The organism is Amphritea sp. (assembly GCF_048266285.1).
GTDB lineage: Bacteria > Pseudomonadota > Gammaproteobacteria > Pseudomonadales > Balneatricaceae > Amphritea.
On sequence record NZ_JBLWZV010000013.1, the window covers coordinates 1 to 57,671 of the forward strand.

Below are 57,671 nucleotides of genomic sequence, written 5' to 3' on the forward strand. Positions count from 1 at the left end.
GGGGGGTGGATTCGAACCACCGAAGCTCGCGCGTCAGATTTACAGTCTGATCCCTTTGGCCACTCGGGAACCCCACCCTACCAATACTTCACCGCTAAAAATGGTGCCGGCACCAAGAGTCGAACTCGGGACCTACTGATTACAAGTCAGTTGCTCTACCAGCTGAGCTATACCGGCATCGGCTGTGAAGTGGCGCATATATTAATCACGCACCCCTGTGCTTGCAACCCCTTTACATAATTTTTTTTCGATTTTTATTGAAGAATCAAAAAAATCGTCTACCTCTTTGATTTTATTGCTTGTTTCTGACGAACCATCGGCCTCGATCCAAACCTCATATTGACGTATCTGGCTGACAACCTGATATTCGCCCAACTGAAACACTCCAAGTAACCCATCACGCGCCTCATTTAGCGTCTCACGCGTCGGGTAACGACCAACAATATAGACCCATCGGGACCCAAGCCTGACCGTTTCTACCCCCAACCCCTGTGCCACCAAGCGCGCTTCCAGTACTCGCTGAACATTAGCCTCGATAGGCTGATCGAGTGTCAACTCATAACCCTGAACCTGCTCAATATCCGCTGGCGCCACTAACGCCGTCAAACCTAACCGCTCCAGCCGCTCTTGCCACTGATAGGCAACCGCTTCAACCTCTATACCCCTAACCACCTGACACCAAGCCTCAGCTGGCTGATTCTCTGTCGCAGTAGACACTCGACGGGGTAGTAATAAAGAGCGATCCTCTTCACTCAACAGGCGCAGCGAAGTAACATTCGCCGGTGATACCGCTTTATGACGTTCAGGCTGCTGCATCTGCCAGCCAAGGTAAGCGCCATTAATGAGCAATAAAATCAGAAAACACCAGCGCACCGCTATGCCCCCAACGCTAACGGCAAACCATCCAAGACCAGATCGGGACATAACACCGCCCCATCCACCAACGAACAAAACAGCGCACCGTCACCACCGGTAACATAAACCGGCTGCCCTGCCGCGCTGCGCATCACTTTCTCAGCCAAGGATGCCAATAGTAGATTCAGGCCATGCTGCACTGCCTCCGAGGTATTAGTGCCCGGCGCAGCATTAAACCCTTCGATCGAGTGATCAACAAAAATCTCTGCTGTATTACTCAATAGATTACGCCCCATCAACTGCATACCCGGAATAATATAGCCCCCTAGATGCTGACCACTATGATCCAACTGTTCCACTGTAATGGCGCTACCGCAATCCACCACCCAACAAGCCTGCTGTGCCTGATGCCAGGCACTCAACATTGCCAACCAACGATCCACCCCCATCCGTGACGGATCGCTATAGCTATTTCGCACTCCACAGGCTGCTGCTTCAGTAACCGCAAACTCCGGTGACAGATGCCATTGCTGCATAACAAAATCATGCAACGCTTGATTAACCTGCTCACCAGCAACCGACGCGATCCTTACTCGACTGACAGCCTCGGGCCATTCACCCTGCGCCAACTCACTATGACGCAACCGTCCACGACACGCAGAACCGGCAAGACGCCATTTAATAAAGGTATTACCTGCATCCAGATCTAACACACTCATGCTAGCCGCACACTCACTTCGCCACCATGATATGCCTGCAACTCACCATCCATTTCCAACAGTAATGCGCCGTTCTGATCAACACCTCGACAAATACCTAACGCCTGGCGATTGCCAAGGTTCAGACTAACGACCTGATTATGATGAGCGTTAACCGCCTGCCATTCATCTTTAAAAGCAGCAAAGCCTTGCTGCGAGAACTGCTCTAGCACCGGCACTAACTCATTAATCAGTTCCGCCAACAAATGATTACGCGATGGCGCTTCGCCGAGGATCTGCTGCAAATCAATCCAAGGCTGGTCAATCACCTCGGCAGCCAGCTCCGGCATATTGACATTAATACCTACCCCAATTACCACAAAGCAATCACCAGCGGCGTCACCGCTCATCTCTAACAGCACACCGGCCAGCTTGCGCCCGCGCCATAACAGATCGTTCGGCCATTTAACCGACACCTCCTCGACACCTATCCGCTTCAACCCTCGAATCAGTGCAACACCCACCGCCAAACTGAGCCCTTCGAGGGCTGCTGCACCATTACTAAACTGCCATGTTAGGGAGAAATAGATATTACTGGCGAATGGACTGGCCCAATTTCGGCCGCGACGCCCCCGCCCGGCGGTTTGTCGTTCAGCAAGATACAGAGAACCATGACCATCTCGATAAACGGCTTCCATCGCCTTGGCATTCGTCGAGGGAATAATTAGATTCATATCGATCAGCTTAAGCTGCTGACTTACCACCGGTTCTAGGGCTGCCTCAATCACCGTCTGGTCGAGCAGGTCGAGCCCTCCGGGAATCCGATAACCTCGCCCTTTAACACTAAAGACTTCGATACCTGTCTCTTCAATACCTTTTATCTGCTTCCATATTGCACTGCGACTCACGCCGAGCGTCGCCCCCAGCGCCTGGCCTGAATGAAACTTACCATCGGCCAACACCGACAACAGTGGCTCAATCATCGCGATATCCTTTAAGAAATCCGTTTGAGAACAATGAAACTATAATCATAGGGGTTATGCTCTGCCGCAAGAAAGTCCTCACGCCCTATTTCAGCCCAATCACCGGGATGAAATACCGGAAAAAAAGCATCACCCTTCACCTCAGCATGAACCTGCGTGAGATACAGTCGATCCGCTAAGGGCAGCGCCTGCTCATAAATCTGCGCCCCGCCAATCACCATCGCCTCATCACAACCATTCACCATACAGATGCTCTCAGCTAGCGCTTTCGCCGCTTCAAGGCTGTGTACCACCTTTACATTTTCAGGCTGATAAGTTGTATCACGGCTAACCACAATATTGGTCCGCCCCGGTAGCGGCCGACCAATCGATTCGAATGTCTTACGTCCCATAATAATCGGCTTACCCATCGTGACCCGCTTGAAATAGCGCAGATCCTCCGGCAGATGCCAGGGTAGATTGTTGTTAATTCCGATCACCCGATTTTCTGCCTGGGCCACAATGATCGCCAGGTTCATAAACTCTCCTTAACTAATACCTGTATCGATGTCTTGCTGTTTGGTAACATCGTTTTCTGAATTTAACCACAGGTGTCAAGTACAAACCAATGAGACAATATCTTGATCTTTGCCAAAGACTCATCAACGAAGGCATCTGGGTGGAAAATGAACGCACCGGAAAACGCTGCCTGACCGTCATTAACGCAGATCTGACCTACGATGTCGCCGCCGGTGAATTCCCGCTGGTGACAACTCGGAAAAGTTTCTATAAATCCGCTATTGCTGAAATGCTCGGCTATCTGCGCGGTTACGACAATGCGGCACAGTTCCGCCAACTTGGCACTAAAACTTGGGATGCCAACGCCAATGATAACGCATCTTGGCTTGCCAACCCCTACCGTAAAGGCACCGATGACTGTGGTTTTATCTACGGTAAAGTCGGTAGAAACTTCCCCAAGCCCGACGGTGGCAGCATCGACCTGCTGCGCAAAATCGTCGACGACCTGACACAGGGCATCGATGATCGCGGGGAGATTTACACTTTTTATCACCCCGGTGCATTTCACATGGGCTGCCTACGCCCCTGCATGTATAGCCACCATTTTTCACTGCTAGGGGATACACTCTATCTCAACAGCACGCAGCGCAGCTGTGATGTGCCGCTTGGTCTGACCTTCAACATGGTTCAGGTCTATTTTCTGCTGGCCATTATCGCCCAGATTACCGGCAAAAAACCGGGCAAGGCTTACCATAAGATTGTTAATGCACATATTTATGAAGATCAGCTCGAGTTGATGCGTGATGTACAGTTAACACGTAAACCTCTGCCACTGCCCACCTTTAAGATCAATCCGGATATCAAGACACTGGAAGATTTGGAAACCTGGGTTAGCACCGATGACTTCGAAATCGAAGGCTACCAGTATCACGACCCCATTCAGTATCCTTTTTCCGTATAAGCGATTATTGGCACCGCCACTCACACACAGCAGATAACCGAATGACGAAACTGAAAATTGGTGGCTGGCAACAGAAGAGCCAAACGATTGCCTATGACAACCCTTGGATTCAGGTGCGTCATGAAGAGGTAATCCGCCCCAATGGCACAGAGGGAATCTATGGCGTTGTACATTTTAAATCCAGAGCGATTGGCATTATCGCCATTGATGATGACGACCAGATCTGCCTAGTCAAACAGAGCCGCTACCCCAACAATGAAACCACCATTGAGATTCCAGAGGGCGGCGCATCACTCGATGAACCACCACTGGATGCAGCCAAGCGAGAACTTCGCGAAGAGACCGGCTTAAGCGCCGCTCATTGGCAGCCCTTTATGGAGCTGAGGACATCAAACTCGGTGACCGATGAAGTGGCCTATATCTTTGTGGCAAGCCAACTTAGCCAGGGCGCACAACAGCTCGAAGATACTGAAGACATTGAACTGCTGAAACTCCCTACAGCAGAGGCCATCCGCATGGCCGTCGATGGCGAGATCACGGACGCCATGTCGGTTGCCGCGTTACTTAAACTCGCTCTAACCCGAATGGCACCCTAATCACTCATCGAGCGTACTAACCTACCTGAGTTGCGCCGTCTCGCTTATAAGCCCAGAGCACCAGCACGGCCCCTAAAACAATCATCGGTAGCGACAACAACTGCCCCATCGTCAGCCAGTCCAGCGCCACATAGCCCAGCTGAACATCCGGCTGGCGGAAGAACTCAACGCTCGAACGAAACAGACCATAACAGAGCAAGAACATGCCAGAGACCGCCATCTTGGGCCGAGGCTTAGCAGAATAGAACCAAAGCACCGTAAACAACACCACGCCCTCTAGGGCAAACTCATACAGCTGCGAAGGGTGGCGGGCTAGCGCATCACCGGCACGGGGGAAAATAACCCCCCAGCTTTGATCGGTCGGCCGCCCCCATAACTCACCACCGATAAAGTTACCGATACGTCCGGCACCCAAGCCAATGGGAATCAACGGCGCAACAAAGTCACCGATATCAAAGTAGCTCTTCTTATATTTATGGGAGAAATAACCAATCGCCGCAATCACCCCCAACAAACCACCATGGAATGACATGCCGCCTTCCCAGACCGCAAATAACCAGAGTGGATCGTTAAGGAACTGATCGAAGTTATAAAACACTACATAACCAAAGCGGCCACCGAGGACTACGCCAATTGCACCCCAGAAAATTAGATCGGAAATCTGCTCTTCGGTCCAACCAGAGCCGGGACGACGTGCACGTTTACCACCGAGATACCAAGCCGAGGCAAAGCCCACCAGATACATCAGCCCATACCAGTGAATTTTTAATGGCCCTAACGCCACCGCAATTGGATCAATATCATGCACCCACATTAAAACTGACTTCCTTTATTCTGAATCTGCCGGATAAAACCATGTTCATGGCGCATCCTACAATAGATAAATGACAAATATTGGTTTTAAATGAAACCGTGATTCATCCGCTTTAGCAATACACTGTAATATTTGTCATGATTGCCGCTTGTCTGCTAAAAAGAGAGAGCCTGCTGTGTGTCTAATCCTATTCGCTTATAATTATCACCCGGACTATAAACTAATCCTAACGGCCAATCGGGATGAGTTTTACAGCCGCCCGACCCGAGCGATGCAATACTGGCCGGAGCAACCTGAGTTACTGGCCGGCCAAGACTTAGAGCAAGGTGGCACATGGCTAGGGCTGACTCGTCACGGACGCTTCTCGGCTCTCACCAATCACCGCAACGGTTTGAGTCAACCACAAGGACAAAGTTCCAGAGGAAATCTACCGCTGCAGTTCCTCCTCAGCGACCTTAGCTGCAACGCATTTATTGAGGCTACCGATCCGCACCGTTTCGATGGCTTCAACCAACTGATCGATGATGGACAACAGCTCTGCTATCTCTCGAATAGAGCCACCTCCTTACAACCAGTGCCGCGCGGAATTCACGGTATTAGTAACGCCGTGTTCGACACTCCTTGGCCAAAATTAGTCACCGCCAAACAGGCCCTAAAAAACAGTATTGATAGTGACAAGTTCGATGCCGACACGCTGATAAAACTGATGCAGAACCCTGCGACCTATCCTGATGAATTACTCCCAGAAACCGGTATAGCCTTGCCACTAGAGCGTCGCCTCTCAGCCAGTTTTATTCGTTCAGAGAATTATGGCACCCGCGCCACCACCGCGATATTAATCAGACACAATGGCGTCACAGAAGTCGTCGAGCAGAATTATGATGCGGCAGGGAAAACTGAGCGTAATACCTTTCGTTTCATGGCCCCCGCAACCTTGATGGCGGAGTAACGGGCCTTTAGTCAGGGATCGCAGGCCGAGTAAGCTGACCGAGTCCCAGCTCTTTCAGGCGACTATGCAAGGCGACTTGAATCTTATCGGCATCGCCCATCACGATAATTTCATTAAGCAACGCCCGAGCCCGCTCAAAGCTGATACCCCGTAGAGCAAACTTTACCTTCGGCAGGTTAGTGGCGTTCATTGACAGCACATCGTAGCCCATCGCCATCAGCAAAATAGCCCCGCCAGGATCGGCCGCCATTTCACCACAGATACTCACCGACACATTTTCTTTGTGCGCTTCTAGCACGATAAACTGCAACGCTTTCAACACCGCTGGATGATAAGGCACATAGAGATCGGCGACCCGTGGATTATTTCGATCAACCGCTAGCAAATACTGGGTTAGGTCGTTCGAACCCACCGAAATAAAATCAACCCGACGCGCAAACCGGCGCACCTGATACACCGCCGCCGGCACCTCAATCATCACACCGATCAACGGCTGGCTGATATTGTGCCCCTCTTCACGCAAGCCTTCTACGGCCTGGGCAATCAATCGTTTCGATTCATCTACTTCACGCACACTGGTCACCATCGGCAACATGATACGCAAATTATCCAAACCCTCGGCGGCACGCAGCATGGCACGAATTTGCACGAGGAATATCTCAGGATGATCCAATGTTACCCGAATACCTCGCCAGCCAAGGAACGGATTATCTTCTTCGATCGGGAAATAGGACAGCGGCTTATCGCCACCGATATCCAGTGTACGCATCGTGACCGGACGGGGCGCAAAAGCTTCCAGCTGTTTACGATAGGTCTCCATCTGATCTTGCTCACTGGGAAAGAAATCCCGAATCATAAAGGGAATTTCCGTCCGGTATAGGCCGATACCCTCAGCGCCTCGATCAAGTGCCCGGGCCACATCGGCAATCAAACCGGTATTGACCCACAGGGGCATACGATAACCATCGGTGGTTTCGGCCGGCAGCTCTTTCAGCCCTTCTAGCCCGGCATTAACCTCATCTTCTTCACGAATAACTTCTTGATAGCATTCAATCAGATCATCAGATGGATTAACGAACACCCGACCAGAATAACCATCAAGAATAACCTTCAGTCCCTCCACCCGGGTATAGGGCAGGTCGACCACCCCCATCAATGTTGGGATGCCCATCGAGCGGGCGAGAATGGCCGCATGAGAGTTACCGGAGCCATGTACTGAGATCAAACCCACCAGCTTTTCTGTTGGCACCTCGCCCAGCATCGCCGGCGTTAGCTCATCAGCCACCAGTATCGTGTTTTCTGGAAAGACAATTTCCGACAGCGCCGGACCGGACTCCTGCAAAAAGGTCAGCATCCGTCGACCCAAATCTTTGATATCCGTGGCCCGCTCACGCAGGTATGGGTCATCCATCATCGAGAACTGTTTCACATGCTCGCCAATAACCTGCTTCAGCGCGCCCTGTGCCCAGCTCCCCTCTTTGATGCGCGCAATAATCTCACCGGCCAGGGCATTATCATCAAGCATACGAATATAGACATCGAATAGCTCCCGCTCTTCCGAACGTAGCCGTTTGGCGAGACTGCGACCCACCCGCTTAATATCCCGCCGCACCTGTGCCAGCGCACGTTTAAACGTGGCGACTTCGGCCTTAATATCATCGACCTTACGATCCGGCACACCATCGAGATCGGCTAATGGCGTCATAACCACCGCAGGCCCGATGGCAACACCGACACAACCCGACACCCCTTCAAACTTCCGGTCAGCTTCGGTTTTAGTATGGTCGGAAATCTGCAGAATCGAGCCGGTCGCCTCAGCATGAGCGATCACCCCAGCCAACTGGGCCGACATCGTCACCATAAAGGCTTCTTCAGACTCATCAAACTTGCGAATCAGCTTCTGCTGAACAACCAAAACCCCCAACAGGGTTCGGTGATGAATAATAGGCACCCCAAGAAAAGCATGAAACTTCTTCTCGCCGGTGCCTTTAAGGTAGGTAAACGCGCTATGGGCGGCGGCATCTTCGAGGTTGATAGGCTCAGCACGCTGACCTACCATCCCGACAACCCCCTCCTCAACGGAGAGCGATACCCGACCTACCGATTTCTGATTAAGCCCTTGGGTCGCCATCAAAACATAGCGTTCACGCTGCGGGTCTAGAAGATAGATAGAACACACATCTGTACGAATCGCACGCTGCACCCGACGGACAATAACATCCAACACCGACTCAAGATCGGCGGCGGCGTTAACCTCCTGTACAATTTTGCGTAGCGTTTCCAGCATGCAGTGCTTACTCCTTTAAATACCAGCCCCCAAGAACCAGCCGCGTCAACTTAGGTGACAATTCGCGCATCGCTTTACGATACACATCCCGCTTAAATGCCACAACCTGACCGAGCGGATACCAATAACTCACCCAACGCCAGCCATCAAACTCTGGTGAGTTTGTTGAATCAATCACTACCGCGCTGTCATCACTCAACATGCGCAATAAAAACCACTTTTGTTTCTGTCCTACACAAACCGGATGGGAATGGTGCCTTATCATTCGTTTGGGTAGCCGGTAACGAAGCCAGCCTCGGGTAACAGCGATCACCTCTACATCCTCAGGTGACAGCCCAATCTCCTCTTTAAGTTCCCGATACATCGCCTGTTCCGGCGATTCTTCCACGTTAATCCCCCCCTGGGGGAACTGCCATGCATTTTGCCCTATACGTCTTGCCCAAAGCACCTGACCCATCGAGTTCGCCAGAATGATACCGACATTCGGCCTGAACCCATCTGAATCTATCACGGTGAATTCCTTACAAATTCTTTTTCGCTATTGTTCCACAACTTCAGGTCTTTCAGCAAACTTAAGCGTACCCAGAAAATCAGGGATTAATAATTGCCAGCTCTGTCATGAGCCACTATTCTAAGCGCTACATTTTCAGCTGACCTTATATACACATGGAGAGACAACCTTGAGCCTGGCGATTTTCGATCTAGATAACACTTTGTTAAACGGCGATAGTGATCACGCCTGGGGCGAGTTCCTGTGCAAGAAAGGCATTGTCGATACTGAAGCCTACCGTCAGGCAAACGATTATTTCTACCAACAATATAAAGCCGGCACGCTGGATATTGGCGAATTTCTGGAGTTTGCCCTCAAGCCCCTTAGCGAGCACGAACCCGAAGTCCTCGAACAGCTGCATCAGGAGTTTATGCAAACTACCGTTGCCCCAATGATGCTGGATAAAGCCGCCACACTGCTGCAAAAGCACCGGCAACAGGGTGACTATCTGTTAATCATTACCGCCACTAACCGTTTTGTCACCGGCCCCATTGCCACCGCACTCGGCGTCGACGACACCTTAGCCACCGAGCCAGAGATGATTGATGGTCGCTATACCGGCAAAGTAGCCGGCACGCCCTGCTTTCAGGCAGGCAAAGTGGAACGCCTGAACACTTGGCTGGAGCAAACCGGCCACTCCATGGATGACAGCTATTTCTATAGTGATTCCATTAACGATAAGCCATTACTCGAACGGGTCACCCACCCCGTCGCCGTCGACCCGGATGAACTACTGAAGCAAACCGCCGAAGATAAAGGCTGGCCCATTATCAGCCTGCGGTAAACCATCGCGATTGCAGTACTCAGCTAATATCCCATCATGCTCCGCCCCACAAGGCCGGAGCATTTTTATATCCCTAGCTTGCCACTATCGATCAAATAGCCAGTGCTAATTGGTGAAATCATTGTTTTGCTGCAAGACTGTGTATAAGCAACAGAGGAGATTAAGACGATGATGCTAATTCGAGATATTATGGCGGAATACGTCACACCGCTGCAGGAAACAATGTCCCTGCCTCAGGCCGTAGATCAGCTTATCAACAGTAAGATGATCGGACTTCCCGTGGTCGATACCCACAACCACCTCACCGGTTTTCTATCAGAACACGATTGTATCCCTTTCCTACTGGGGGACAGCTACCACTGCGATAGCCATGTGCTCGTCAAAGATATGATGCAGCACGAACCACTGACCGTGAAACCCAGTAACACCGTCTTGGAATTAGCCCAGATGATGGCCAGCAATAAACCCAAAATCTATCCGGTGGTCGATAACGGCCTGCTCGTTGGGTTGGTTAAACGAGGTCAGGTGATGGCGGCACTCAATGATCAATTAAAACAATGCCGCGTGGCCTAAAGCTTTGAGTAGATATAAAAAATGCGCCGTTAAAAGGCGCATTTGATCATCAAACCAGCATCGACTAAGGACAGGGATTGGAATACTGGGTACTAATCCGCTCGATCCCTTCCAATACCTCAACCGACAGCGTTATCTCGATGGAACGGATATTACTGGCTAACTGCTCCATGGTTGTCGCACCAATAACATTACTGCCGACAAATGGTTGACGGTTAACAAATGCCAGTGCCATCTGAGCCGGATCGATACCATGCTCCCGCGCTAACAACACATACTCGGCGGTCGCTTTCAGTCCTCGATCAGTAAAGTAACGAGCAAACCGAGGGAACTGATTAATACGGTCATTCGGCCCAGCACTCCCATCTAGATATTTACCACTAAGGGTCCCGAACGCCAGAGGCGAATACGCCATCAGGTCTACGTTTTCCCGTAGCAACACCTCACTCAAGGCCACCTCATCTTTACGGTTCAGCAAGTTGTAAGGGTTCTGTACCGAAACAACCCGCGGCAACCCCAGCGCCTCAGCATAACTGAGGAACTTCATCACGCCCCAAGGCACCTCATTAGATAAACCGACATAGCGGATCAAACCTTCATCCACCAACTCTTTTAGCGCTTCGAGCGTCTCAAGTATCGGAATACCGTCTAGCTCCGGTTGATGATGATAATTCAACTGACCAAAGAAGTTAGTTGCCCGTTCAGGCCAATGCACCTGATACAGATCGATATAATCGGTTTGTAACCGCTGCAGGCTATCGGTAACCGCCTGTCGAATATTGGCTCGATTCAGGCATAGGTTTGGCCGAATATGAGATGCCATTTCGGCAGGGCCACTCACCTTAGTCGCCAGAATAATATCCTCACGATTGCCCCGCGCCTTAATCCAGCTACCAACATACTCTTCAGTACGCCCCTGCGTGGCTGGATTAGGAGGCACCGGATACATCTCCGCCATATCAAAGAAGTTAATCCCCTCGGCAACGGCATAGTCAAGCTGCTGATGCGCTTCTGCTTCAGTGTTTTGCTGGCCGAAGGTCATCGTCCCCAGACAGATACGGCTGACATTAAGATCGCTACCACCGAGTAATTTATACTCCATCATCTATGACTTCCCAAGATCGATTTAAGTGACCGGCAACAACCGGACAAAATAGGATTTAAGGTAATCCGTTTCGGGAATCGCGGGGTGGACCGGATGATCTCCCCCTTGATGCCCTTGATCAAAGATCTGCGCTTGACGATCCAACGCGCGACTTTCTGAACGGATAATATCCACCAGCCGTTCACGCTGCAGGTGCATTGAGCAAGAGGCTGACACTAAGACACCGTTTTTGGCCACTAACCGCATCGCCAACTGATTGATCCGCTTATACGCCTGTTCACCATTGCGAATATCTTTACGGCGCTGAATAAAGGCCGGTGGATCGACCACAACCACGTCAAACTTCTCACCTTCCTCCAGCAACATCTTACAACCATCGAAAGCATCACCCTGAATGCTGGTGAAACGCTCTGCGCCACCATTCAGCTGGGCATTTTCCTGGGCGATATCCAAAGCAAACTCAGAGGCATCTAAGCAGGTTACGTGCTCAGCGCCAGCTGCCAATGCCTGTACACCCCAGCCACCAATATAGCTGAACAGATCTAACACCCGCTTGCCTTCAACATGCTGCTGCATCCGCGCACGGTTTAAGCGGTGGTCATAAAACCAGCCGGTCTTCTGGCCTTTATGTACCGGCGCCAGAAATGACACGCCGTTCTCTTCAAAAGGCACCAATTCAGGTACTTCACCAAAAGCTACTTCAGAATAGCTCTCCAACCCTTCCATCTGGCGCATTTTGCCATCATTACGGAAGAGAATACCCTGTGGCTTAAAGACCTTTTCTAACGCTGCCACGATATCCTCTTTAAACAACTCCATCCCCGCCGTTGAGATCTGCACCACAAAGATATCGAAGAATCGGTCGATCACTAAACCAGACAGACCATCGCTATCACCAAACACTAGGCGGTAACAGGGCTTATCAAAACAGGCCTCGCGTAATGATAGGGCAATATTAAGACGGTGCACGATGAGCGAACGATCCAGCGGAATCTTCACGCTACGGCTCACCAGACGCCCACAGATCAGCGAATTTGGATTAACATAGGCTAAGCCGAGCGGCTTACCTGCTGAGCTCTCCACGACCACCTGCTCGCCCGGCGTAAACTGCTTCAGTGGCGTAAGCTGAGTATTCACTTCATTGCTGTAAATCCAGACATGGCCGCCGCGCAGACGCTTATCAGCGCCCGAATTCAAACGTAGTTGTTGCAAGGGGAGTTACCTTCTGTTGACGGTTATTCGGTGGACCGCTCGCAGCATATATCCTGCAGGCCCAGATAACAGAAAGCCCCGCAGTGGCAGGGCTTAGTTATTGCATGATCAGACGTTGATCAGCTTTCGGCTTCGCACAATTCCGCGTAGCCATCGGCATCCAACAGATCATCGACTTCAGTGGTATCAGACAGACGCAAGCGAACAAACCAGCCATCACCATAAGGATCGCTGTTTACTAACTCAGGGGCATCTTCCAATTCACCATTTACAGCAAGAATTTCACCGCTCAATGGTGCATAGACATCCGATGCTGCTTTAACAGATTCAACCACGCCGAGGTCATCACCGGTAGCGAATTCAGCACCTACTTCAGGCAGCTCAACAAACACTACATCACCCAGCAGATCCTGGGCATGGTCAGTAATTCCGATAGTTACAACACCATCACCCTCGTCACGGATCCATTCATGGCTGGCAACATATTTCAGATCGCTTGGGATATCGCTCATTTTCTCTTTCCTACAGTGAGAGTTTATGAATACACTTTCTCGCCATTGCGAACAAATGACGGTTTAACTACTTTTACTTCTACCAGTTTGCCACGCATATCAACATGGCAAGTATCCGCTATGTCAGCCGATACCCGGGCCATTGCAATCGAACAACCCAGTGTTGGCGAGAAAGAACCACTGGTAATTTCACCCGCTTCCTCACCGTTAATCATGACTTTCTGGTGGCTGCGAAGTACGCCTCGTGTTTCGAGTACCAGCCCAACCAACTTCTGTTTTACACCACTCGCACGCTGTTTTTCAAGCGCTTTGCGGCCAACAAAGTCTCGTTCTGCTGGCTCCCAAGCGATAGTCCAAGCCATATTCGCCGTCAGTGGAGAGACTTTCTCATCCATATCCGAGCCATATAGATTCATGCCGGCTTCCAATCGCAAGGTATCACGGGCACCTAGCCCACAAGGAGCCACACCGGCATCCGCCAATGCTTGCCAGAAGTCTGCAACATACTCCTCTGGCACCATCACCTCAAGTCCATCTTCGCCAGTATAGCCGGTTCTCGCAAAAAACCAGCCTTCCGATTCCAACCCTTGAAACACCTTTAAACCGTCAATCAACTTAACTCGCGACTCATTTAATACCGCCGCAACTTTAGCAATCGCATTCGGCCCTTGAATCGCCACCATCGCCAATTCGGGGCGCTCGGTCAGCGCAACATTATCAAACTGAGCAGTATGATCCGCCATCCAGCGTAGATCTTTCTCACGGGTACCGCAGTTAACCACCACCCGGAACCATTCGCCGGTCACATCGGGATCGGTCATCAGGTAGACGATCAAATCATCAACCACACCGCCGGTTTCATTCAGCATACCACTGTAAAGTGCTTTGCCCTGCTCCTGTAAGCGAATGACATCATTCGCCAATAGGTAACGCAGGTATTCTTTGGCATCCGCGCCGGTGACATCCACTACTGTCATGTGAGACACATCAAACATACCCGCATCGTTGCGGACTATATGGTGCTCTTCAACCTGTGAACCGTAGTGAATCGGCATATCCCAACCACCAAAGTCGACCAGCTTGGCATTCATCTGCAAATGCTTTTCGTAAAGTGCCGTTCTCTGTCCCATAATTCTTAACTCGCTTATCCTGAGCGAATAACTGATCGCTCTGTAACTGACGCTATTAATTGTTATTCAGCAATAAATAAAGCTTAGGGCTATCTTTAAAAAGGGCAGACAATGTATATAGATTCAATCGCCAGTGCAAATTTTCCCATGGATTCTGACTGATCTTTTAGGCTAACACGCCAACGTTACTCTTTTATCGGCCGACGCGCCAAACGCGGCAACGGCCCGGCTAAACCCATCGCCTGCTGCACAATATGATTTTTAACCGGCGAACATCGATTCATCAATGACATACCGGTATTACGCAACAACCTCGGTAGTGGACCTTCGGCATTAAATAAACGTTTAAAGCCTTCCATCGTCGCCGCCATCTGTAGGTTCTCGCCCTGACGAGCACGCTGAAAACGCCGCAAATGATATTCACTATGCCAATCGACACCATCTTTAACGCCTTCGAGAATCGTCTCCGCTAGCGCAGCCGCATCCATCAAGCCTAGGTTAACCCCCTGCCCAGCCAGTGGGTGAATGGTATGGGCGGCATCGCCAATGGCCGCAAAGCCGGCTTTAACATACTGCTTAGCATGCCGCTGACGCAGTGGAAAAACAGCCCGAGGATCGGTGTGTGTTACTCGCCCTAAACGGCCCTCAAAAGCACGTTCCAATGCCTGACAAAAATCAGCATCATTCAGCTCCATCAACAGTTTGGCATGATCCGGCGAGGTGGACCAGACAATCGAACTGAGATGCGCTTCCGCTAACGGCAGAAACGCCAAAGGACCGTCATTGGTAAAACGTTGCCAGCAGGTCGCCTGATTGGACACTTCCGTCGTGACCGTCGTGACGATCGCATGATGGCCGTAATCCCACTCCCACATCCCGATACCAGCCAATCGCCGGGTATTCGATAAAGCCCCATCCGCAGCGACCACACAGCGTGACTCTAGCATCTCACCGTTGCTGAGGGTCAACCTGCGCGCCCCTTGCTCATCCGGCTCTGACAACTCAGTCAGTGCGACACCCATGGATAGTTGGCAGTTAGGCTGAGCAGCCACCCGTTGCAGCAGTGCCGCCTGAGTTACTCGGTTTTCCACAATATGGCCTAAACAGGGTTCGTGCAGTTCGGCACAGTCAAAATGAATATGCCCTGTGCCTTCGCCATCCCAAACATCCATCGCCCGATAGGGCATCAAGCGCATCTGTTCGATCTGCGGCCAAACCCCGGCAACACTCAACACCTGCTGCGAAGCCACGGTTAAGGCGCTTACCCGGGGATCATACCCCTGCTCTCGCTGAGATTGCTCCCACGTCAGTGCTTGCTCGGCATCGATATCCCGATGCTCAAGCACTCGGATACGCAAACCGCTGTCGGCCAGTAATGCGGCCAATGTCAGCCCCACCATACCGGCGCCGACGATCACCAGATCGGTCATATTATCTTGTGTCATTGGAGTCCTCACAGACAGCTGACAAAGTCCCCATGCGGGACATCATTATAAGCCAAGCCTATTAGCGCAGATCAGGCGTTGGCTGATCCAGTCCCATCGCGCTACGGGCAAATACCGTTTTCGCCATCGGACAGATATCCATTAACTGCAACCCGGCACTGCGCCCTAGTGCCAACAAGGGGTTATCATTCGAGAATAGTTTCATGGTTTTATCACTGAATCCGATAGTTTTCTGCTGATCTCGACGTACCCGCTCGGCAAATCGAGCCAGGTGATTAATATCACCCAAATTGACACCGGCTTCGCGGGCCTCGATCAGCTCAGCAGCTAAGGCAACCACACCCCGTAACGCCAAGTTGTAACCCTGACCAGCAATCGGATGCAGTGCATGGGCGGCGTTACCTAACACAATCAGCCCCTGACGTACCTGCTCATCGGCGATACTCAGCTTCAGCGGATAACTAAAGCGTTCGCCAACCTGCACAAAGACCCCAGCACGATAGCCAAAACGTTCATGCACCCGCTCGATAAACTGTTTATCAGTAAGGCCAAGAATCTCGTCTATCTGCTCATCGGGTACCGTCCAGACCAACCCCATACGATGCAAACCGGGCTGCACGGCATCGTTAGACGCGCTTGGCGGAGCATCTTCGAGAGGTAACAGCGCGATCGGGCCGGTATCGGTAAACCGCTCATAAGCGATATAATCATGAGCCGTTTCCGGACTAATATTGGCGACCACCGCATGCTGTTGATAACTTTTCTGTTGATAACCGATGCCCAACTGCTCCCGTAGGCCAGACCGACCTCCATCCGCCATCACCACCAGTTCGGCCGTGACTTGCTGAGGGCTGTCATCAACTAACAATGACACCGTCATGAGTGCGTCGTGAGTCTGCACATCGGTGACTTCCGCGGGGCACAAGAGATCGATATGTGCAGCATCGTCTTCCATGAGTCGACTCATCAACACCTGGCCTAACCAATGGTTCTCTACGACATAACCCAGTGCGGCAACGCCCTCATCATGGGCACTCAGGCGGGAGACGCCGAAGCGTCCCTTATCAGACACGTGAATATTGGTGATCGGGCAAAGGTGCTCCCGCAGTTGCGGCCAAATACCGATCTGCTCATAAATCAACCGACTGCCATAGGATAGCGCGGTTGAGCGAGTATCGTAGCTCGGCTGATATTCGGCGCTACCGGCAGCCGGCATAGGAAAGGCTTCAACCACTGCGATCGACAACCCTAAACGCTTACCCGCCGGGATTAATGCCGCCGCTAAACTCGCGCCGACCATCCCGCCACCAATGATTAAAATATCGTAATGCTGTTTCATAACCGCCCGTGTTGTTAACACTTAAATCGCACTCATCGAATGATGATTACGCTGACATCAAGCCGAGTGCGCCATTAATGCTTCTATCTCTGCAACACTCTTAGGCGCTGCGGCACTAAGCACTTCATAACCATCCTCAGTGACCAATACATCATCCTCAATACGAATACCGATGCCGCGCCATTTCTCATCAACATGGTCGTTCTGCGGCGAGACATAGATACCCGGCTCCACGGTTAGAACCATGCCCGGCTCTAATGACCGCCATTCACCATCAATTTGATAATCACCCACATCGTGAACGTCCATCCCCAGCCAGTGACCAATACGATGCATATAGAAAGCTTTGTAGGCACCGCTTTCGATCAGCTCCTCTGGATCGCCTTTCAGCAGACCAAGCTCAATCAGACCGTGGGTTAACACCTCCACCGACTTGTCATGGATACAGATCCAAGGAACACCGGGACGAATCGCTTCGATACAGGCTAATTGCGCGGCCAAAACCAATTCATATAAGGCTTTCTGCTCGGCACTGAATTTGCCAGAGACCGGGAAGGTGCGGGTAATATCACCGGCATAGTAATCCAATTCGCAACCGGCATCGATCAACACGAGGTCACCCTCATTGAGCACATCTTGATTCTCGGTGTAATGCAATACGCAGGCATTCTCCCCCCCGCCGACAATAGAAGAGTAAGCCGGTAAACGGCAGCCATTCATAGCGAAGTGGTGGCTAATTTCAGCCTCTAACTGATACTCTGTTAAGCCTGGCTTACATACCTGCATCGCCCGCACATGGGCCTCGGCAGAGATACGTCCGGCTGCCCGCATCAGCTCCGCTTCTTCAGCGGATTTAAACAAGCGTAATTCATGCAGCAGGCGATCTAACATCACCATTTCGCCCGGGCCTGCCGCCCCCATGCGCGCCTTTTTACGAATATCATTGAGCCAGCCACGCACCTGCAGATCGAACTTATCGTTTAAACCGATGGAGTAGTAGAGCCGATCTTTGCCTTGCAGCAGATCCGGCATTCGCTGATTCAGTTCATCAATCGGATACGCATGATCGGCACCGTACTGATTACAAACACCCAGCGGCCCGGCACGATAGCCATTCCAGATCTCCATTTCAGGATCTCGGTCACGGCAGAACATAATCACCTGTCCACCGTCTTGCTCAGGAATCAACACCAGCATCGCATCCGGCTCATTAAAACCGGTCAGGTAATAAAAATCACTGTCTTGCCGGAACGGATATTCCACATCCCGGTTACGGCTGACTTCACTCGCTGAGGGCACAACAGCAACACTGCCCGGACTCATTTTATCCATCAGCAGCTGACGGCGGATGGCAAAACCTGACTGACTGATTCGCATAGCTGACATCACTCCCTGTTAGTGAACTGTTGCACCCGGTGCAGGTGCAGTGTCTTGTTCCGTGGCGGCGTTAAACTCGCCAAAAATCATCATTGAAGAGATACGTACATATTCTTGCAGCTCCATCAGATCCGATTCATTCTCTTCATCGGCTTCAGGCTCTAGCTCAATCTGGGCAATCTGGGCCATATCGGCCAACGCTTCTTTCAACTCATCAGACAGGGAATCATTGGTATGCCCACCTTGCAAACCGAAGCCACTCAGGTAACCCTGACACCAACAGCCTAACGCCTCAGCCCGTTCAGCCATCGCGAGATCATCATCCGGCAGCATCAGCTGAAAACCAAAATCATGTTGTTCTAACTGCGCTACCACACCATCATAAAGATCGGTAAAGGCTAACGTGGAGGACTCATGGCGAAAATCACCGATATCGGTTAACTCCTTCACCAGCTTCAACCAGGCATCATGGCTAAACCGGGCTCCGGCGGAAAGATAACCGCACAGCAAACCGTGCAACTCGGCGGCACTACTGGTCATACTGTCTTCAGCGACCAATACATCACATATTTCATAATACTCGGGAAGAAAATCTTCAGGGGACTGGGTTTCAGGCATGGAGGCGCTACTCTGTATCGGCTTAACTTTTCAGGATTCATATCCTAGCACTTCAACTACAGCGGCACCACGAAACAGCACTCGATTACCAGCCATTTTCAGCTTATTATACGGCCTCTGATAATTGAGTCTTAAACCTATGTCTGCGCAAGCGTTCGATAAACTAGAACAACAGATCAATATGCTGATCCTACACTGCCAACAACTTGAGCAGTCTAATCAGGATCTGCAACAGCAAGTTTCTGCCCTAAAAGAGGAGCGGAACCAGCGCCTGCACGTCGCCAACCAGACCGACCAGAAGCTCGAAGCGATGATTAGCCGCCTTAAAACTCTGGAGCAGCAGGCATGAGCAGTTCTCCCCGCAATATCTCCGTAACCCTGCTCGGCAAAGAGTATGTGGTCGCCTGCCCCCCCGAAGCGGAAGCCGAGTTGCTCAAAGCCGCCGCCTACCTCGATAAAAAAATGCAGGATATCCGCGCGGGTGGACGCATTATCGGGGCAGAAAAAGTCGCCGTCATGGCCGCCTTGAATATCACCTATGAGCTCCAAGCAAGCCAAGCAGCGGAACGCCAAGTCGTCAACTCGCGACTCGACCACCTCAGTTTACTGCTCGAAAAAACCTTATCCGAATAGCGTTGCCCTGCAGCGCTTTTTAAATCGCCCTTGAATTTTTTTCAACTCAACTAAATAACCTTACTTTCCATACAATTATACGCGGCACCTTTAGGCCATTTAGCACAGTATTTTTTTATTTCAAGGCTGACTTTCCGTTCGGGAGCAGTATAATGGAATCAGCTCCCTGAGGTTATTGGTAGTTCTGGTTAGTCCCTTGAGCCGATAATCACACTTTTGGAAGCTTCTTGGTTATCTGATGTGCATGTCCGCTAGACGGAAAGCCTAATTTTAATCTGAAGCTGCCACCTTGAACCTTCGGGTTCAGGGCCGATCCAGCGCCGCAACCCTGGGGAGTCTTTTCTTTTCCTTCTGCTGTGTCCCGTCATGAACCAAGCCACTGATTTTAAAAAGAACTTGCGTCGTCAGATGCGCCAAAAGCGCCGTCGCCTGACAGCGGCAGAGCAACGTCAACACGCCCACGGTTTACTCTCGACTATTCGTCAATTAACTCAGTTTCGTCGCAGCCGCACCATCGCACTCTATCTCGCCAGCGATGGTGAAATCAGCCCCGAACAGGTAATTCAATACTGCCGCAAACTGGGTAAACGCTGTTTTCTACCAGTGCTCCACCCTATTCGCCATAACCGCCTCTGGTTTATTGAATACACCCGGGAAACGACCTTAAATGCAAACATCTATGGCATTAAAGAACCGGCTTTAATTCAGGCACCACGACGCCCGGCTTGGGCATTAGATCTAGTCTTGCTACCGCTCGTTGCATTTGATGAAGAGGGTGGCCGCTTAGGAATGGGCGGTGGTTATTATGACCGCACCTTTGCGTTTAAGCAGGGTTGGCGTCAAGGAAGGGGCACGCGCCTGATCGGACTAGCGCATGATCTGCAAAAAGTGGATCAGCTAAAAACTGAAAGCTGGGATATTCCACTGGAAGGCGTTGCTACCGAGGAACGCTTTTACCGCGCAGCCCGATAAGCGGGTTTAGTTCGTAAACACTTGGCCAACCATCGATACAAATTCGATATCAGCATGACTGACACCGGTAAACACTGTACCTAAAACAAATACAGCAACCAGTACTACAACGATATCGGGTCCTTTTTTCATTTTCACTGCTCGGAAAGTTTAATTCACTAAGTCAAAAGCGCGCATATTCTTTCATATAGTAAAAATAATACAACTATTTTTAAGACGTTATACGCACTTTATCGACAAATACTTCAATAACTTATTAAAAGACCTTAAAAAGCAGCTAAAAGTTCAACATTTTTAACGAAATTCACAAAAAATACGGAAAAATCGATAAAACTACCGGCATTAACAGCATTGAGAGCAATGTTTGGCCAGTAATGATCGCCGACATTAGCGTCGCATCCCCACCCAACTGCCGAGCCAATACATAAGCTGACGGTGCTGTCGGTAACGCACTAAACAGCAATAACACCTGAGCAACTTCAGGCGAATCAATAAATAAGATACAGATAAGCAGCATCAGAGCGGGAAAAATCATCAACTTAACGAAGCTGCTATAGATCACCGCGCCACCTGCTTTCCGTAGCGCTGTCAGATTAAGCCCCGCACCGACCGCCAATAGCGCCAACGGTAATGCGATACCACTGGCCAAGCCGGCAACCGATGCAACAACCCAAGGCAAGCCGATACCCGATAGGTTGAGAAAGATACCGATACAGCAAGCAATAATCAGTGGATTCTTAATAATAGCGCGCACAGCACTCAGGTAGCCCGCATCCCGACGGGTATAGAGACTAAAAATCAGCACGCAGAGCAAATTTAACAACGGCACCATCACCGCAATAATAACCGCCGCCACTGCAACACCTTCATCGCCAAACAGTGCTGCACTCGCCGCTAAGCCAACATAGGTATTAAAGCGTATCCCGCCCTGATAAACCGAGGTAAAGCTACTGTTTTCTAACGGCTTCAATCGCTGAATCCCCAGCATCAATAAGGTGCCGGAAAACAGTAATAACACTACAGCCAGCGCCACTTCGGGCACCGGTACCGAGCCAACATCTGCGAGACTCAGCTTATACACCAACAACATAGGGAAGAGTAAAAAATAGATCAGCTTTTCGGCTGGCTCCCAAAAACCATCACCGGGAAACCCCATCCGCCTGACGATATGGCCAATACATAGCAGTGCAAAAACCGGCCACAATGCCGTGAGAATCTCGCTCATCTGTGCTTATAATCCATTAACAACTTATACATATATACAGGGCGCGCAGCCTGTAACTCAAACCTGATAGCAGGACAGTGAGGATTATGGGATGATCCACTAAGGTTGTCAGCACTTTTTAACGATCTGGCTATATTTCAAAGACCATAGCCATACATAGCGGCAACCCTCGATAACAGACACCTATTACCATCGCTGCCAACCAAGACCGTCAGCTAGGTCTGGATACACCTTAAGGAGCAAATAATAATGACATCTCTCGTACTAACCGTTATCGCCCCGGATAAGCCCGGACTAGTAGAACTACTCTCCCAAACCATCGCCGACAATGGTGGTAACTGGCTCGAGAGTAGTATGTCCCGTCTAGCAGGCAAGTTTGCCGGTATCCTTATCGTCTCGATCACCGAAGATCAAGCTGAGCCACTGATCGACGCCCTACAAAAGCTCGAATCACAGGGCCTTAGAGTGCTTATCGCGCGCAGCCAAATACAACCAGCATCAACGGACAGCAACAGCATTACCTTGGAACTAATCGGTCATGATAAACCGGGCATCGTCCGCGAAATATCCCAGGCCCTCAGTCGTTACCATATTAATGTCGAACGTTTGTCCACCGAACTGGTCAGCGGCTCAATGTCAGCCGAAGAACTATTCAAAGCGGATGCCGAGCTAACAGTGCCGGCAGGCGTCGACCTAGATGACTTGCAGCAATCGCTGGAAGCCATTGCTAACGATCTAATGGTCGATATTACCCTCAATTAAATAAGCGTAAATAAAACCAAAAAACCCGCCAAACGGCGGGTTTTTATTGACCTCAATAGCTCGTTTAACGGATAGAGAACTTACTCAGCAACGCTTGCTGCTGTTTAGCGACATCCAATAACGACTGACTGCTTTGTGACGCAATCACCGCACCTTGAGAGGTTTCAGCCGCAGCTGAATTAATCGCAACCAATGTCTGACTAACCTCCGCAACCGCCTGCGCCTGTTCATTCGCCGCCGTTTCAATAAAGGTGTTTAAATCGCGAATATGAGCGATCGCCTGATTCATCGACTGCAAGACTTCCTGTGACCTACCCGCCTGCTCAACACAACTCTGAGACTGCTTAAAGCTCTGATTCATCACCTCTGATACCCGTTGAATCGCATTTTGCATATTCCCGACCATCTCTTGAATATCCTGCACTGATGCTCGGGTACGACCCGCCAAACCTCTGACCTCATCTGCTACTACCGCAAAACCACGACCCTGCTCACCGGCGCGAGCCGCTTCAATAGCCGCATTGAGCGCCAGCAGGTTGGTCTTATCAGCGATATCCTGAATGGTGGTTAAAATCATCACAATTTGCTCACCGAAAGCCGACATCTCAGCACTCACGCCAACCGCTTGATCAATACCTTTAGCCTGGGTTTCGATACTGGCAATAGTATCCAGCATTCGCTGACTGACGCTCTGACTTAACGTTTCAAACTCATGCACCGCTTGTAAGGTTGTCTTACTGTGATCCGCCACTTCGGAAACACTGTGCTCCATCTCTACTGCGGCAGATGACGTCTGCTCCAGCTTCATACTTTGCTGGTCCATCGACTGTGTTGTCTGCTGGCTGATCGCCGCATTACTGTTGGCTACCGTAGAGAGGCGTTCAGCACCTTCGGCAACTTTTTGTAAAATATTGCGCAGCTCTTCCACCACCGAATTGAGATAACGGCTCAGATCACCAAACTCATCTTCGCGCTTAACCTCAAACACAACACTCAGATCACCCTGACGGAAAGTACTCAACCCCTGATGAATATGCGCCAACGGCACCCGTATGGTTTGCACCAACACAACCGCAATAATCAAGCCCAACACCACTGAGCCCACCGCCAACGATAAGATACCCACATGGCTGAAATTCACCAACTGCTGAGCTTCATTACGTGCACCACTCGCCAACTGATGGTTTGCCTCAATAAAGGCAGACATTGCCTCACGGGCGCGGGAAATAAGACTATCGGTTTTGCTCAAGCTTTCAACTAAGGATTTATTCGCAGCCGCTTGCTCGGTGTAATAATCGACCAAGCCGCCATTACTGTAGAGATGGTTATTAACCGACATAATGGTTCGCTTAAGTAACTGCACATTAGGAGCCATCGGCTCGACCGCTTTGAAGGCGGCGAGTATTTCACCTTTATTTTTGGCCAAAGACGTCTTCAGCTTTTCAATATCACCGGTACGTTGATAGTCGACTATTTGAAAACGATGCATTCTGAAAGCGATATTCAGATCCTGCGCCTTATCAAGCATCTCTTGATCGACCTGATCTTCATAGAGAGTCTGTGTCCAGAGGCTCAGAGTATTACCGAGTGACTGAAAGTCCAGTTCCGCCTGACGGGTTTGGAACTCCAGAATCAAGGCCTGCTTTCGATCAGACATCACCTTACTGGTGATCTCAAAAAACTGCTGACTAACGGTTTCCACTTCTTCAAGAGTTGCTTGGAGCTCGGGTTTCCCGGCAACTTTTTCCGCTACCTGCGCCTGTGCTTCATTAAACTTAACAATCTTCGCTTTGACCTCTTTTACCTTTTTGTTCAACTCCTTAATCCGGCTCTGTGACAAGGCCGAAAAAAGGGCGGAGTTAACCTCCTCAAGGTAAACCATCTGCTGAAAGCTACCCGACAACGACGGAATAACGTTATCCGATACCGTGAAGAAATGGTTCGAGATAGCTCGACTTCCGAGTAAGCCTCCCGCACCAACGACAACGATCAACATCACCATTAAGGCAAATCCAGCTGTCAACTTATGTGTGACATTCAGTCTCATTCACAACTCCGGTCTATCCACCGGCCTCCAATTATTAAATCCCGCTTGGGCTTTATCATTATTATTTTTCAACGCAGGTTATCGTATCCTGCCAACCATATACAGACACAACAACGGCCCTTTAAAGCGACCGGGTACAAACCCAAAAGGCTTATAAATTTAAAGAGTTAAAAGCAAAATTGAAAGCACAACTTCGATCACCAACCCCATTAACGGATTGAAAAGCGTGCTAATAGCGCTTGCTGCTGTTGAGCGACATCCAACAACTGTTGGCTACTTTGTGAGGCAACCACCGCCCCCTGAGATATCTCAGCTGCTGCCGCATTAATTTCAACCAGTGTCTGGCTGACCTCAGCAACAGCATTTGCCTGTTCATTCGCGGCACTTTCAATAAACACATTCAGATCACGAATATGCGCCACCGAATCATTCATACTTTTTAGCACATTCTGCGAACGACCAGCCTGTTCAACACAATTCTGTGTTTGCTGATAGCTCTGATCCATCACTTCAGACACTCGCACAATCGCATGCTGCATATTACCCACCATCTCTTGGGTATCTTGCACTGATGCCCGAGTACGTCCAGCAAGGCCTCGAACTTCATCCGCGACCACCGCAAAGCCACGCCCTTGCTCACCCGCACGCGCAGCCTCAATCGCCGCATTCAGCGCCAATAAATTGGTCTTATCGGCAATATCTTGGATCGTGGTCAAAATCATTACAATCTGCTCACCAAAGGCCGACATCTCGGCACTCACCTGCATCGCCTGATCAATGCCCTGCGCCTGAGTTTCAATACTCGCAATCGTATCGAGCATCTGCTGACCGACGTTCTGACTCAATGATTCAAATTCATGCACCGCCTGCAAAGTCGTTTTACTGTGTTCTGCCACTTCAGACACACTGTGCTCCATCTCCACCGCCGCAGACGAGGTTTGCTCCAGCGTGGCTGTTTGCTGCGACATCGATTGCGTCGTTTGCTGACTGATCGCCGCATTACTGTTAGCCACCATTGATAAACGCTCTGCACCTTCCGCTACTTGCTGCAGAATACCCCGTAACTCTTCAACCACAGAGTTTAGGTAACGACTTAAATCACCAAACTCATCTTCCCGTTCAACCTCAAAAACAACGCTTAAGTCACCCTGACGAAAAGCACTTAACCCCTGATGAATACGCGCCAGCGGCACCCGTATGGTTTGCACCAAAACCGCCGCCACAATCAGCGCAAAAATTACCGCACCGACCGATAAACCAATAATCCACCAACGCCCAACAAACACTTCGTCATTAGCCTGCGCCTGCGCCTGCGTGAGTATCTGATTGTTCTTAGCAATAAAGCTTTCAACCGCTAAACGGGTTTCTGCAATCAACTTATAGGTCTGCTGTAAACGCAACGCCTGAGCCTTTTCGGCAACATCCATCGAACGTAGGTAAGCAATCAGCCCATCGTCGCCATAAAACTGCTGTTCAAATGCCTTAACATCATCCTGTTCCGTGGTAAACCGACTGTTCAGGCTGATGATCTTGGCGGCATTTTCAGAAATATCACCCTGCTTAGTTTTAAGAAACTTATCCAGCCGGGTCATACTCTTAGTCCGATTGAAATTCATCAATCGGGTGCGAAAGATTCGCATGGTCTTCGCTAGATTTTTACCCGCCTTCGCAACCGGTGTACCGGCATAATCGACCTGTAATTTACTCAACGCATCGGACAACGAACTATCCAGCTTACGCACCCGAATATCTGCATCAATAATATGCCGCTCATTGTCGAGAATATTCCGTTGCTCCACTAACACTGTATCCGCTAGCAGGAAATATTGATCCACTAATGCAGCGACCCGATCCAACTCCGCAACCAGCTCATCATCACCAGCCACCCGCTCTGCTAACCGCTGTTGATCGGCTTTGAAGGCATCCAACCGCTGCTTAAATAGATCACGCTGCTGATTCAACTCTCGCACCTGCCGCTGAGACAGAGCAACAAATAGCTCGTTATTCGCTTCTTCCAGATGCACCAACTGTCGCAATCCATCAGTCAGAGAGGGCACGACATTCTGAGTGACATTCTGAAACTTATGGGAAATTAACTGGATTACATTAAAACCACCGACCCCGACGACGATGATAAAGACCACCATCAGGACAAAGCCGACAATCATTTTATGACTGATATTAAGTTTCATCTGTACTCCAGCACGGCATATTTCATCTTACTTGTGTACCACAGGCGATCAGTTAAGCACCCTGTTCTATCAGCATCCATAACGCGCTAAGCCAAACAGCCCCTTGTAGATTAATTCAAGCTTAGACTTATCGCTCAATTTACGCTGTTCTTTAACGAGGATCTTCTCTCAGTATCCCAAGCTGGGTAGTAAAAAAGAAAAAACCCGCTATAGCAGTACCATAGCGGGTTCGAAAAAGTCGATATTTATCAGTGACGTTGCGCCAACATCTGCTCTGCACGGTCACAGGCCTGACGCACCTGATTAGGCGCAGTGCCGCCGATATGATCCCGTGCACTGACCGAACCATCGAGGGTCAACACATCAAACACATCGCCGGTAATCTGATCCGAGAACTGCTGCAGCTCTTCCAGTGTCATCTCGCCGAGGTCTTTGCTCTGCTCAATACCGTAAGCCACCGCTTTACCGACAATTTCATGGGCATCACGGAATGGAATCCCTTTACGTACCACATAATCCGCCAGATCTGTCGCGGTGGAGAACCCACGCAGAGCCGCTTCACGCATGTTGTCACGCTTCGCTTCAATCGCCGGCACCATATCGGCAAAAGCCCGCAGACAACCTTTAACCGTATCGATCGCATCGAATAACGGTTCTTTATCTTCTTGGTTATCTTTGTTGTAAGCCAGCGGCTGCGACTTCATCAACGTCAGCAGTGACATCAAGTGACCATAGACACGACCGCTCTTACCTCGCACTAATTCAGGTACGTCTGGATTTTTCTTCTGCGGCATAATAGAAGAGCCAGTGCAGAAACGGTCTGGCAGGTTAATAAAGTTAAACTGCGCCGATGCCCACATCACTAACTCTTCAGAGTAACGGGTCATATGCATCATCATGATGCTAGAGGCGGCACAAAACTCAATGGCGAAATCTCGGTCGGATACTGAATCCAGAGAGTTTTCGGTCGGTGCTGTAAAACCCAGCAGCTCAGTAGTCATATGACGATCGATCGGATAAGTCGTACCCGCTAATGCCGCAGCACCTAATGGCAGAATATTGACCCGCTTGCGGCAATCAACAAAACGCTCATAATCTCGGCTCAGCATTTCAAACCATGCCATCAGATGATGCCCAAAGGTCACCGGCTGGGCCGTTTGCAAATGCGTAAAGCCCGGCATAACCGTCTCTGCTTCTTGACGCGCCAAACCGATGATGCCCTGTTGCAGACGGGTAATCTCAGCCAGCACATTATCGATCTCTTCACGTACATAAAGACGGATATCGGTAGCGACCTGATCATTACGTGAGCGACCGGTGTGCAGTTTTTTACCCGTAATACCAATTTTTTTGGTCAGCGCCGCTTCGATGTTCATGTGCACATCTTCCAGCGCAATGGACCACTCAAAGTTGCCATTTTCGATATCAGACTGAATTTCGCTCAGCCCCTGCAGAATATCGGCACATTCTGCTTCACTCAGCACGCCCACTTTAGTGAGCATCTTCGCATGTGCGACAGAGCCCTGAATATCCTGCTTATACATCCGCTGATCGAATTGTACCGATGCCGTAAAGCGTGCAACGAAGGCATCCGTTGGTTCATTAAAACGGCCACCCCATTGCTGGTTGGTTTGTTCTTCACTCATACTGAAACCTCACATCTGTCATCCGCACCGACGGCAAGCGGACCCTGTCCTAAATCAATGGCAGGCATTATACAGCAACCTCCCCCCCAACCGCATGCCCGATCAGCTGTTACCGGCCTGCTTATCTGTTAAAATCGGAAAATAATTTGCGTAGCTGACCGGGCAACCGCCCTCCAGGATCCTGTATGACCAATAAAGTAATCCGTATTGCCACCCGCCAAAGCCCACTTGCCCTGTGGCAGGCGGAATATGTTAAAGCCGAGTTAGAGAAGTTCCACCCGGATATCACTGTCGAACTCATTGGTTTTACCACCAAGGGTGATGTACTACTGGATTCACCACTGTCTAAAATTGGCGGCAAAGGCCTGTTTGTTAAAGAGCTGGAAGTGGCCATGCTCGCCAATGAAGCTGATATCGCCGTACATTCGATGAAAGATGTACCGATGGAGTTTCCTGAAGGACTAGGCCTAGCGGTTATCTGCCCCCGAGAAAAGCCAACCGATGCCTTTGTCTCCAATCATTATAAAACCCTGGATGAATTACCACAGGGCGCTATCGTCGGCACCTCATCCCTGCGCCGCGAAGCACAGATAAAAGCCAAGCGGCCCGATCTACAAGTCAACACCCTACGCGGCAATGTCAATACTCGACTGCGAAAGCTGGATGAAGGCCAATATGATGCGATTATTCTCGCTACCGCTGGGCTAATACGGCTTAAAATGGCTGATCGGATCGCCAGTGAAATTACACCCGAAGACAGCCTGCCGGCTGGCGGACAGGGTGCCGTTGGTATCGAGTGCCGCAGCGATGATGCCGCCACGTTAGCTCTCCTGAAACCGCTGCATGACCAACACACTGCTATCCGGGTGACCGCAGAGCGGGCCATGAACCGCCGTCTAGAAGGCGGTTGTCAGGTGCCGATCGCCTGTTTCGCCACCCTCAACGAGGCCAACGACGAACTATACCTAAGAGGTTTAGTGGCCAGCACCGATGGCACAGAAATTCTGCGGGACGAACTACGCAACCACCCGGACAATGCTGAACAGATGGGCATCGAACTCGCCGAACGCTTATTGGCAGCCGGTGCCGATAAAATTCTCGCTGAAGTGTACAAACAAAATGGCTAACCCCCGGGTACTGGTGACTCGCCCTGAACATCAAGCTCAGGGCCAAACAGCATTATTGGCCAGCATGGGTATTGAGCCGATACCCTTGCCGTTATTGGACATCACACCGATTGCCGATGCGGACCCAGCCTTTCCGCTGTTAAAAAGCCACATTATGGATCTCGATCTATACCACAAGGTCATTTTCACCAGCGCTAACGCAGTGGCCACCGGCATGGAGCTGATCGATCAATACTGGCCACAACTACCCATCGGTATTGAATGGTTCGCGATTGGTCAGCAAACCGCACTTAAACTCGAAAGCTATGGCATCACGGCACAACGCTCCCCCATCGGTTATGATTCTGAAGCTTTATTATCGCTGCCGCTATTACAGAACATTACCGAACAAAAAATATTGATCATGCGTGGCGAAGGTGGCCGAGAAACGCTTGCCGAGCAGTTACGCCAGCGGGGTGCCCGGATTGACTACGCCGATCTTTATCGTCGGAGCATGCCCCACTATACCTCTGAGCAGATCATGGGTACTATCTCAGATAAGCCTCTCGCTGCGGTCCTGCTGACCAGCGGAGAAGCGGTGAATAACCTAACTCAACTAATCGACGACCACGCACTTAAGGCGCTGAAACATACAACATTGGTTGTACCTAGTGCACGAGTCGCCCGAATCGCAGCCGAGTTAGGCTATACTCGAGTAATTACCGCCAGCGGACCCGATAATCAGGCAATGGCAGAAACAGTTTTATCGACTATCGATATGGATGACAGAACATGAAAAAAAGCGGGAATAACAATCCAGCCACTTCAGATAAACCAGAAGAAGTGCTTGAGGGAGAGCTGATCGAAAAGGATTCTGCCCCCGCCGATAAGCCTGAGACTAGCGAGAAAAAGGCAGCCTCTAAGCCATCAACGGAAAAGCCGAGCAAAGCATCCGATAAGCAAGCGGACAATCAAAAAGCGAAAACCTCTCCGCCTGAAAAAGAGACACCCAAAAAAGCCAAAGCCAGCTGGGCCGGTAGAATTGCGCTTCTATTAGCACTCATCGCTATCATCGGCGTTGTTTACCTTTATTGGCTGCAACTCCAATCCGGCACGCAAATGCAACAATCGCAGCAAACTGCCGCGACTGAACTCAACGGTGCACTGACCAAGAGCCAGCAACAGCTAAGCCAACAGATCAACGCACTGAATCAGAAGTTCTCGGCACTGCAAAGTAAGTCGGATCAAGATCAGTCGAATATTAACGAATTACAGAAACGACTGACACAAAGTATTCAGCAAGTCACTGCCGCCCAGAACAACAACCGTGAAGATTGGCTGCTAGCAGAGGTTGAATACCTGCTGCGATTAGCTAACCAACGGGTACTGATGGAACAAACACCACGCGGTGCACTGCAACTGCTACGCTCGGCCGATAAGATTCTCAGCGAAACCGACGATGTCACCATCTATGAGATTCGTAAAGCGGTCGCCGCCGATATAGCGGCCCTTGAAGCCGTGACTGAACTTGATACCGAAGGCGTTTTCCTACGCCTCGGCGCACTTAGCACTCAGGTCGATCAACTACAGGTTATCCCGCTAACTGAGCAGCACAAACTGCCGGATTTACTGGATCAGATGAAGAGCGAAGAGTTCGCCTCTAGCTGGAGCACCGATATCAAACAAGCTTGGGCAACACTGTCCGATAAAGCCAGCCAGCTGATTGTTATCCAAGATCGCAGTGAGCCGGTCGAGCCTCTGCTCTCTCCGCAGCAAAGCTATTATCTCCAGCAGAACCTGCACCTGATGCTCGAGCAAGCACAGCTCTCATTGTTGCAGCGCAAGCCTAAAAGCTATCTCAATAGCCTAACCAAAGCCCAGCAATGGGTTGGCACTTACTTTGAGCAGAATGATAGCAACACCCAAGCGTTGCTCTCTGCATTGAAAGAGCTTGAGCAAGTTGAAGTTGCTCCGCAGATGCCGAACATTTCAGGCTCGCTCGCTGCGCTAAAAAATTACGTGAAAGCGATGCGTAAGCTGAAAGAGGGAGCTGCCTGATGAAACGCGTATTTATCCTGCTGCTATTATTCCTCTTTGCCGGAACCTGGATCGGCCAGAAAATGATTCAGGATTCAGGCTATACCCTGTTTGCCTACGGACAAACCACCATCGAGATGAGCCTTTGGGTCTTTTTGGTGCTGATCGTGGTGCTATTTTTTGCACTTCACTGGGGTATCAACCTATTCAATCGTTCACTTAAATCAGGCACCCGACTGCGCCTCTGGAGCGGTAGTCGTAAAAGCCGTATCGCCCACGACAAAACCCTTAAAGGTTTAATCGCTCTGTCGGAAGGGAACTGGTGGAAAGCACAACGACTGCTCTCAATGTCAGCCGAAAACGCCGATCTGCCACTGATCAACTACTTGGCAGCCGCCCATGCGGCCCAAGAACAAGGCGACGAAAAAGCCTGTGATGAACTACTGCAAAAAGCCAGAACAGCCACACCCGAAGCCGAAATCGCGGTGGGCATCAATCAGGCGCAAACTCAACTGGCCCGTGGCCAATTAGAACCTAGCCTCGCCACATTGCTAAGCTTGCGTCAGAAAGCACCGAAAAACACCTATGTTATGAAACTGCTGAATAAAGTCTATATTCAGCTAAACGACTGGCAAGCGGTAAAACAACTGATTCCTCTGTTGCGTAAAAACAAAGCATTGAAGCCCGAGAAACTGCTCGAAACCGAACAACTCTGTTATCAAAAGCTATTAGAACAGAGCATCACCGAAGGCAGTTCTCCCGAAGAGCAACGTAAAGCACTCGCAGAAACCTGGCACAATATGCCCGGCCAGCTCACTCAAGATGATGTATTGGCCCGCCATTACACTCATTTACTGGTAAGCATCGGCGCAGAAGCCAAAGCTGAACCGGTCATTCGTGATCTTATCAACCGCACTGGTGATAGCGATCTGATCAACCTCTACGGTCGCATCGAAGGTGAAAACCTGAAGAAGCAGCTGGAAAATGCCCGCAACTGGTTGAAAGATGATCCACTGAATGCCGACCTACTACTCACATTAGGACGCCTGTCACAGCGCAATCAGCACTGGGGCAAAGCCATCACCTACTTTGAGCAGAGCCTAGAGCAAAGCCCTAAGACCGAAACCCTTAGCGAGCTCGCTAGACTGCTGAAAAACCTTGGTGAAGCCGATAAACTGCGCCAGCTAATGGATCAGCACCTCAGTGTAATCGGTGGAGGCCTTCCCGCCTTGCCACTACCAAATACCGGCAGCAGCACTAAAATCACACCGCTATAACACACTGAGATAAAACGCTTATACAAGCAGCAGAAAGTACTTAGAAAAGAGAGCCGGTGGCTCTCTTTTTTTGTTTATAGGTACTGCCTCCTCTATAACCTGTCGTTCACGACAGCTATTAATTATGAGGTATATCGCTAAGATCATAGCCTTGGCAATAATCACGTTAATTATCGACGGAAAGCATATGAAATTATTAAAAGCATGCATGATCATGATTGGGCTTTATTCAACGGCAGGACAGGCCGCATGGCTGTGTGATCCGAATGCCGGTGGCGCGGGTTGTATGGAATGCAGTGAAAGCTTCTGCGCTTACGGCAGTGATGGCACCGGGTATATCTGTCTGCACGTCGCGCCAGATCGCGGACTAGACACGAGTGTCGCCGCGGTTAATAGTGTAAATAAAGAAGCGAAGCGATTCATCCGCAGCAGCAATGCCGATATTAAAGCGTTAGCGGAGTCGTTGGTCAATCTAACCGTTAAAGATGCCAAGGTCATGGCTGATAATCATAAAAAAGACAGCGTACAGAAAGCGATGATTTCGCCGCAAGCCAAAAAAATGGTGACACAATAATACCAAAAAGCGATAACGATATCAGGGCCATTACCTAGCGTTATTCATTGGCGAAACAACCCAGAGAACTCACTATTCTTGGTTGTTCGCCTCATCAGTCCTATTTTAAGGACCGATGTTACTTACGTGGTGCGTAAGCAAACACGTCCGAATGGATCTGCGTATCTTGCAACCCTTTTGCTTCACAGGCGTCAGCCAACGCATAAACCATCGCCGGCGAGCCGCTAGTATAAATCTCAGTCTTATCAAAATGCTCAAAGTCGGCAACGATGGCTTCCGGCAGTAATGCCATCCGACCGCTCCAGTCGGGGCTGCTTTCCGGTTCACTAATCACCAAATGCACATGCACATTGGTATGCTCTGCGGCCCATTGCAACGGCAGCTTGCGTAGATAGAAATCCGCCTCAGCCCGAGCCCCCCAATAAATATGGATAGGATTGCTTACTTGGTTAGCCAACAGATGCTCGGCGATACTCTTAATCTGTGAAAAGCCGGTGCTAGCCGCCGCCAAAATAACTGTCGTATCCGCAGCCAACGCCTCGACTTCAAGATAGCAGTCGCCCTTCGGCAACTCGATTTCGACACTGGGGTTATGGGTCAGATGCTCAATAATAGCCAGCGACATTTCACCTTCGGGTATCCGCCGAATATGCAGCTCAATATCACTGCTAAAGTCCGGCGCACTACCGATGGAAAAAGCAGCACGGCGCTGATCCGGCAAAATAATTTCAAGATACTGCCCGGCATGAAATTCAATCGCCTGACGCCCAGTCACCGGCAGATGCAAACGCACCCGATAGACATCATGGCTAAGCTGTTCAAATGCGGCGATATCACAAACCAGTTTTTTCACGTGTAATTCTCCTGGGCGTAAGAGCCCATCAATTTCTATCTTGATATCACTGCGCGGCACCGCCGTACAAGCATAAACCTGAGCCGGCTTATCTGCGGCATGCAAACATACATCAAGGGCAGGATAACGTTGTTCAATATGGCCCTGCAGCAGGGTGGTTTTACAGATCTGACAGACCCCGTTACGGCAACTGATCCGCATGCGATAACCGGCCTGGCGTAGGCTGTCAAATATCGACAGCCCCGGTTCAGCATCAATCACATACTGCTCATTAACCGTGATACGGTAATGCTCAGTCACTAGTAATGCCTAACTGATCCCAGATCTCATCGACCCGCTGCTTCACTTCATCCGACATCACAATCGGTTCACCCCATTCGCGGGTGGTTTCACCGGGCCACTTATTGGTGGCATCCATCCCCATTTTCGAACCTAGTCCGGAAACCGGTGAGGCAAAATCGAGGTAGTCGATGGGGGTATTATCGATCAGGGTAGTATCCCGAATCGGATCCATCCGCGTAGTGATCGCCCAGATAACATCGTTCCAGTCACGGGCATTGATATCATCATCGCAGACAATCACAAACTTGGTGTACATAAACTGCCGCAGGAATGACCAAACCCCCATCATCACCCGCTTTGCATGACCCGGATACTGCTTCTTCATGGTTACAATGGCCATACGATAGGAACAGCCTTCCGGCGGCAAATAGAAATCGGTAATTTCAGGAAACTGCTTTTGCAAAATTGGCACGAAAACTTCGTTAAGTGCCAAGCCTAGCACCGCAGGTTCATCCGGTGGACGGCCGGTATAGGTACTGTGATAGATCGGATCTGGCCGGTGGGTAATCCGTTCCACGGTAAACACGGGGAAGCTATCGACCTCGTTGTAATACCCGGTATGATCGCCAAAGGGGCCTTCATCAGCCATTTCATCAGGGCTGATATAACCCTCAAGAATAAACTCAGCGCTGGCCGGCACCTGCAGATCACTACCAATACACTGGGTCACTTCGGTTTTCCCACCGCGTAACAGACCCGCAAAAGCATATTCTGACAGACTATCAGGCACCGGTGTGACCGCCCCTAAAATCGTCGCTGGGTCAGCGCCTAAGGCCACCGCTACCGGGAAATTCTCGCCCGGGTGCTGCTCTTGCCATTCGCGAAAATCCAGCGCGCCGCCACGATGCGCCAGCCAACGCATAATCAGCTTGTTCTTACCAATAACCTGTTGACGGTAAATACCCAAATTTTGCCGCGATTTATTCGGGCCTCGGGTAATGACCAAAGGCCAAGTCACCAGCGGACCTGCATCTCCGGGCCAGCAACGCTGCACCGGAAGCTTACCCAGATCGACATCATCACCTTCGATCACGAGGGTCTGGCAAGCAGCATTACGGACCTTTTTGGGTCCCATATTCAGCACTTGTTTGAAGATCGGCAGCTTTTCCCAGGCATCTTTCATCCCTTTAGGCGGCTCTGGCTCTTTCAACATCGCCAGTAGCTTGCCCACTTCACGCAGACTAGCCACATCTTCCTGTCCCATACCAAGAGCGACCCGCCGCGGCGTACCAAACAAGTTGGCCAACACGGGGTAATCATAGCCTTTAGGATTTTCAAACAGCAGCGCAGGGCCGCCAGCCTTCAGCGTGCGATCACAGATCTCTGTTATTTCCAGATTAGGATCCACTTCGGTACTAATACGTACCAATTCACCCTGCTGTTCAAGGCTGTGGATAAAATCGCGCAGGTCTTTGTATTTCAGGTTTGACATAATATTCAGCTATAAAAAAGGGCAAGCGCTAAGCTTACCCTTTGATAACAAAGATATGAATTATGAACGACGCATTGAGAGGAAGAATTCGTCGTTCGTCTTGAAGTCTTTCAGCTTATCGAGCACAAACTCGATAGCGGCAGAGTCTTCCATTGGATCGAGCAACTTGCGCAAAATCCACATCCGTTGCAACTCTTCTTCAGTGGTCAACAGATCTTCACGGCGGGTGCCTGAGCGACGGATGTTGAACGCAGGATAAACCCGTTTCTCAGCCACTTTACGATCCAGATGTACCTCAGAGTTACCGGTACCTTTAAACTCTTCGAAGATAACTTCATCCATCTTCGAACCGGTATCAACCAAGGCGGTAGCAATAATGGTCAGGCTACCACCCTCTTCGATGTTACGCGCCGCACCAAAGAAACGCTTAGGACGCTCAAGGGCATGGGCATCAACACCACCGGTAAGTACTTTACCGGACGATGGGATAACGGTGTTATAGGCACGGGCTAAACGGGTAATCGAGTCGAGCAGGATGACGACATCCTGTTTATGCTCGGTCAAACGCTTGGCTTTTTCCAGCACCATCTCGGCGACTTGCACGTGACGTGAGGGCGGCTCATCAAAGGTAGAGGCAACCACTTCACCGCGGACGGTTCGTTGCATCTCGGTCACTTCCTCTGGACGCTCATCGATCAGCAAGACGATCAGGTGAACTTCTGGGTTGTTCCGTTTGATAGAGTTGGCAATGTTCTGCAGCATCAGCGTCTTACCCGCCTTAGGCGGAGACACTAACAGTGCCCGTTGACCTTTACCCATCGGGCAAACGAGGTCGATAACACGGGCGGTCAAATCTTCGGTACTGCCGTTACCCAATTCCATTTTCAACCGTTCTTGTGCAAATAGCGGCGTCAGGTTTTCAAATAGAATTTTGTTCTTCGCATTTTCCGGCTTATCAAAGTTGATCTGATCAACTTTCAGCAGAGCAAAATAGCGTTCGCTGTCTTTTGGCGGACGGATCTTACCGGAAATAGTATCACCGGTACGCAGATTAAAGCGGCGGATCTGGCTCGGCGAAACATAGATATCATCCGGTCCGGCGAGGTATGAACCCTCTGCCGATCGCAGAAAACCGAAGCCATCTTGTAAAATTTCCAACACGCCATCGCCGTAGATATCCTCGCCACCCTTAGCATGACGCTTAAGAATCGCAAAAATAACATCTTGTTTACGGGATCGCCCCAGGTTATCAAGTCCCATCTCTTTAGCTATTTCTAGCAATTCGGGGACGCTTTTCTTTTTAAGTTCGGTAAGATTCATAGGTATATGTAGTGTAGGAAGACAGGTCAACGCCTTGAGCGGAACAGCAAAAAAGAACCATTCGGGTCAGATTGAATTGATAATGTGAAATTAGAGTTCTAAACCAGAGCTGTTTTAACGGTTCTGGGACAGAATCCGATGTTTGGAAATGACACTATAATGCGTTGGTTAAAAAGAGTCCAGTAAATCAGGGAGCAAACCATGATCCTGGTCACTCCCAACGATTTTCCAGCTCAATCGCTTAGATACTATCTTCAATAAAAGCGGCTAGCTGAGATTTGGACAGTGCACCCACCTTAGTTGCTTCGACATTGCCGTCTTTAAACAGCATCAAGGTTGGAATACCACGAATACCAAATTTTGGTGGTGTTTCGTTATTTTCGTCGATATTCAACTTACAGACCTTCAGTTTGCCTTCATACTCTTTGGCAATCTCTTCCAGTACCGGAGCAATCATCTTACAAGGGCCACACCACTCGGCCCAGTAATCAACCAAAATAGGGCCATCAGCTTTCAATACATCATCTTCAAAGGAAGCATCTGTTACGTTAACAATATTTTCACTCATAAAAAGCCTCTGCAGTGAGATTCACTAAATATTAATAGTTACCGATCATACCACTGTCATTAAACGATTGTGAATACTGCCTAAATCGCGTTTGACCGCTATACCGACATCAACATCTGAGTTTCCAACGCTCTAATCAGTAACATATATCTGTTAAGATGGTGCCATTATCTTTTTTTTAAAGTGCATCCCTATGAATCAGGAAACCAACAGTACCAATGGGCCGTCTCTCTTGGCAGCCATCGACCTCGGCTCGAACAGTTTTCATATCGTTGTCGCTAAACTGGTTCAGGGAGAACTCCAGCCGATTGATCTGCTATCCGAAAAGGTACAACTTGCGGCAGGCCTCGATGAAAACCGTATGCTCAGCCCTGAAGCCATTCAGCGTGGCTTAGAGTGCATGGAACGCTTTGCCCAGCGCGTTCGGGACATTCCGGACCAACAGATCCGCATCGTCGGCACCAACGCCTTACGGGAAGCCGTTAACAGCGACGACTTTATTCTCGAAGCAGAAAAAATCATGGGCTGCTCAATCGAAGTGATCGCAGGGATTGAAGAGGCACGCCTGATCTACCTTGGTGTATCCCATACCCTTGCCGCCGATAACGGCCGTCGCCTGATCATCGATATTGGTGGCGGAAGTACCGAATTCATTATTGGTGAACGCTTCGATCCCCTCGAACTGGAAAGTCTAGAGATGGGCTGCGTTAGCTTTAATAACCGTTACTTCCCCGATGGCATTATCACTGAGAAAAACTTTCAGCTGGCGGTGTTTGGTGCGCTCAGAGAACTACTCAATATTAAACGCACCTACCGGCGGCTCGGCTGGGAAGACTGCGTCGGCTCATCCGGTACCATAAAAGCGGTACGCAACGCCTGTATCAATCTCGGCTATTCAACCGACAAAGTCAGCGCATCGGCGTTGCAACAATTGAAACAAGAAATTCTTAGTTATAACCACGTCGATGAGATTGATATCGATGGCTTAAAAGAGGAACGCCGGGCGGTATTTCCAGCCGGCATCGCGATTCTTTCCGCTGCATTTGAATCACTAGGCATCAAGGAGATCCGTTTCTCGGATGGTGCGTTGCGCGAGGGCTTACTCTACGACATGGCAGGCCGCCTCCGCCATGAGGATGTTCGAGAACGTAGCATCAATGCCATGATGCAGCGTTACCGAGTCGACCAAGCACAGGCGATGCGAGTTGAGCAGACCGCCTTGATCGCCCTAACACAGGTGCGTGATAGCTGGAACCTAGACAATAATGAATATCATAATATGCTCAGCTGGGCGGCACGCTGTTGTGAAACAGGCCTCACCATCGCCCGTAGCCAATACCATAAGCACAGTGCTTACCTACTGTTGAACTCGGACCTCCCCGGCTTCACTAAGCGCCAGCAGATTCAGCTGGCGGCTATCGTGCAGGGCCATCGGCGGAAATTTCCCACATCGACCTTTGAGCAGCTATTGCCCCGAGAAGCGAAGCATTTTAGCCGTCTAACAATCTTGCTGCGACTAGCCTTTGTCCTCAACCGCAGCCGCAGCCGTGAGCGGCTACCCGCATTCCACCTCACCGCAGCAGACAACACGTTGTCTCTGAGCTTCCCCGACAACTGGCTCAATCACCAGCCACTCACTCAAGCGGACCTAGAGCAAGAAGCAGGCTACCTTGCTAACGCGGGATATACCCTTAGTTTCAAATAGTACTAGGCTCTAAAACCAAAAAAGGCTCCCGAAGGAGCCTTTTTTATAACCCGACGTTTAACCCTGTGGGCCTGCCGCAATGATCGTCTCAGCTACACCGTCGAACTTTTTAAAGTTGCTAGTGAACTGACCGATCAGGTCGTTGGCGGTAGCGTCGTATGCGCCCTTATCAGCCCAAGTATTACGTGGGTTCAGCAAGGTTGAATCAACACCCGGTACAGTCGTAGGTACAGTCAGGTTGATACCGTCAAGATGTTCAGTCTGGACATCAACCAGATCGCCATTCTGAATCGCTGCGATAATACCGCGAGTCGTTGGAATGTTGAAACGAGAGCCAGTACCGAAAGAACCGCCCGTCCAGCCAGTGTTAACCAAGTACACCTGACTACCGAACTCTTCAATCCGCTTAATCAGCAGATCCGCGTATTCGCTAGCAGGGCGTGGGAAGAAAGGTGCGCCGAAGCAAGTAGAGAAGGTTGATTTAATACCTTCACCAGAACCCATTTCTGTAGAACCCACCAAAGCAGTGTAACCAGACAAGAAGTGGTATGCCGCTGCTTCTTTAGACAGGATAGACACAGGAGGCAGAACACCGGTCAAGTCACAGGTCAGGAAGACGATCGCTTTAGGCTCGCCACCTTTGTTCTCTTCTGTACGTTTTTCAACGTGCTCTAGAGGATATGCACAACGACCGTTTTGAGTCAGAGAAGTATCAGAGTAATCAGCTGTACGCTTTTCATTCAGCGTAACGTTCTCAACAATCGCACCGAAACGGATAGCATCCCAGATAATCGGTTCGTTCTTCTGGCTAAGGTCGATAGTTTTAGCGTAGCAACCACCTTCAAGGTTAAAGACAACACCTTTACCCCAACCGTGCTCGTCATCACCAATCAGGTAACGTTCTGGATCAGCAGACAGTGTTGTTTTACCAGTACCGGATAGACCGAAGAATAAGGTAGTGTCGCCGTCTTCGCCCACATTAGCGGAACAATGCATTGGCAGCACATCTTTTTCAGGCAGCAGGAAGTTCTGTACAGAGAACATCGCTTTCTTCATTTCGCCGGCATAGCGCATACCCGCCAGCAACACTTTGCGCTTAGCAAAGTTGATAATAACGCAGCCATCACTGTTAGTGCCGTCACGCTCAGGATCACATTCGAAGTTGGCAGCATTGATAACTTGCCACTCTTCTTTTGACTTCGGATTGTATTCTTCTGCGCGGATAAACAGGTTTTGACCAAACAGATTTTGCCAAGCAGTTTCAGTTGTCATCAAAACCGGCAGGTAATGGTTAGCATCAGAACCCACATGAACATTAGCAACAAAGTGCTCACGAGCGGCTAAATACTCTTCAACTCGAACCCACAGAGCATCAAACTTATCGGCATCAAACGGGCGGTTGATCGGACCCCAGTGGATTGCATCAGAGGTACTGGCTTCGTCAACGATATAGCGATCCATCGGAGAACGACCTGTACGCTTACCGGTTTCAACAACCAGAGCACCTGAATCAGCGAGTACTCCCTCGCCACGCTGAATGGCTTTTTCAACTAGCTGAGCCGGGCTCAAATTTACGTGTACAGTGTTCACGGTTTCTTTGCTCATTGCTTGGTTCCCTTGGCTTCTAGCCAAAAAAATAATTTACCTGAATAAAGTGGACTGCCCCTACATCTTGCGAATTCCTGCCGGAAAACCAATGGGGTCATTATTATAAGGAGGCGTATTATGTCAAAAAAGCGCTCAAAACACCATCCGACAAAATATCTCCCAACGGCAAATTAAAATTGCTCAGCCACGCTTTACAATAAATGGTTGCCAAAAAAGCAGCAACCCATCGTTTAAACCTGCTCAGTGGACCTGATCAGAACCCTTTATATTCGAGCTATCTGAGAACATCATGGCGATATCCGCCAGATCGAACTGATATAGCTCATTACAGAACTGACAGCTGACATCAACGCTGCCCTCTTCCTGCACAATCTGCTCTAATTCTTCCCGTGACATGGCGCGCAATGCATCACCGGTACGCTCACGGGAACAATCACATTTAAACTGCAAGCCATCAGGATCATAGAGACGGCAATCTTCTTGGTGGAACAAACGATGCAGTATTGTGTTGTTATCCAGTTCCAACAACTCCGCATCACTCAACGTCGCAGCAAGACTACTAAAATGTTCCCAATCTGCCGTAGGATCGCCACTGGCCGGCATGACCTGCAATAAGAAACCGGCGGCACGCTGTTCATCTGCCGCAAGGTGAATCTGCGTTGGCAATTGCTCAGACATCCGGAAGTAAGCTTCTAAACAATCGTTCAGACGACCACCTTCAAGTGGTACAACGCCTTGATAGCGCTGACCTTGGTCCGGTTCAATCGTAATGACTAACTGGCCGCCTTTAAGTAACTCGCAAAACTCAGCCTGTTCTGGCAACTCACCATCAAAGCGGGCGATGGCGCGTAGGTCGCGCTGATGATTACACTCCGCCATCAACACCTTTACCTGATTATTACTCTGCGCCTGCAACAGTAAACGACCATCGAACTTAAGGGTGGCGCTTAACAGGCTAACCGCCGCCATCATCTCGCCGAGTAGAATATTAATCAGCTTCGGATACTGGTGTTTTGCAATCGCCTGTTGATAACTTTGTTCAAGACCGGCCAAAACACTGCGGACATCCGCATGTTCGAACATAACCCTTTGAAGCTGATCAGAACTGCTCATGATATTTCCTGAAACCTGTCTTTAATATGTCACTGACGGGGGTTGACGGAAAGACTTTCCGGCCCGATAAAAATGTCAATATTACCATAATCTGACCAAATCTAGCGATCCTTAAACTGGATAATCTTGCGCCGATTTTTTTTGTTTGGCCGGTGATCCGGTGCCACATTACCGCGCATCTCTTTACGCAGGGCTGCACCATCTTCACGCTGTTTGATGCTCTGTTCTGTTTCTTGATACAACAGCTGTGCCTCGGGTGCACCACGGCGCTGATCTGAGATCGCCATAATAATCACTGTTTTTTCATCAAGCCCCTGACGAATCACCAGTTTCGCCCCCAATTCAACATTACGGCTACACTTGGCTCGCTGTCCTTGGTAGTGAACTTTCCCCCCTTCGACGGCTTCTTTTGCCGCGCCTCGGGTTTTAAAAAAACGGGCCGCCCACAGCCATTTATCCAGTCGGACTTTCTGCTCCTGAGTGCCCGCTTGATTGTGCGTTTGTTTACTCATTTATCTTTCATCAACTCATCAAAATGCTCAATTGCACTGAAATCGGTAATTTCTCGTCCCGCTTGCTGACTGTCCGGCTGAATAATACTCAGCAGATACGCAATACCATACTTCTGCGCCGATGCCAGCACCGCCAAACTATCATCAACCAATAACGTGCGCGCAGGATCAAAAGGCTCGTCCTCTTGTAGTCGATGCCAAAAGGCTTGCTGCTCTTTTGGCACGCGATAATCATGGGAACAGATAATGCTATCAACCAGTTGATCCAAGCCGGTCTCTTCCAGCTTCAGCGATAAACTGTCCCGGTGAGCGTTGGTCACAATCACCCGACGAATGCCTTCGCCTTGTAGATGGGCAAGAAAATCATGCACATGAGGCCGAAAGGCGATGCGTTCGCGGATCTCATGCTTTAACGCCTTGATATCGACATTCAGCTCCTCTGACCAGTAATCGAGACAATACCAATTAAGCGTGCCCTGTTCCTGCATTATCCGTTTATGCAACCACTGCAACGCCTCGTTATGATCCATACTATGCAGTTCGGCATAGCGGACCGGAAGATGCTCAAGCCAGAAATACGTATCAAAATGTAGGTCTAGCAGGGTGCCGTCCATATCGAGCAGCACCGTATCAATATTTTTCCAATCCATATAAAAAGTCAAAGCTGCAGGTTAGTATTGGGTTAGATTTGTCACTGAATGACGAGGAATGATCCAGTATGCCTGTAAAACCGGATATTTTGAAGGTAACCGCCACCGCCAAAAGCCGTCTATTTCAAGTAGAAGAGATTGACCTACGCTTTTCCAATGGGGTTGAAAGAACCTATGAACGACTCGCCAGTCGAGGGCTTGGCGCGGTCATGATCGCCGCCATTGATGAGCAACAGAACGTTTTGCTGATCCAGGAGTATGCGGTGGGTCTAGAGGATTATCTACTGACGCTGCCTAAAGGTCTGATCGATCCCGGCGAAGATGCACTGCAAGCCGCCAACCGCGAACTCAAAGAGGAAGCGGGGTTCGGAGCCGAACGGCTAGAGATCATAAAAGAGATGACGTCAGCGCCAAACTATATGGGCCACAAAATCACCGTGGTGCTAGCTCAAGGGCTATACCCCTGTCGTTTACCAGGTGATGAGCCTGAAGAGATGCCTGTCACCCACTGGCCTTTGTCGCAACTAGAAGAACTTTTCAGCCGGGATGATTTTTCTGAAGGCCGAGCAATTGCGGCACTCTATATGGTAAGAGATAAACTGCGGTCGATGGCGAAATAGCGGTTCATCGCCAATAGTTAGCCCTGCTGCACAGCGCCGCAGGGCTCGAACGATTACGGATTTTTACACTGCCGAGTGCCCACGCGCACAATTCCTTCAACTTTCAATTTCATGGCTGGGTCAGTCATCGTGCCCTGCATAATCCGTTCAACCTCATTATCACTAAAATGCTTATGCACATAATCTGACAGACAGCTGCACTGTGCCTCGGTGGCCGTGCCTCCAGCCATACAACCCTGTTTAAAAGGCTCCCAGGTCGTTGATGTCAGATACTGGGTTTTAACGGTAAAAACTACCAGCAAGACCGCCGCAATCCAGAGAAAAACTTTACCCATAACCTATCATCATCCTATTGTTATCATTATTAATGCAGCACTGATTCTAACAGTTCAGTAACATCTGTCAGCTTACTTTAGTCTGATGCACTCATTTAGCACACCAATTCCCCTTATTTAATAAGGCATTAACAATGCGATGAAAACCTTGAATAAGGGTGCTATGATTTGGCTTCCACGGATCAGCAGCGCTTGAATTATGCCCATCAAGACCCTATATAAACACCCTGGTTTATATAGCCATTTCACAACCTATGCTGAACCTGACACTATAAAAGGTAATTAACTATGAGCTTTGAACTGCCAGCACTGCCATTCGCCAAAGATGCACTGGAACCACACATCTCTGCCGAAACTCTAGACTTCCACCACGGCAAACACCACAACACTTATGTTGTAAAATTGAACGGCCTGCTTCCAGGTACTGAATACGAAAACAAATCTCTCGAAGAGATCATCATGTCAGCGCCTGCTGGCGGCGTATTCAACAACGCTGCTCAGATCTGGAACCACACATTCTACTGGAACTGCCTGTCACCAAACGGCGGCGGTGAGCCAACTGGTGCAATCGCCGATGCGATCAACGCTAAATGGGGTTCTTTCGCAGCATTCCAAGAAGAGCTGAATGACAAAGCGGTTAACAACTTCGGTTCTAGCTGGACTTGGTTAGTTAAAAACGCTGACGGTTCTCTGGAAATTGTTAACACTAGCAATGCAGGTACGCCAATGACTAACGGTCAAACAGCACTACTGACTGTTGACCTGTGGGAACACGCTTACTACATCGATTACCGTAACGTGCGTCCTGATTACCTGAAAGGTTTCTGGGCACTGGTAAACTGGGACTTCGTTAACCAGAACTTTGCTGGCTAATCGCTTAAATGCAAAAAAAGACACCGTTAGGTGTCTTTTTTTTGCTTCTGATTTAGCTCACAAAAGAAATAGACTACACTAAGCGGATGATACGGATTTCATCATACTGGTCACGGAACCACACACCCTTATGCAAAAAAGCTATTTCCCGCTTACCACCACGATCTGGTTATCGCTAACCCTGCTCATGGTGAGTATCAGTCTACTCTCCGATTATGACCGACTGAAAAAAAAGCTCAGCAATGATGCCCACTTTGTCTACTCTTCGGTGTATGAAAAAACCTACATTAATGAAGTCCTACTACAGAACTTCACCATCTTGGTATCAGCAAGTCCCAACGATCATGATGCCATCAGACGCTTTGCCAGCGAGATACGCAAGCGCTATCCGCATATAGAACGACTACAGATTCAGCAACAAAAACTGCCGTCGAACATTAGTTATAGCAGCACCAACAACTATCATCTCGATCAGGACAATAGCGATTTCAATGCTCGCTTTCCGGTCACCTTTATTGAGCCACTAAACGCCGATACTCGCTATCTACTGAACAAAGACCTACTCACCGAGCCACTGTTTACCGAAACACTGCGTTTTGCTCGCAAATACCACCAGCCGGTGACGTCACCGCCCTTTCCGATCAGTCATAACAAACAAGGCTATGGCCTATTTCTGGCGTTCTTTGAGCGTGATGCCGAGCCAACACCTAACAACCTGTATATCGCCTCTCTTGTGATCAGCACCCATGGCATGTTACCGGCCACCAGTTTTCTTTCAGAACATGCCAGTATCAGCTTGATGAATGATCAAGGCGATATTATTGACCAATACCTATCCAACTCTGACCAACCAATCTCAACATGGCTACCCACGCTGACAGAAGAGCGCACCATCAACCGCTTCGGGCAGTCGTTTACATTAAGTATTGTTCACCCCTTCGGCTTCATGGATATTAATTTAGGCATGCTGCTCACGCTGCTAGTGGCATCAACCGCCTTTTACTTCGTTTTGACCGCCTATCTACGCCAGAAGGTTCGCTCGGCCATTGAACACTCATCCGTGTATGAGACTCTGCAACATGAGCGCCAACAATTAGAGGTACGGATACACAAACGCACCCGAGAGCTGCGCGAACAACTACTCGAGAATCGCCGTTTAACCCATCAGGTCCTAGCGGTACAGGAACTTGAGCGCCGTAATCTATCCCGCGAACTCCACGATGAACTCGGCCAGTCACTGACGGCCATCCGCACCGACGCCAAGATACTCAAACGTATCCACCCTGAAGAAAGTAGTTTAGTTAACCAAACCGCGGAATCTATCGACGCCATTGCGCAGAATATCTACGATGTTACCTACGGTATGATGCGCAGCCTTCGCCCCTCAGCACTGGATGATCTCGGGCTGGTCGATGCCATCCAAGAGTGCATCATATCTAATCGTTTCAAAGAGCACGGCATCACCCTTCATACTGATTTTAGTGGCGCACTCAATGAGATGTCGGAAGTGTATAACATCACTCTATTCCGGCTGACCCAAGAAGCCTTTAGCAACATCATAAAATATGCCGCGCAGGCGCATAATGTCTGGCTGGATATTCACCGCACCTCGCTGGGACAGCGTAAAGATATCCGCGGTGATCGATTAGAATTAATGATCAGTGATGATGGCTGCGGCTTTGATATCGCCGCAGACGCCTTTAAAAAAGGCTTTGGCCTGATCGGCATGCGTGAACGGGTCCGCGCACTGGGCGGCTTTTTTCAGATCAGCCAAAACCATGATCATGGCACCCGTATCGTTGCTATTATCCCGCTGTCTAAGGCTGAGATGGAGACGGAGGAAGCAGATCCTGTAACGCCGGCCACACTTGATCAAGCAGAGCCGGTTGAGCCTTAGCAGTGGGATGCAAACCATCCGCTTGCATAAGCTCGGGTTGCAACACCACCGAGGCCATAAAAAACGGCACTAACGGCACCCCTTGCTGCTCCGCCACCCGATTAAATATTGCAGTAAACCCTTCGCTATAGCGGGGGCCATAATTGGGAGGAATCCGCATCTCTAACAACAACACTGAAGCACCTGCGGCCTTAGACTGACTCACGAGTTGATTGAGGTTACGTTCAATAACGTTAAGCGGCGCACCTCGCAAACCATCATTAGCCCCTAGCTCAAGGATAACCAGTTGCGGTTGATACTGATCCAATGCCGCCGGTAGCCGCGTAATACCACCGTGAGTGGTTTCGCCGCTAATGCTCGCATTCACCACCTCATAGTCCGGATGACTCTGTGCCAACCGCTGTTCAAGCAACGTCACCCAACCCTGTTTTGCTGGGATGCCATAGGCCGCAGAAAGACTGTCACCCATGACTAAAACTGAACCACTCCATGCTAAGCTAGACAGCAGTAATAAGCCGATTCCAAATAGAGATGCCATGACGACTCCTGAATCCCGTTCTGTTTTGATTGCCACCGCACTGGCTAAAACCTTTCCAGATGAACGCGGCGGACTGAATATTTTTAATCATATCAACATCCGCGCTGATGCGGGTGAAAGTGTGGCGATTATTGGCCCATCCGGGGCCGGAAAATCAACCCTGCTGAGTATTCTGGCCGGTCTTGATGAACCCAGTGAGGGTAGCGTTGAATTACTCGGCCAACCGCTTGCTGGGCTCGATGAAGCCTCCCGCGCCGAACTGCGTGCCAATCATATCAGTTTTGTGTTTCAGTCATTTCAGTTGCTGCCAGAACTTAGCGCCCTTGATAATGTACAGCTAGCCCTCGAGATACAAGGTCACCCGAATCCAGCACAACAGGCCGGCTATTGGCTTGACCGGGTGGGCTTGAGTCACCGCCACCAGCACACCCCAGCACGACTATCCGGCGGCGAACAACAACGGGTCGCTATCGCTCGCGCCTTTGCCACCGAGCCGAGCTTGCTGTTTGCTGACGAGCCCACCGGCAACCTAGATGAAAAGACCGGCACGGAGATCATCGAGCAACTGTTTGAACTGAACCGCCAGCTGAATACCACGCTGATTTTGATCACCCACGATGCCTCCTTGGCGCAGCGCTGTCAGCGACGACTCTACCTGCATAATGGAACGCTGCAGGAGCAATAAGATGAAATCTAAACAGCTTGTTCGACTGGCCTTAAAACAGACCCGCTCTGACCTGCTCACCTTCGAATGGCGAGCCTTATTACTGGCGCTATTTCTAGCGACGGCACTATCCGGTTTTCTCACACTCCTTGGGAATCAGTTAGAAAAAGGCCTAAGCCGCCAAAGTGCCTCCATGCTCGGCGCAGACCTGAGCCTCAGCGATAGCCAGCCGATCACCGAGACGCTGCACAACGCCGCAAAACAGCTCGGCCTACAATATACCGACGTGGTGCAGTTTTCCTCGATGGTAAGCACCGATGAGCAGATGCTGCTCAGTTCGATTAGAGCCGTCGATGCTCCATACCCTCTGCGGGGCGAGGTCATCACCGAGCCTCCACAAGCATCCCAGATTCCAACCCCAGGCACCGCCTGGGCCGAGCAACAACTGTTAGAACGCTTAGGTGTGCAAGTGGGCGCGACCATTGACCTCGGTTATGCAACCTTCACCATTACTGCGGCGGTGGTCAGTTCACCCGACCGCGGCACCGGCTTTCGTAGCTTCAGCCCACAACTGCTGATCAATCATCAAGATTTAGCGGCGACCCGCGTGATACAGCCGGGTAGTCGTATCGGCTATCGCACCCTATTCAGTGGTGCAGAAACGCCGGTGCGGGATTTTTACAGCCAATTAAACAGCCAATTAACGCCGCAACAGCGACTCTGGTCAGTCTATGCGGATCAGCCTCTAGCCACCGGCGCGCTACAAAATGCCTCTGGCTTTTTGCGCATGACCTCGCTCTTCGGTCTATTATTATGCGGCCTACTGATCACCCTAAGCCTGCGGCGTTATAGCAGTGCACAGTATCATCGTAGCGCCCTGCTACAGTGTTTAGGCCTCCGACCGCAACACATTCTGTGCCTCTATCTCTTTAAGCTACTGCTGGGCTGGGCTATCGCGGCCTTAGCGGGCTTACTGGCTAGCGCCTTAGTGCTGCAACTCACCGGTTCACTGCTACAAACATTGCTGCCCTCCGGCTTACCTGCACCGGACTACCGCCTCTTTGCGACCGGCCCATTACTGAGTTTGGCACTGCTGATATTGATCGGCTTTTCACCGTTGCTACGAATTAGCCGCATTCCCGTGATGGGCCTATTGCGCCGGGATCAACTCAGCCATCAGGGGCTGAGCTGGCCTATCCGGCTGATCATTCTGCTGATCTCCGGTGTCGTTATCACGCTGTATCTCGGCTCGGCGCTCAACGCACTGGCGGCTATTGCTCTCACCGTGATCACCATTATGGTGGCCGGCCTGTGTGCCAGTCTATTACTGCCGCCACTCGGGCACCTATTGGCTAGGCACTTTCGACTCGGACGTCTACTCCGTTATCGTTTACGGCAACAACGTCAGTGGCATCGCATTCAGCTCGGTATTATGTGTCTCTTACTAACCTTGTTGAGCAGCCTGCTGCTGACACAATCGGAGTTGGTCAATCGCTGGCAACAACAGCTACCAGTCAACACCCCGAATCAGTTTGTTATCAATATTCAGCCGTGGGAACTACAGCCCCTCAGCCAGTTCCTGACAAAGTCCGGCATCGATACCACCCTTTATCCAATGATTCGGGGACGGGTCACACTGATTAACGATCAGCCTCCCGAAGCGGTGCTTAATCCCGAACAGATGCAGCATAACGCGTTAAAAAGAGAGCTGAATCTCAGTTGGTCGGCAACGGCCCCCGCGCACAATGAATTGCTGGCCGGTGAATGGTGGCCCGAGGATACCAAAGAGAGCTTAATTTCGATCGAGCAACAGCTCGCGAGTAGTTTAGGATTAACTCTCGGAGATCGCGTTGGTTTTGAGGTAGCGGGGCAGCCTTTTAGTGCGAAAATCAGTAATATCCGTAAGGTTGAATGGCGCTCATTTCGGCCCAACTTCTATATGATTTTCAGCCCTGGGGTATTACAAAACTATCCCCAGACCTACATCACTAGCTTCCGTCTAGATGAGCAACAAACAGGGCTCAGCCGTGAACTACTGCGACAGTTTCCTTCGCTGACACTCATCGATGTCAGTCAGTGGATCGATCAGGCCAGCACTCTAATCGATCGTTTGATTCAAGCATCGACACTGATTCTCGGCCTCACTGTCTCGGCTGGCTTAGTGTTGGTTCAACTACTGGTTTATCAAGAGCTGGAACAGCGCCGACACGAGAACGCCCTACTACAAGTGCTTGGCAGCACGCCGGGACAAACACGTCAGTTGGATATTCTTGAATTCGCGATGCTAGGGTTTGCCAGTGGCTTAATGGCCGCCCTGCTAACCGAAATCATCACCGGACTGATCAGCTACCGCTTATTGGAACTACCGTCGATTCTGCACCCAAGTCTCTGGATTATGCTGCCGCTAGCGGGCGCAGGGCTGTTTACCCTCAGCACTCTCATCAGTCACCGCCAGAGTGGCTTTAGCCAACTCCAACGGCGCTAAGCCGTTAATTTAGTTCGCGCAACCCTTAAAGACCGAGGGTTGCAGCGGGCTTAGCCTGCGGATCATCCAGTGCTGGCACCGGGAAACAGCTGAACAACCGCTCACCAGCGATAGTGCTGGTCAGCTGCTGCTTTACCCGGTCAGAACGCTGCTGTGCTAAGCTCGCCAACCGTTGCTGTTCCAGTGCTGTCAGCTCTTCCGGAGTAAACGGCTTTTTCCGCTTACTATTCTCTTCTGCCAGCGCCGCTTGGATCAATACTTGATCTTGTTGCACCGCCTGACCACAAATATTCAAACGCATCCCTTTACGCTCGGCCATCATCGCCTCAATCTTCGCCAGATAACCCTGTCCATAGTCGTCTAACTCAACACTACCCGGGGCAAAGACGACCGGGTCTAGATTGATAAAGTTACCTTCGTTAACCGCACCGGCAGCCAAACTAATCAATGTTCCATAAGGCTGTAAGGATTTCAGCAGAATACTAAAGGCAGCTTTCTTCAGCCCTTTGCCTGCTAACCGCGTGACCACACTTTGCAAGCCAAAGTCGGGGTCATCAAGTGAACCACTAATAGGGATATCAAGATCGATATTGTCATCACCGTCCTGTAACACCGAGATGGCCGTCCCCAGAGGCATCGATAGCTGCTGACTGAATTTAGCCATCTGCTGCTTATCGGCAGGTTCAACACCCAGTCGGTGAATTTTAATCTCGTTTTTACCGGTGATTTTACCGCCATCCAACTGACCGGAGCTCTTCAGGGCCAACTGACCGTTTTGCAAATAATAACCAGTGTATTCGATGCTATATGGACTTAAACGGGGTAGGTCCAACTGCTTCAGCGCGCCTTCCCAGTTGGCATTTGCACCACCGCCAGCCATATCTGTATCACCGCTAAGATCAAAGGTAGTGAAATCATTTAACTTCAGCGCCAACTCGAACTGCGCCGGTGTTTGGCTACCGCTATCCAGCCCCTGCACCCGAGCCTTATCTATCACAATCGCAGTACTAAATGGAGGTTGAGTGCCGTTATCCGTAAACATTACCTGACTGTCACCACTCACCAGCAACTCATCAATCTGCACTCGTAAGGAGGGCTCTGCAGCCGTCTCAGGAGTCACCGTTGCACGGCTGTCATGACTGTCATGACTGTCATGACTATCTGCGAGACTCTCAACACCGGCCTGCAAGCGAGCCACACTGAGCGGCTGTTTCTCAGCACTCAACTGTTCTCTCACCTTTAGATTTTGTACCTCAAGTCGCGTAATACCTAGGCGTTCTCCAAGGGTAAAGTCAACATTGGTAACCTGTAAATCTAACTGAGCCAAGGTGTCATCCACTTGCGGCGACACTTCAAGCCCGGTTGCATTCAACCCACCTAAAGTGATCTTTTGCGGCAACGACAGGCCTATATCACTGAATTGAGCCTGCCCCAGATTCACCAGCACCTGATCTCCTTGCAGCGCTTTCACCCCGACACCCTGCAGCGCCAGTTGCCCTTTTTTACCCTGAATGGCTAAAGGCTGCTGTTGTAACAACAGTGACAGCGCCCCCTGCCAATCGATCGACTTCACCTGTGCTTCAAGCCGTTGTGGCTGCTGATAAAGTAATTGAGTGGCGCTCAGCTGCCCATCCAAATCCACCCGGTCAGCCCCTGAGCCATTAAAAGCCACCGTACTGTTTCCCTGCCAACCGCCATTGCTCAGCTGTACATTCATGCCATCACCCAACACACCCAGTGCCGACATAGCCAGCTTGCCATTAACCCCAATCTTGTCGATGCTACTGGCGGTAAAGTTCACATCTGTATTGCCTTGCCAATCAGCCGCCGTCAAATCAACCTGTAGCCCATCACGGGTCAAACCCAACGCTGACATCGTTAACTCACCGGCTACCGCTACCTTGTCGAGGCCATTGGCGACAAAGTTCAGATCCGTGCTGCCCTGCCAACGCCCGCCGGCCAAATTCACCTGCATCCCGTCGGCCGTTAACCCCAAATCAGCCAGATTCAAATCACCCTCAAGTTTTACCGCCTCAGGATTGCCTCCGCTCATCGTAAAATCAGTATTGCCCTTCCACGTAAGTGAACGCTGACTTACAGCCAAATTCTCTTGTTCCCAAGCAAAATTATCGAGCTGAATATCACCCCGCTGAATAATACTAATTTGTTCACCCGCAACGATCGTTAATGTCAGATCGGTCGAGAGGGTTGCCTGTAGTTGTGGCACAAAAGGGGCCGTAAAAGAGTGGACGGGTAAACGCTCAAGCTTCAGGTGTAGCTCAGACCGCTTGGTCTGCGGCAATGGCTGCCCTTCGGTATCTAGATTAAACACCGCATCATTGATGGCTCCCTGAATAGAGAGGTGGGTGATAGCCTCCTCTTGCCAAGTATAAAAAGTATCTAACGCCGCACTATCGATACGTAGTCGATGCTCGCCTTCCTTGAGTTTTGATTGCCAATTGAAATCCGAGATTCTCACCCGCGCCAAACCAAACTGCCAAGCGGACGGTTCAGTTGATGTTTCACCTGTAGATTCAGCGGAGGTGCCGGGAAGCGCTACCGGACCCAAAGAAAACTGCCGAGGCTCAGCATCCGCCTGTTCATGAAGATAGAGCGCCACCCCCTGAAGGGTTAGGTCATCGATTAAAATGCGCTGCTCCAGCAATGCCGCATAATCGAGATCCACCCATAGTTGATCTAGTCGTAAATCCGGCTCCCCAGGCGTCTTCACCTCTACACCAGAGACCTTAACCTTGCCAGTAAACCAGTTGATTGATAAGCCGTAGATCTTAGCTTCACTCGCCCCCTGATCCAACAGCCACTGGACAGCCACATCTCTGCCCACCTGAAGCGCGGTATGTAATAACAAAAAAACCACTAGGACAGCGATCACACTGCCACGCAAAAAACCTTTTATACTCATAACCGGCCCATCTGTTTATCGATGCTGTTCTGTATGATATTAGCAGCTTGTAACCTATTGAAGAACAACCTCACCACCTGTCCATCAACATACGACTTAATATGTAAGCCCAAGATATGACTACCCAGACCTACCCCTTGCTGGTAGAATCGCCTCCCGAATCGTTTAAAAAAGATGTCTTTAGGCACACAGCAGTACGATTCATAACAGTTCTATCAATAACGGTGGGTGAATAATCATGGCAAACCATGACGAAAACTTCCGTGACAGCTCAGGTTCAATCTGGATTTTGATCAACCTTGGCGCTTTGGCATGGATCTGCATGCCAGCGATTATTGGCTGGAGCCATGTGTTGTAACAGCGTTGTGAGCCGTTTCGGTTAGATATAAAAAAGGCCTTCAGAGATGAAGGCCTTTTTTATTATCCGTCATTTAATGGGTAATGGTCACAACCCCATCCGGCGTACCCATCAACACCACATCGGCGCCACGACGCGCAAATAAGCCGTTAGTGACAACCCCAACAATATTATTGATCTCCGCTTCCAGCGCTGGCGGCTGTTCAATCTCAAGCCCATGCAGATCGAGAATAATATTGCCATTATCGGTCACAAAACCATCTCGGTAAACCGGCATGCAATCGAGCTGCACTAACCGACGAGCCACCTGAGAACGCGCCATCGGAATCACTTCCACTGGCAGAGGGAATGCACCCAACAGATCAACCTTCTTGGTCTCATCGACAATACAGACAAATTCTTTGGCCACATCGGCGACGATTTTTTCCCGGGTCAGTGCTCCACCGCCGCCTTTAATCAGATTCAAGCGACCATCAAACTCATCCGCACCATCAACATACACCTCCATCTGATCGACGGAGTTCATATCATAAACGTCGATACCATGGCCTCGAAGGCGTTCAGCGGTGGCCTCAGAACTGGCAACAGCGGCCTCAAACAGATGCTTAATCTTCGCCAGCTCATCGATAAAGAAGTTAGCCGTAGAACCGGTGCCAACTCCAACGATAGAGTCACGACTCAGTTTTGGCTGGATATAGGCAACCGCTGCTTGGGCAACCGCCAGCTTCATCTCATCCTGTGTCATATTGTGTGAAACCCCGTATAAATGTCGATAACTGGCAGATATTATACGCAGATTAGGCGATATCTTATAGACGAAAACAGCCTCAAGGATTACCATTTAATGCTTTATTCACACTGCCGCCCTTGTCGGACCGCAACAACACACTGAAAGCATCCCATGGCACACCGATATATAAAGAAAATTCTTGATGCCCGCGTCTATGATGCAGCCATTGAAACTCCACTGGACGAGGCGATGAGCCTCAGTAATCGACTCGGCAATCGAGTCCTGCTAAAACGAGAAGACCTGCAACCGGTATTCTCCTTCAAATTGCGAGGCGCTTATAACAAGATGTCTCAGCTGACAGAAGAAGAACGTCGGCGCGGCGTCATTGCCGCCTCTGCGGGTAACCACGCTCAGGGTTTAGCGATGTCCGCTAAAATCCTGGGCGTTAAAGCCACCATCGTCATGCCCAAAACCACTCCAGACATTAAGGTCAACAGTGTTAAGGCGCGGGGCGGTAAAGTTATTCTGCACGGCGAAACCTTTGACGAAGCGTCAAAGCACTCATTCAAACTGGTTGAAGAACAGGGTCTAACCTATGTTCATCCCTATGATGATGTAGATGTAATCGCGGGTCAGGGCACTATCGCCATGGAGCTGTTACGCCAAGAAAGCGGCCCTATTGATGCGGTCTTTGTCCCCGTTGGCGGCGGCGGCCTGATTGCCGGCATTGCGGTGTATATCAAATACCTGCGCCCTGAGACCAAAGTCATCGGCGTAGAATCTGAAGATTCAGCCTGCCTGAAAGCCGCGCTTGAGGCCGGTGAACGGGTCATCCTGCCCCAAGTGGGCATCTTTGCTGACGGCGTTGCCGTGGCTCAAATAGGCGAAAATACCTTCGACCTGTGCAAACAGTTTGTCGATGAAGTGATCACCGTCAATACCGATGAGATCTGCGCGGCCATCAAGGATATCTTTGAAGACACACGCTCTATCACCGAACCCGCTGGAGCACTAGCGGTTGCGGGTCTCAAAAAATATGTGGCGCGGGAATCAGCTAAAGGCGAAACCCTAATCGCGATCGACAGTGGCGCCAACGTCAACTTCGACCGTCTGCGCCATATCGCCGAACGCTCTGAGCTCGGTGAAAACCGGGAAGCGATTATTGCGGTTAAAATCCCTGAACGGCCCGGCAGCTTTAAAGAGTTCTGCGCCGCACTGGGTAAGCGCAATATCACCGAGTTTAACTACCGTTATGCCGATGATAACGATGCGCAAATCTTCGTTGGTGTACAGCTGCAAGCCGGTCATGACGCCCGCACCGAGCTTCTTGGAGAACTCAAGTCGGAAGCCTACAAAGTTATTGATCTATCCGATAACGAAATGGCAAAACTACATGTCCGTTATATGGTCGGTGGGCGCGCACCCGCCTCGGTGACCAACGAGATCCTCTATCGATTTGAGTTTCCCGAACGCCCCGGTGCCTTAATGAAGTTTCTGAAGAAACTCGGTGGTCGCTGGAATATCTCGATGTTTCATTATCGCAATCACGGTGCTGCCTATGGCCGGGTATTAGTCGGCATGCAGGTGCCTGACGATGAGCGCTCACAGGTGACTGATTTTCTTGATGATATTGGCTACAGCTATTGGGAAGAGACTGACAATCCCGCCTATAAACTGTTTCTGGGACAATCCCTACAGAGCTAAATCAAAAAACGCACCTTAGGGTGCGTTTTTTAATTCCGGCATTTCCGGTGAATAATCAAAGCTCTTCGACATAAAGGCTTTCAACACAAATAACACGATTGAAACACTCCCCCAGCTCAAACCAACCACCACACCGAGGTCAATAATACCCCGCCAAGGTTGATCCAACATATGCACCAGTTGAATCAACACCAAAATGCCGAGCAACAAGCAATAAGTCACAATCATCCGCTGACGCCTAATGTCAAAAAAACCCATGCAAAACAACGGTGCTAGAATCAACCGTAGCGGTGTTACATTATCCCGCAGATAAAGTAGCCGTGCCGCCACCCGAGGCGAATAAGCCCGCTGAAAACCCTTATAGCCTTCGGCAAACCCCATAAACAACACACTAATCACCAATGCCGCCCAGTGATACCAGCTTAATGAAAAGGCGAACGTGTCGATCCCTATGGTTCCAATTCGAACAATGGCGTTACCAAAAATAAAGGTAATACCGATAAGACCCCATACAACAGCAAGATAACCCAACACAGCGATACCATTAGCAATTTATAAATAGGCTGGCGATTATAATTGATTCGAGGTTTTCTGACGATAAAAAAAGGCCGCCGCTTCATAACGAAGCGGCGGCCTCACTGGCTGTTCCTCCAATCGCTGGAACAACAGCCGATAGCCCATTAA

54 protein-coding genes, 1 tRNA gene and 1 other RNA gene are annotated in these 57,671 nt (G+C 50.1%); 22 read left to right on the forward strand and 34 right to left on the reverse strand.

All coding sequences use genetic code 11. The annotated features are described in order from the left end of the window. Positions 1-101: 101 nt before the first annotated feature. From ACN0T0_RS13635 to folA, 5 genes are all read right to left on the reverse strand, one after another. A tRNA-Thr gene (locus ACN0T0_RS13635) sits at positions 102-177 on the reverse strand. Between the two features lie 24 nt (positions 178-201). Then, entirely contained in the window at positions 202-924 is a 723-nt protein-coding gene (locus ACN0T0_RS13640; protein WP_417226963.1) for a hypothetical protein, read from the reverse strand. Continuing rightward, complete coding sequence (locus ACN0T0_RS13645; protein ID WP_417226965.1) at positions 876-1,574, reverse strand: type III pantothenate kinase; 699 nt, start codon at positions 1,572-1,574, stop codon at positions 876-878. Before ACN0T0_RS13645 ends, ACN0T0_RS13640 begins: the two co-directional genes overlap by 49 nt. Continuing rightward, positions 1,571-2,536 (reverse strand): bifunctional biotin--[acetyl-CoA-carboxylase] ligase/biotin operon repressor BirA, encoded by a 966-nt coding sequence (gene birA, locus ACN0T0_RS13650; RefSeq protein WP_417226967.1) that lies wholly within the window; start codon positions 2,534-2,536, stop codon positions 1,571-1,573. The genes ACN0T0_RS13645 and birA overlap by 4 nt, the downstream gene beginning before the upstream one ends. Positions 2,537-2,547: 11 nt before the next feature. Continuing rightward, entirely contained in the window at positions 2,548-3,054 is a 507-nt protein-coding gene (gene folA, locus ACN0T0_RS13655; RefSeq protein WP_417226969.1) for a type 3 dihydrofolate reductase, read from the reverse strand. A gap of 89 nt (positions 3,055-3,143) precedes the next feature. Here folA and ACN0T0_RS13660 point away from each other — a divergent pair, with 89 nt between their 5' ends. Continuing rightward, positions 3,144-3,995, forward strand: a complete 852-nt coding sequence (locus tag ACN0T0_RS13660) for a thymidylate synthase (protein ID WP_417226971.1) — start codon at positions 3,144-3,146, stop codon at positions 3,993-3,995. A gap of 41 nt (positions 3,996-4,036) precedes the next feature. Further along, entirely contained in the window at positions 4,037-4,591 is a 555-nt protein-coding gene (locus tag ACN0T0_RS13665) for an NUDIX domain-containing protein (RefSeq protein WP_417226973.1), read from the forward strand. Between the two features lie 16 nt (positions 4,592-4,607). Here the strand turns inward: ACN0T0_RS13665 and lgt are convergent, their stop codons facing one another. Further along, entirely contained in the window at positions 4,608-5,405 is a 798-nt protein-coding gene (gene lgt, locus ACN0T0_RS13670) for a prolipoprotein diacylglyceryl transferase (RefSeq protein ID WP_417226975.1), read from the reverse strand. Between the two features lie 175 nt (positions 5,406-5,580). On the opposite strand from lgt, the gene ACN0T0_RS13675 reads away from it, so the two are divergent. Next, complete coding sequence (locus tag ACN0T0_RS13675; RefSeq protein ID WP_417226977.1) at positions 5,581-6,354, forward strand: NRDE family protein; 774 nt, start codon at positions 5,581-5,583, stop codon at positions 6,352-6,354. Between the two features lie 7 nt (positions 6,355-6,361). Here ACN0T0_RS13675 and ptsP read toward each other — a convergent pair whose 3' ends face one another. Together ptsP and rppH are read right to left on the reverse strand one after the other, a co-directional pair. Further along, positions 6,362-8,641 carry a phosphoenolpyruvate--protein phosphotransferase gene (ptsP, locus tag ACN0T0_RS13680; RefSeq protein ID WP_417226979.1) on the reverse strand — a complete coding sequence of 760 codons (2,280 nt, stop codon included), beginning with the start codon at positions 8,639-8,641 and terminating at the stop codon, positions 6,362-6,364. Positions 8,642-8,648: 7 nt separating this feature from the next. Then, positions 8,649-9,152 (reverse strand): RNA pyrophosphohydrolase, encoded by a 504-nt coding sequence (gene rppH, locus ACN0T0_RS13685; RefSeq protein ID WP_215953554.1) that lies wholly within the window; start codon positions 9,150-9,152, stop codon positions 8,649-8,651. 169 nt (positions 9,153-9,321) lie between these two features. On the opposite strand from rppH, the gene ACN0T0_RS13690 reads away from it, so the two are divergent. Together ACN0T0_RS13690 and ACN0T0_RS13695 are read left to right on the forward strand one after the other, a co-directional pair. Beyond that, positions 9,322-9,975 carry an HAD family hydrolase gene (locus ACN0T0_RS13690; RefSeq protein ID WP_417226981.1) on the forward strand — a complete coding sequence of 218 codons (654 nt, stop codon included), beginning with the start codon at positions 9,322-9,324 and terminating at the stop codon, positions 9,973-9,975. Between the two features lie 168 nt (positions 9,976-10,143). Beyond that, the gene (locus ACN0T0_RS13695) at positions 10,144-10,548 is read left to right on the forward strand and encodes a CBS domain-containing protein (RefSeq protein ID WP_417226983.1); all 405 of its coding nucleotides are present in this window, start codon (positions 10,144-10,146) and stop codon (positions 10,546-10,548) included. Positions 10,549-10,612: 64 nt separating this feature from the next. Here ACN0T0_RS13695 and ACN0T0_RS13700 read toward each other — a convergent pair whose 3' ends face one another. From ACN0T0_RS13700 to ACN0T0_RS13735, 8 genes are all read right to left on the reverse strand, one after another. Continuing rightward, a complete protein-coding gene (locus tag ACN0T0_RS13700; RefSeq protein WP_417227130.1) occupies positions 10,613-11,650 on the reverse strand; it encodes an NADP(H)-dependent aldo-keto reductase in 1,038 nt (345 codons plus the stop codon). A gap of 24 nt (positions 11,651-11,674) precedes the next feature. Next, entirely contained in the window at positions 11,675-12,865 is a 1,191-nt protein-coding gene (locus tag ACN0T0_RS13705) for a class I SAM-dependent rRNA methyltransferase (RefSeq protein WP_417226985.1), read from the reverse strand. 119 nt (positions 12,866-12,984) lie between these two features. After that, a complete protein-coding gene (gene gcvH / locus ACN0T0_RS13710; RefSeq protein ID WP_417226987.1) occupies positions 12,985-13,377 on the reverse strand; it encodes a glycine cleavage system protein GcvH in 393 nt (130 codons plus the stop codon). Positions 13,378-13,400: 23 nt separating this feature from the next. Beyond that, positions 13,401-14,507, reverse strand: a complete 1,107-nt coding sequence (gcvT, locus tag ACN0T0_RS13715) for a glycine cleavage system aminomethyltransferase GcvT (protein WP_417226989.1) — start codon at positions 14,505-14,507, stop codon at positions 13,401-13,403. Between the two features lie 185 nt (positions 14,508-14,692). Continuing rightward, positions 14,693-15,952: a UbiH/UbiF/VisC/COQ6 family ubiquinone biosynthesis hydroxylase gene (locus ACN0T0_RS13720; RefSeq protein WP_417226991.1), complete on the reverse strand. Its 1,260-nt coding sequence runs from the start codon at positions 15,950-15,952 to the stop codon at positions 14,693-14,695. A 61-nt stretch (positions 15,953-16,013) separates the two neighbouring features. Beyond that, a complete protein-coding gene (gene ubiH, locus ACN0T0_RS13725; protein WP_417226992.1) occupies positions 16,014-17,291 on the reverse strand; it encodes a 2-octaprenyl-6-methoxyphenyl hydroxylase in 1,278 nt (425 codons plus the stop codon). A 57-nt stretch (positions 17,292-17,348) separates the two neighbouring features. Further along, positions 17,349-18,668 carry a Xaa-Pro aminopeptidase gene (gene pepP / locus ACN0T0_RS13730; RefSeq protein ID WP_417226994.1) on the reverse strand — a complete coding sequence of 440 codons (1,320 nt, stop codon included), beginning with the start codon at positions 18,666-18,668 and terminating at the stop codon, positions 17,349-17,351. 18 nt (positions 18,669-18,686) lie between these two features. Beyond that, positions 18,687-19,286, reverse strand: coding sequence for a UPF0149 family protein (locus ACN0T0_RS13735; protein ID WP_417226996.1), 600 nt, complete (start codon positions 19,284-19,286; stop codon positions 18,687-18,689). A 139-nt stretch (positions 19,287-19,425) separates the two neighbouring features. Between ACN0T0_RS13735 and zapB the strand changes: the two genes are divergently transcribed. The 4 genes from zapB (at position 19,426) to ACN0T0_RS13755 (ending at position 20,891) form a co-directional block, all read left to right on the forward strand. Next, complete coding sequence (zapB, locus tag ACN0T0_RS13740) at positions 19,426-19,635, forward strand: cell division protein ZapB (protein ID WP_417226998.1); 210 nt, start codon at positions 19,426-19,428, stop codon at positions 19,633-19,635. Then, positions 19,632-19,919 (forward strand): cell division protein ZapA, encoded by a 288-nt coding sequence (locus tag ACN0T0_RS13745; protein ID WP_417227000.1) that lies wholly within the window; start codon positions 19,632-19,634, stop codon positions 19,917-19,919. Before zapB ends, ACN0T0_RS13745 begins: the two co-directional genes overlap by 4 nt. Positions 19,920-20,079: 160 nt before the next feature. Beyond that, a non-coding RNA gene (ssrS, locus tag ACN0T0_RS13750) (6S RNA) lies at positions 20,080-20,258 on the forward strand. A 27-nt stretch (positions 20,259-20,285) separates the two neighbouring features. Next, positions 20,286-20,891, forward strand: a complete 606-nt coding sequence (locus tag ACN0T0_RS13755) for a 5-formyltetrahydrofolate cyclo-ligase (protein ID WP_417227002.1) — start codon at positions 20,286-20,288, stop codon at positions 20,889-20,891. A gap of 6 nt (positions 20,892-20,897) precedes the next feature. Here ACN0T0_RS13755 and ACN0T0_RS13760 read toward each other — a convergent pair whose 3' ends face one another. Both ACN0T0_RS13760 and ACN0T0_RS13765 read right to left on the reverse strand, forming a co-directional pair. Further along, on the reverse strand, positions 20,898-21,023 hold the full coding sequence (locus tag ACN0T0_RS13760) for a hypothetical protein (RefSeq protein WP_417227004.1): 126 nt from the start codon (positions 21,021-21,023) through the stop codon (positions 20,898-20,900). Between the two features lie 172 nt (positions 21,024-21,195). Beyond that, complete coding sequence (locus tag ACN0T0_RS13765) at positions 21,196-22,116, reverse strand: AEC family transporter (RefSeq protein ID WP_417227006.1); 921 nt, start codon at positions 22,114-22,116, stop codon at positions 21,196-21,198. Between the two features lie 249 nt (positions 22,117-22,365). Between ACN0T0_RS13765 and ACN0T0_RS13770 the strand changes: the two genes are divergently transcribed. Next, the gene (locus tag ACN0T0_RS13770) at positions 22,366-22,878 is read left to right on the forward strand and encodes a glycine cleavage system protein R (RefSeq protein WP_417227008.1); all 513 of its coding nucleotides are present in this window, start codon (positions 22,366-22,368) and stop codon (positions 22,876-22,878) included. A gap of 64 nt (positions 22,879-22,942) precedes the next feature. Here the strand turns inward: ACN0T0_RS13770 and ACN0T0_RS13775 are convergent, their stop codons facing one another. The 3 genes from ACN0T0_RS13775 to argH form a co-directional block, all read right to left on the reverse strand. Beyond that, positions 22,943-24,925 (reverse strand): methyl-accepting chemotaxis protein, encoded by a 1,983-nt coding sequence (locus ACN0T0_RS13775; protein WP_417227010.1) that lies wholly within the window; start codon positions 24,923-24,925, stop codon positions 22,943-22,945. Between the two features lie 209 nt (positions 24,926-25,134). Next, positions 25,135-27,117 (reverse strand): methyl-accepting chemotaxis protein, encoded by a 1,983-nt coding sequence (locus ACN0T0_RS13780; RefSeq protein ID WP_417227012.1) that lies wholly within the window; start codon positions 27,115-27,117, stop codon positions 25,135-25,137. Between the two features lie 248 nt (positions 27,118-27,365). Further along, positions 27,366-28,763 carry an argininosuccinate lyase gene (argH, locus tag ACN0T0_RS13785; protein WP_417227014.1) on the reverse strand — a complete coding sequence of 466 codons (1,398 nt, stop codon included), beginning with the start codon at positions 28,761-28,763 and terminating at the stop codon, positions 27,366-27,368. A gap of 185 nt (positions 28,764-28,948) precedes the next feature. On the opposite strand from argH, the gene hemC reads away from it, so the two are divergent. The 5 genes from hemC to ACN0T0_RS13810 all read left to right on the forward strand — a co-directional run bounded on the left by hemC (position 28,949) and on the right by ACN0T0_RS13810 (position 33,757). Next, entirely contained in the window at positions 28,949-29,890 is a 942-nt protein-coding gene (gene hemC / locus ACN0T0_RS13790) for a hydroxymethylbilane synthase (protein ID WP_417227016.1), read from the forward strand. Next, positions 29,883-30,665, forward strand: a complete 783-nt coding sequence (locus ACN0T0_RS13795) for a uroporphyrinogen-III synthase (protein ID WP_417227018.1) — start codon at positions 29,883-29,885, stop codon at positions 30,663-30,665. Before hemC ends, ACN0T0_RS13795 begins: the two co-directional genes overlap by 8 nt. Beyond that, positions 30,662-31,927, forward strand: a complete 1,266-nt coding sequence (locus tag ACN0T0_RS13800) for a uroporphyrinogen-III C-methyltransferase (protein WP_417227020.1) — start codon at positions 30,662-30,664, stop codon at positions 31,925-31,927. The genes ACN0T0_RS13795 and ACN0T0_RS13800 overlap by 4 nt, the downstream gene beginning before the upstream one ends. Beyond that, positions 31,927-33,183 carry a heme biosynthesis HemY N-terminal domain-containing protein gene (locus tag ACN0T0_RS13805; protein ID WP_417227022.1) on the forward strand — a complete coding sequence of 419 codons (1,257 nt, stop codon included), beginning with the start codon at positions 31,927-31,929 and terminating at the stop codon, positions 33,181-33,183. Before ACN0T0_RS13800 ends, ACN0T0_RS13805 begins: the two co-directional genes overlap by 1 nt. Before the next feature lie 187 nt (positions 33,184-33,370). Further along, positions 33,371-33,757 carry a hypothetical protein gene (locus ACN0T0_RS13810; protein WP_417227024.1) on the forward strand — a complete coding sequence of 129 codons (387 nt, stop codon included), beginning with the start codon at positions 33,371-33,373 and terminating at the stop codon, positions 33,755-33,757. A gap of 118 nt (positions 33,758-33,875) precedes the next feature. On the opposite strand, the gene ACN0T0_RS13815 is transcribed toward ACN0T0_RS13810, so the two are convergent. From ACN0T0_RS13815 to trxA, 4 genes are all read right to left on the reverse strand, one after another. Then, positions 33,876-34,910, reverse strand: a complete 1,035-nt coding sequence (locus ACN0T0_RS13815) for an FAD-binding oxidoreductase (RefSeq protein ID WP_417227026.1) — start codon at positions 34,908-34,910, stop codon at positions 33,876-33,878. Continuing rightward, on the reverse strand, positions 34,903-36,384 hold the full coding sequence (ubiD, locus tag ACN0T0_RS13820) for a 4-hydroxy-3-polyprenylbenzoate decarboxylase (protein ID WP_417227028.1): 1,482 nt from the start codon (positions 36,382-36,384) through the stop codon (positions 34,903-34,905). Before ubiD ends, ACN0T0_RS13815 begins: the two co-directional genes overlap by 8 nt. A 60-nt stretch (positions 36,385-36,444) precedes the next feature. Then, positions 36,445-37,704, reverse strand: coding sequence for a transcription termination factor Rho (gene rho / locus ACN0T0_RS13825; protein WP_126159924.1), 1,260 nt, complete (start codon positions 37,702-37,704; stop codon positions 36,445-36,447). 241 nt (positions 37,705-37,945) lie between these two features. After that, positions 37,946-38,272 (reverse strand): thioredoxin TrxA, encoded by a 327-nt coding sequence (gene trxA / locus ACN0T0_RS13830; RefSeq protein WP_417227030.1) that lies wholly within the window; start codon positions 38,270-38,272, stop codon positions 37,946-37,948. Between the two features lie 193 nt (positions 38,273-38,465). Here trxA and ppx point away from each other — a divergent pair, with 193 nt between their 5' ends. Further along, positions 38,466-39,977 (forward strand): exopolyphosphatase, encoded by a 1,512-nt coding sequence (gene ppx, locus ACN0T0_RS13835; RefSeq protein ID WP_417227032.1) that lies wholly within the window; start codon positions 38,466-38,468, stop codon positions 39,975-39,977. Between the two features lie 57 nt (positions 39,978-40,034). Here the strand turns inward: ppx and ACN0T0_RS13840 are convergent, their stop codons facing one another. The 4 genes from ACN0T0_RS13840 to yrfG form a co-directional block, all read right to left on the reverse strand. Beyond that, positions 40,035-41,582 carry a phosphoenolpyruvate carboxykinase gene (locus ACN0T0_RS13840; protein ID WP_417227034.1) on the reverse strand — a complete coding sequence of 516 codons (1,548 nt, stop codon included), beginning with the start codon at positions 41,580-41,582 and terminating at the stop codon, positions 40,035-40,037. A 243-nt stretch (positions 41,583-41,825) separates the two neighbouring features. Next, positions 41,826-42,698, reverse strand: a complete 873-nt coding sequence (hslO, locus tag ACN0T0_RS13845) for an Hsp33 family molecular chaperone HslO (RefSeq protein WP_417227036.1) — start codon at positions 42,696-42,698, stop codon at positions 41,826-41,828. 101 nt (positions 42,699-42,799) lie between these two features. Then, on the reverse strand, positions 42,800-43,210 hold the full coding sequence (gene hslR, locus ACN0T0_RS13850) for a ribosome-associated heat shock protein Hsp15 (RefSeq protein ID WP_417227038.1): 411 nt from the start codon (positions 43,208-43,210) through the stop codon (positions 42,800-42,802). Further along, on the reverse strand, positions 43,207-43,860 hold the full coding sequence (gene yrfG / locus ACN0T0_RS13855; protein ID WP_417227040.1) for a GMP/IMP nucleotidase: 654 nt from the start codon (positions 43,858-43,860) through the stop codon (positions 43,207-43,209). Before yrfG ends, hslR begins: the two co-directional genes overlap by 4 nt. A 68-nt stretch (positions 43,861-43,928) precedes the next feature. Between yrfG and nudE the strand changes: the two genes are divergently transcribed. After that, positions 43,929-44,480, forward strand: coding sequence for an ADP compounds hydrolase NudE (gene nudE, locus ACN0T0_RS13860; RefSeq protein ID WP_417227041.1), 552 nt, complete (start codon positions 43,929-43,931; stop codon positions 44,478-44,480). Positions 44,481-44,533: 53 nt separating this feature from the next. Here the strand turns inward: nudE and ACN0T0_RS13865 are convergent, their stop codons facing one another. Next, complete coding sequence (locus ACN0T0_RS13865; RefSeq protein ID WP_417227043.1) at positions 44,534-44,815, reverse strand: hypothetical protein; 282 nt, start codon at positions 44,813-44,815, stop codon at positions 44,534-44,536. Between the two features lie 288 nt (positions 44,816-45,103). On the opposite strand from ACN0T0_RS13865, the gene ACN0T0_RS13870 reads away from it, so the two are divergent. Both ACN0T0_RS13870 and ACN0T0_RS13875 read left to right on the forward strand, forming a co-directional pair. Then, positions 45,104-45,688, forward strand: a complete 585-nt coding sequence (locus ACN0T0_RS13870) for a superoxide dismutase (protein ID WP_417227045.1) — start codon at positions 45,104-45,106, stop codon at positions 45,686-45,688. A gap of 130 nt (positions 45,689-45,818) precedes the next feature. Beyond that, positions 45,819-47,585: an ATP-binding protein gene (locus ACN0T0_RS13875; RefSeq protein WP_417227047.1), complete on the forward strand. Its 1,767-nt coding sequence runs from the start codon at positions 45,819-45,821 to the stop codon at positions 47,583-47,585. Here ACN0T0_RS13875 and ACN0T0_RS13880 read toward each other — a convergent pair. After that, complete coding sequence (locus ACN0T0_RS13880; RefSeq protein ID WP_417227049.1) at positions 47,506-48,123, reverse strand: arylesterase; 618 nt, start codon at positions 48,121-48,123, stop codon at positions 47,506-47,508. The genes ACN0T0_RS13875 and ACN0T0_RS13880 overlap by 80 nt on opposite strands. Between ACN0T0_RS13880 and ACN0T0_RS13885 the strand changes: the two genes are divergently transcribed. Together ACN0T0_RS13885 and ACN0T0_RS13890 are read left to right on the forward strand one after the other, a co-directional pair. Further along, a complete protein-coding gene (locus ACN0T0_RS13885; RefSeq protein WP_417227051.1) occupies positions 48,122-48,808 on the forward strand; it encodes an ABC transporter ATP-binding protein in 687 nt (228 codons plus the stop codon). The two genes, ACN0T0_RS13880 and ACN0T0_RS13885, sit on opposite strands and share 2 nt — an antisense overlap. Position 48,809: 1 nt before the next feature. Further along, a complete protein-coding gene (locus ACN0T0_RS13890) occupies positions 48,810-51,272 on the forward strand; it encodes an ABC transporter permease (protein ID WP_417227053.1) in 2,463 nt (820 codons plus the stop codon). Positions 51,273-51,297: 25 nt separating this feature from the next. On the opposite strand, the gene ACN0T0_RS13895 is transcribed toward ACN0T0_RS13890, so the two are convergent. Both ACN0T0_RS13895 and rpiA read right to left on the reverse strand, forming a co-directional pair. Next, a complete protein-coding gene (locus ACN0T0_RS13895; protein ID WP_417227055.1) occupies positions 51,298-54,195 on the reverse strand; it encodes a DUF748 domain-containing protein in 2,898 nt (965 codons plus the stop codon). A gap of 431 nt (positions 54,196-54,626) precedes the next feature. Beyond that, the gene (gene rpiA, locus ACN0T0_RS13900) at positions 54,627-55,298 is read right to left on the reverse strand and encodes a ribose-5-phosphate isomerase RpiA (protein WP_417227057.1); all 672 of its coding nucleotides are present in this window, start codon (positions 55,296-55,298) and stop codon (positions 54,627-54,629) included. A gap of 156 nt (positions 55,299-55,454) precedes the next feature. On the opposite strand from rpiA, the gene ilvA reads away from it, so the two are divergent. Further along, positions 55,455-56,987 (forward strand): threonine ammonia-lyase, biosynthetic, encoded by a 1,533-nt coding sequence (gene ilvA / locus ACN0T0_RS13905; RefSeq protein WP_417227059.1) that lies wholly within the window; start codon positions 55,455-55,457, stop codon positions 56,985-56,987. Positions 56,988-57,002: 15 nt separating this feature from the next. Here the strand turns inward: ilvA and ACN0T0_RS13910 are convergent, their stop codons facing one another. Next, positions 57,003-57,521 (reverse strand): hypothetical protein, encoded by a 519-nt coding sequence (locus tag ACN0T0_RS13910; protein WP_417227061.1) that lies wholly within the window; start codon positions 57,519-57,521, stop codon positions 57,003-57,005. Positions 57,522-57,671: the final 150 nt, after the last annotated feature.

Coding starts and splice junctions, on each gene's coding strand:
- ilvA (WP_417227059.1), top strand. CDS start 55,455: ATGGCACACCGATATATAAAGAAAATTCTTGATGCCCGCGTCTATGAT.
- ACN0T0_RS13865 (WP_417227043.1), bottom strand. CDS start 44,815: ATGGGTAAAGTTTTTCTCTGGATTGCGGCGGTCTTGCTGGTAGTTTTT.
- ACN0T0_RS13645 (WP_417226965.1), bottom strand. CDS start 1,574: ATGAGTGTGTTAGATCTGGATGCAGGTAATACCTTTATTAAATGGCGT.
- ACN0T0_RS13745 (WP_417227000.1), top strand. CDS start 19,632: ATGAGCAGTTCTCCCCGCAATATCTCCGTAACCCTGCTCGGCAAAGAG.
- ACN0T0_RS13695 (WP_417226983.1), top strand. CDS start 10,144: ATGATGCTAATTCGAGATATTATGGCGGAATACGTCACACCGCTGCAG.
- birA (WP_417226967.1), bottom strand. CDS start 2,536: ATGATTGAGCCACTGTTGTCGGTGTTGGCCGATGGTAAGTTTCATTCA.
- ACN0T0_RS13885 (WP_417227051.1), top strand. CDS start 48,122: ATGACGACTCCTGAATCCCGTTCTGTTTTGATTGCCACCGCACTGGCT.
- yrfG (WP_417227040.1), bottom strand. CDS start 43,860: ATGGATTGGAAAAATATTGATACGGTGCTGCTCGATATGGACGGCACC.
- ACN0T0_RS13890 (WP_417227053.1), top strand. CDS start 48,810: ATGAAATCTAAACAGCTTGTTCGACTGGCCTTAAAACAGACCCGCTCT.
- gcvH (WP_417226987.1), bottom strand. CDS start 13,377: ATGAGCGATATCCCAAGCGATCTGAAATATGTTGCCAGCCATGAATGG.
- ptsP (WP_417226979.1), bottom strand. CDS start 8,641: ATGCTGGAAACGCTACGCAAAATTGTACAGGAGGTTAACGCCGCCGCC.
- ACN0T0_RS13760 (WP_417227004.1), bottom strand. CDS start 21,023: ATGAAAAAAGGACCCGATATCGTTGTAGTACTGGTTGCTGTATTTGTT.
- ACN0T0_RS13840 (WP_417227034.1), bottom strand. CDS start 41,582: ATGAGCAAAGAAACCGTGAACACTGTACACGTAAATTTGAGCCCGGCT.
- ACN0T0_RS13810 (WP_417227024.1), top strand. CDS start 33,371: ATGAAATTATTAAAAGCATGCATGATCATGATTGGGCTTTATTCAACG.
- ACN0T0_RS13700 (WP_417227130.1), bottom strand. CDS start 11,650: ATGGAGTATAAATTACTCGGTGGTAGCGATCTTAATGTCAGCCGTATC.
- ACN0T0_RS13660 (WP_417226971.1), top strand. CDS start 3,144: ATGAGACAATATCTTGATCTTTGCCAAAGACTCATCAACGAAGGCATC.
- ubiH (WP_417226992.1), bottom strand. CDS start 17,291: ATGAAACAGCATTACGATATTTTAATCATTGGTGGCGGGATGGTCGGC.
- ACN0T0_RS13640 (WP_417226963.1), bottom strand. CDS start 924: ATGTCCCGATCTGGTCTTGGATGGTTTGCCGTTAGCGTTGGGGGCATA.
- folA (WP_417226969.1), bottom strand. CDS start 3,054: ATGAACCTGGCGATCATTGTGGCCCAGGCAGAAAATCGGGTGATCGGA.
- rho (WP_126159924.1), bottom strand. CDS start 37,704: ATGAATCTTACCGAACTTAAAAAGAAAAGCGTCCCCGAATTGCTAGAA.
- hemC (WP_417227016.1), top strand. CDS start 28,949: ATGACCAATAAAGTAATCCGTATTGCCACCCGCCAAAGCCCACTTGCC.
- argH (WP_417227014.1), bottom strand. CDS start 28,763: ATGAGTGAAGAACAAACCAACCAGCAATGGGGTGGCCGTTTTAATGAA.
- ACN0T0_RS13875 (WP_417227047.1), top strand. CDS start 45,819: ATGCAAAAAAGCTATTTCCCGCTTACCACCACGATCTGGTTATCGCTA.
- ACN0T0_RS13775 (WP_417227010.1), bottom strand. CDS start 24,925: ATGAGACTGAATGTCACACATAAGTTGACAGCTGGATTTGCCTTAATG.
- gcvT (WP_417226989.1), bottom strand. CDS start 14,507: ATGGGACAGAGAACGGCACTTTACGAAAAGCATTTGCAGATGAATGCC.
- ACN0T0_RS13895 (WP_417227055.1), bottom strand. CDS start 54,195: ATGAGTATAAAAGGTTTTTTGCGTGGCAGTGTGATCGCTGTCCTAGTG.
- hslO (WP_417227036.1), bottom strand. CDS start 42,698: ATGAGCAGTTCTGATCAGCTTCAAAGGGTTATGTTCGAACATGCGGAT.
- ACN0T0_RS13755 (WP_417227002.1), top strand. CDS start 20,286: ATGAACCAAGCCACTGATTTTAAAAAGAACTTGCGTCGTCAGATGCGC.
- nudE (WP_417227041.1), top strand. CDS start 43,929: ATGCCTGTAAAACCGGATATTTTGAAGGTAACCGCCACCGCCAAAAGC.
- lgt (WP_417226975.1), bottom strand. CDS start 5,405: ATGTGGGTGCATGATATTGATCCAATTGCGGTGGCGTTAGGGCCATTA.
- ACN0T0_RS13780 (WP_417227012.1), bottom strand. CDS start 27,117: ATGAAACTTAATATCAGTCATAAAATGATTGTCGGCTTTGTCCTGATG.
- ACN0T0_RS13720 (WP_417226991.1), bottom strand. CDS start 15,952: ATGACACAAGATAATATGACCGATCTGGTGATCGTCGGCGCCGGTATG.
- ACN0T0_RS13870 (WP_417227045.1), top strand. CDS start 45,104: ATGAGCTTTGAACTGCCAGCACTGCCATTCGCCAAAGATGCACTGGAA.
- hslR (WP_417227038.1), bottom strand. CDS start 43,210: ATGAGTAAACAAACGCACAATCAAGCGGGCACTCAGGAGCAGAAAGTC.
- ACN0T0_RS13800 (WP_417227020.1), top strand. CDS start 30,662: ATGAAAAAAAGCGGGAATAACAATCCAGCCACTTCAGATAAACCAGAA.
- ACN0T0_RS13770 (WP_417227008.1), top strand. CDS start 22,366: ATGACATCTCTCGTACTAACCGTTATCGCCCCGGATAAGCCCGGACTA.
- ACN0T0_RS13765 (WP_417227006.1), bottom strand. CDS start 22,116: ATGAGCGAGATTCTCACGGCATTGTGGCCGGTTTTTGCACTGCTATGT.
- ACN0T0_RS13805 (WP_417227022.1), top strand. CDS start 31,927: ATGAAACGCGTATTTATCCTGCTGCTATTATTCCTCTTTGCCGGAACC.
- ACN0T0_RS13665 (WP_417226973.1), top strand. CDS start 4,037: ATGACGAAACTGAAAATTGGTGGCTGGCAACAGAAGAGCCAAACGATT.
- rpiA (WP_417227057.1), bottom strand. CDS start 55,298: ATGACACAGGATGAGATGAAGCTGGCGGTTGCCCAAGCAGCGGTTGCC.
- ACN0T0_RS13735 (WP_417226996.1), bottom strand. CDS start 19,286: ATGCCTGAAACCCAGTCCCCTGAAGATTTTCTTCCCGAGTATTATGAA.
- ACN0T0_RS13795 (WP_417227018.1), top strand. CDS start 29,883: ATGGCTAACCCCCGGGTACTGGTGACTCGCCCTGAACATCAAGCTCAG.
- zapB (WP_417226998.1), top strand. CDS start 19,426: ATGTCTGCGCAAGCGTTCGATAAACTAGAACAACAGATCAATATGCTG.
- ACN0T0_RS13880 (WP_417227049.1), bottom strand. CDS start 48,123: ATGGCATCTCTATTTGGAATCGGCTTATTACTGCTGTCTAGCTTAGCA.
- ubiD (WP_417227028.1), bottom strand. CDS start 36,384: ATGTCAAACCTGAAATACAAAGACCTGCGCGATTTTATCCACAGCCTT.
- pepP (WP_417226994.1), bottom strand. CDS start 18,668: ATGCGAATCAGTCAGTCAGGTTTTGCCATCCGCCGTCAGCTGCTGATG.
- trxA (WP_417227030.1), bottom strand. CDS start 38,272: ATGAGTGAAAATATTGTTAACGTAACAGATGCTTCCTTTGAAGATGAT.
- ppx (WP_417227032.1), top strand. CDS start 38,466: ATGAATCAGGAAACCAACAGTACCAATGGGCCGTCTCTCTTGGCAGCC.